We start from the raw sequence: 57,671 nt of genomic DNA, 5'->3' as shown, positions 1-57,671 counted from the left end.
GCATCACCTTGTACGCAAGAGAAAAATGGTGTATTTGCCAAAATCCCTGACATTAAACGTATAGTTGTACCAGAATTACCAACATCTAATACAGCTTTCGGTTCTTGTAAACCTTCTAATCCTTTGCCAACTACAGTGACTTCATCACCGTTTTGCACGATGTCTACTCCCATTTCTTTAAAACAAGAAATCGTACTTAAACAATCTGCACCGGGCAAGAAACCTTTAATTGTTGTTTTTCCTTCTGCAATCGCACCGAACATGACAGCGCGGTGTGAAATGGATTTATCTCCTGGAATTGTAATGTTACCATTTAATCCGTTATTAACAGGTTGTATCGTTCTTTCCTTCACGTTTTCACCTTCTCATTTAAATTGTTTCATAAGTTTGGTATTTTTCTTCTCCAAGCGCTAGCTTTGCTTTCATACGATCTTCTTCTCTTTGGAAGCTAATACGTAATACCCCAAGCAATCCTTCACGCGCTTCTAATATTTGCAAGTTCGTAATACTAATTTCTTCGCGCGCCAAAATACTCGTAATATGAGCCAATGCCCCTACTTTATCTAAAACATCGACGTATAAGTCGTGATAGGCAGGAATTGCCCCTCTCTTTCGTACTGGTAAAGAGTCACGGTATTCTTTCGCGTCTGCAAAATAGTTTTGAATCTCGCCTGCATCTCCGGTCGAAACTGTATCATATAAATCTTCCATTTCAGAGATCCACTCTTTTAATAATACCATTAAATGCTCACGATTTTGTTTAACAATATCACTCCACATTTTTGGGCTACTAGATGCGATACGTGTAATGTCTTTAAATCCTCCGGCAGCTAGTTGATGAATGAGCGGATTATCTCCTGCATGTTTCTCCACTTGCTTTACTAACCCAGCTGCGATAAGATGCGGAAAATGACTAACGATCCCTGTTACATAATCATGTTCTTCCGTATTTAAAACGAGAAAATGAGATCCCGTTCCATTTAACCAACGCTTAAGTTCTTCTACATGTTCATTTGGCACATGATTCATCGGCGTTAAAATGTAAAATGCATTTTCAAATAAATGCGCTTTTGCACTTTCAACGCCTGTTTTATGAGAACCTGCCATCGGATGTCCGCCAATGAAAGAAACTTCTTTTGAAAACAAAGCTTCCGCTTCATTCATAATCGTCCCTTTTGTACTACCAACATCGGTTACAATCACATCTTCTCGTAAACGAAATGACGCTAATTTGTGTAATAACTTCTTCGTTTCTTCAACTGGAGAAGCAAAAACAATTAAATGTGCCTCTTCACATGCATGCTGTAAATTAATTGCTATTTCATCTACTACATGTAATTCTTTTGCACGCTCTACTTGCTCTTTAAATATATCGTACCCTGTTATCGTTACATCGTGCTCTTTCTTAATTGCTAATGCGAGAGAGCCTCCTATTAAACCTGTTCCAATTAATACTACCTTTTTACGCATTTTCCTCATCTCGAGACTTTCTTTTTTTATTTTCAAAGTGTTGTTGTAACACTGAAATCACCCCTTCATTTTGCTCCCTTGTTCCGACTGTAATACGGATACCATTCGGGAACGGACGAATAATAAATCCTGCGTGTGCACAAGCTTCATAAATCTCTCCAGCATTCTCAACTGGCAAGAAGATGAAATTTGTTTGCGATGGATAAAATGGAATTTCATTTTCCTTACAAAAGCTTTCATATTGTTGTAATCCCTCTGTATTTACACGAACTATTTCCTCAATAAACTCATCGTCACCAAAAGCAATCGTCGCTGCTTTTTGCGCTAATGAAGATACGTTAAATGGCAAACGAACGACATTTAATTTTTCGATTAACTCTTCCTGTCCAACCGCATATCCAACGCGGAAAGAAGCTAATCCGTACGCTTTAGAAAATGTTCTAAGTACAAGAATATTTTTATGTTTTTCTAAAAGCGGTAATGTCTCTGGGAAATCTTTTGCTGTTACGTATTCATAGTACGCTTCATCAATGACAATTAACGTATTTTCACTAATACCTTCAATGAATTGAGTCAATTTTCGGTCATTCACATATGTGCCTGTTGGATTGTTCGGGTTACAAATCCATACAATTTTTGTATTGTTATCTACTACTGAAGAAATTTCTTCTAAGTCGTATACACCGTTATTTAACGCAACTTCCTTCACTTCGCAACCTTCTATAATTGCATGATGACGGTACTGCGGGAATGTTGCACCTGCTGTTACAATGTTATCTCCCGCTCGTAATACGGCGCGGCTTATTATTTGAATGATTTCATCTAAACCACTACCACAAAGTACTTGTTCCATTTGCACATGCAACTTATCTGCGATTGTTTGACGGAGCGTTGTAGCACCTCCGTCAGGATATAAAGCATGTTCCAACCAAGAGTTTTGCAACTCTTCTAAAACTCTCGGTGAACAACCAAATGGATTTTCATTCGATGCTAATTTCACAAACAAATGATCTCCGTACACTTCTTTCATTTGTTCTGGTGATTTACCTGGTTTATATGGTTGTAATGATGATAGTTGATCTTTTACTTGCACGTTAAACCCACCTTTTTATTAAAATTCTTTTGCGTAGTTATTGTGTTGCATAATATTTTGTTTTAATAATTCCATACGATCTTTTCCGAATTGTTCGACTAGAGCATCTGCAAGTTCCCATGCCACAACAGATTCAGCTACTACACCCGCCGCTGGTACTGCGCAACTATCAGATCTTTCAATACTCGCTTGGAATGCTTCTTTCGTATCAATATCAACGCTTGCTAACGGTTTGTATAAAGTAGGAATCGGCTTCATCACGCCTCTTACGATAATTGGCATACCTGTTGTCATACCGCCTTCTAGACCGCCGGCATTATTCGTTTTTCTCGTGTATCCTTTTTCTTCATCCCACAGAATTTCATCATGCACTTTGCTTCCTGGTTGTCGTGCCGCTTCAAAACCTACGCCAATTTCAGCACCTTTAAATGCATTTATACTCATAATTGCACCAGCAAGTTTTGCATCTAATTTACGATCGTAATGGACGTAACTACCGACGCCAATCGGCATACCTTCTGCAATGACTTCCACAATACCACCGATTGAATCTCCACTACTTTTTGCGTTGTCAATCGCATTCATCATTTCTTGCTCTACTTCTTTATCTAAACATCGAACTGGTGAGTTTTCAGTAATTGTTTGAATTTCTTCAATCGATAAGTTTGAAATATGTTTTGCTTTTACTCCACCAATTTCAAGAACATGTCCTGCAATTTCCACGCCTAATTCGCTTAAAATTTGTTTTGCAACTGCACCAGCAGCTACACGAACTGTCGTTTCTCTTGCAGATGACCGCTCTAATACGTTTCTTATATCACGATGACCATATTTAATTGCTCCATTTAAATCTGCATGTCCGGGACGTGGTTTTGTAATTGTACGTTTCATGTCTTTACTTTCTTTTTCCGAAATTGGCTCTGCACCCATTACTTTCGTCCAATGTTTGAAATCATCATTTTTTACAATTAACGTAATCGGTGATCCAAGTGTCATCCCGTGACGAACACCACTTACAATTTCAACTGTATCTGTTTCAATTTGCATACGTCTTCCGCGTCCATGACCTTTTTGTCTTCTTAATAATTCTTTATTAATATGTTCCGCCGTAAGTGTCAAACCGGCTGGTACACCTTCTAAAATAACTGTTAACTGCGGTCCATGTGATTCTCCAGCTGTAATGTATCTCATTTCTCTTGCCCCTTTACTATTTTTTTGTACAAAAAAGTCCCTACTGAGCGCTCAGTAGGGACGATGTTTATCGCGGTACCACCCTAGTTGTAGACTTCTTTCGTCTACCTCTCTTCTTCTTTAACGATCGTTTGACCGTCTTCCCCTCCAAAAGTTGTCGGGAAAGATGCTCCAAGGCTGTAATTCATGCTTACCTTTGTACTGATTCACACCGACCATCAGCTCTCTTTAACAGTGAGATAAGCACTACTGTTTCCTCTTCAACGCATATATGATATGGAATTAAGATAATTTATTTTTGAAACCTTTTAACTCATCCATGAATCTATGGAATTCTGGAATGTCCATTTGTTGTGCAGAATCTGATAATGCAACTGCTGGATCTGGATGAACTTCAGCCATTACTGCATCTGCGCCAATTGCAAGTGCCGCTTTCGCTGTTGGTAATAATAAATCTCTGCGTCCAGTTGAATGTGTTACATCAACGATAACTGGTAAATGTGTTTCTTTCTTTAAAATTGGTACTGCAGAAATGTCTAATGTGTTACGTGTTGCTCTTTCGTATGTGCGGATACCGCGCTCACAAAGAATAATTTGATCGTTACCTTGCGCAATGATGTATTCCGCTGCGTTAATGAACTCATCAATTGTTGCTGCTAATCCACGTTTTAATAATACTGGTTTGTTAACTTTACCTACAGCTCGTAATAAATCGAAGTTTTGCATGTTACGTGCGCCAACTTGAATTACATCAACGTAGTCTAATGCCATTTCAACATCGTTCGGATTTAAAATTTCACTAATAATTGCTAAGTCAAACTCATCTGCTACTTGACGTAAAATTTGAAGTCCTTCTACTCCTAAACCTTGGAAATCGTATGGAGAAGTTCTCGGTTTGAATGCACCACCGCGCATTAATTTTAAGCCTTGGTCTTTCATCGCTTGCCCTACTTGGCGAACTTGTTCTAAGCTTTCTACCGCACAAGGTCCCATGATGAATGTTTGTGTTCCGTTACCAATCAATTCACCTTTTACATCAACGATTGTGTTTTCTTGTTTCTTTTTACGTGATACTAATAACGCTTTACGGTTATCATCTTCTTGTAACTCTAAGCTAGCTTTGAAGATTGTTTTGAAAATATGTTGAACTGTTGATGTTTCGAATGGTCCTTCGTTATGCTCTGCGATCATATCAAGTACTTCACGCTCACGTACTGGATCAAAGCGTTTCGTACCTTGTACTTGCTTTTGCTCTCCAATTTTTTGAACGATTTCACCACGTTTGTTTAAAAGGTGTAATAGTTGTAAGTTAATTTCATCTACCTGTTTACGTAATTGATCTAATTCATGATTTGCCATTTGGAAATCCTCCTCTAATGTTTTAAAAGTATAGTAAGAGAATAAAAAATTCTCTATTTTCTGAACTGACTAATTATACAAATTTATAGTGGAATCGATACCTCTTCTTATCTTAAACTAATAATTCGTACAAAGACATGAACTACTAGTTAGAAACCCACTTTTTTGTACAAAAAAGCCCTACTGATCCAATCAGTAGGGACGATATTTATCGCGGTACCACCCTAGTTGTAGACTTCTTTCGTCTACCTCTCTTCATTGTTAACGATCATCTGACCGTCTTTCCCTTCATAAAGACAATACTATCTTTACTACGAAAAAGATGCTCTAGGACTGTAATTCGCTCTTGTTTATGTACTGGTTCGCACCAACCACCAGCTCTCTGTTACAGGGAAACAACAACTACTGCTTTTCCTTTCAATGCATGACTATTTTATTTTCAAGTTGGACCACTAAAATACAAAAAGTCCCTACTGAATAAATCAGTAGGGACGATATTTATCGCGGTACCACCCTAGTTGCAGACTAACTTTCCGTCTACCTCTCTTCACTGTTAACGATCAATTGACCGCTTTTTCCTCATAAAGACAAACTATCTTTATTACGAAAAAGATGCTCCAAGACTGTAATTCATGATTATCCCTGTACTGGTTCACACCAACCACCAGCTCTCTGTTACAGTAAGATTAACCACTACTGTGATCTCTTCATTGCACTTTGTTTATTCAAATGTTTTTTGAAATTGAATAAGTATGATTCGTATTATAGAACGCTTTTCAAAACACTGTCAACAACTTTTTATATATTTTTTAAAATTCCACTTTCGTCCTATAATTCTTTTTGTAAATCACCCATTACAATTCCTATGCGAATCATTTCATTTTCTAGTAAATGTAAAACATATTCCTCTACTTCATACTGAACTAATAATTCTTTTATTTGTATGATTTCTTTTTCAAATAAAACGGCTTCGTGACATGTTTGTAGTAAAATAAAAAACACATTTGCAAATATTTCTTTATGCGCTTTCATACTTTCTTTTTTATGAAGCATTTCAATCAATAACTGCTTCATTTCCTCACCTGTACATTTACCATGTACACTTGAAAATGCACGAGACATAATACATAATCCTTTTTCTAATATTTCATCCATGTATAAAATAATACGTAAAAGCATTACATATTCTCTTGCAGTTATCTCACCCATTTTTGGTCGTTCTCGCAAAAATACACTGAGCCAAGCTGTCCAAAATTTTTGTTGTTCTTTTACACTTAATGTTTTGACGTAATAGCATAAAAACTGCATAAACTTAATTTTATTTTCTTCATTTTCTAGTATGAGTAACGGGTATAACCAATCTGTTTTTTGCTCCCAATATAGTACACATTTAATAAATACAAAGCTAAGCCACTTCAAGAAAGCTTCTCTCGTATGCGGATGTAATACTTCCAAATGTTCTATCGCATACTTAATAAATCGCTTCATTTCTGTAAATAAAGGTAAATTTATTTGCGTGTAACATAAGCCGGCCCATGCATATTCCGTAATCTCATTTTGTTTTTTTAAATCTAAGTATGGTAACAAATATTTTCGGCACCATTGTTTTTCAATATGATATAAAAATGTAATATCTGCTATTAAACGGGCAAACATAAAGTTTGTTCGTTCCGAATTAACTCTTACTTGTTCTTCAAATAAAAATAAATATTCATATACATTACGATCGTATAAATGATCATATGATAACAACTTTAATAATACAGCCGTCATTTTTCCAACTGGATGCTGAATTGATTCATTATAAAAATCTTGTTTCCCAAGCTTAAAATCTGTATCACTCTTCATAACTTGAGGAAACACTGAAAAAGCAAATCGTTTTACAACACGTATACTATTCTCTTCTAACTCTTCTAGTCGATTACTAACTTCATATAGAAAACTACTAATTAACCAATGAAAAGCGGTATTTCTAACAAATTTCTGCAATAGCGGAATAATTTTTTGGATTTGCTCATTCGTCAATCCTCGATTATTTCGCCATTCTCTAATACAAACAAACCATACTTCATTACTTATTTCTTGCACTCCTACTAATCGGTATGCAAATGAAATACTCCACTCTGTGTTTAATTTACATGCTTTTGATAACATCTCTAAAAAATGGCGTTGTTCAAAAACACCATCTTGCGAAAATTGCTGAACTTGCTTCATAATTTCAACATCTTTCAGCTGCAATAATCCGTCAGCAGTTACATTGCAAGTAATGCTTTCTGCTGTATCTTCTTTCTTTTGTACACTGTATCGTTCAGAATGAAAATGAGGATGCTTTTGCTTCATTAACTCATACCCATTTGCCGTAGATGGGCTACTCGAATCACACTTGAATAATAAGTCTAATACGAGACATGCATCAAATACCCTCTCTTCTGTAAGATGCTTTATTACAGTTCGAGTGACTTCTTCTTTTGTTTTTTCTAAACAATGTGCATAATGCCTTTTTAAAAGTTGAAAAACTTCGTGTTTATAAGTGAAATCTAAAAGAAGTCCTTCATGTAACAACCATTTCATTTTGTCATCTACACGAACAAAAATATTTTTATTCATCGCATCAATTGCAATTCGCTTTTGAAGTACACTATTTGCTTCTATCATTTCTGTAATATAATAATCCGCTTTTTTCTCATTGTTTTCGCATAAATAAGTTAGACACTCTTTTACAATTCGTATTAAAAATGCAAGATCATTTTGATGAAACTCTTTCTCTACATTTTCCTTATTTCTTTTTTTCAGTGCCGTTTGTCTTAACGACAACATTCTCAATTTTTCTAATCCAATCATCATAATTGGAACAGCATAATAAGCGATATATGGCCTCATCTTTTCGTTCCAAATTTGCTCCACATGAGAAAATGTAGATACTGGTAAGCGACTCGATTCCTCGAGTTCTATTGATTCTTGCGTATCATTCCCCCATTTTCTTACACGTTTCAACTTCAGTTTTCCGTCTAAAATAAAAGTTAGTAACAATAAGGCAATTTCTTTATGCTCAGGAAAAGAACATTTTTGCAGTAACTTAGAAATCTTTTCTATAGAGCTACTATCTTTTTCAGCTGTTTCTAATAAAAGGAGTGTCCACCTTGCAAACAACAGCGGGTCCATCTTACTCTTCGTTTCGTTTAAGTAGTTACAAATTGTTCTCCATAATAACGGTGATATTTTAGAATAGTTTTTATAAATTAATTGAAATAATTCTTTCTGATGACTAAAAAGAAATTGTTCCACTAACCATTCTGCAAGTAATTCATCTACTTCATTATAGTTTGGCGTAAGCATAAACAAATTTTGTAATTTACCTTCTGCTTCTAACCATTCGACCCATTCATAATCATGAGCAAATTCCACAAAGTAACGTACTGTTTCAATTTTTTTAATCGATTGCTTTATGTATGATAATTGTTCCTGTTCTACTGACGGGGGAACCGTTACAATATCCCGAATACGCATTCTTTTCGTAATATAATTATCACCCATTAATTCAGCCCAGCGTTTTACCGCTTTTACGAGGGATTGATGATTATTCACCTTATTCGGATACACAATTGGTCTTATCCCTAAATGTTCCCAATGGTACGTATTTTCTCCTTGTGCGACAAAAGCAAATCGTCTTGTACTTGGTGGTAAACCAGTTGCTAAATATTTCATTACTGGGTCATTATGACTATATCCAACGAATAAAACGGTGTAATTTGAGAATAGATCAACTAAAAATCTTCTTGCCCATCCTTCTGTTAAGTAAGCCCTTCCAAAATCACCGTCTGTTAAAATTAAAGCCTCTTTCTCCTGTTCTACATTACCATGTATATAAGCAAGACCTTTAAAAGCTCTCCCAGTCGGTAAAGCTGGAGCGTAATAAACATTGATATCTCTATTTATTTCCTTAATTGCTGTTGTAAAATGTTGATCAAAATTTGTTGTTACAATGCGGATATCTGTATCTAAAGGAAATAGCCTTGGAATTGCATAATGCAATGGATTCGGTTTTGATTTCTCTATATGAACAAGATCTCTTGCGACTTGATGTACATCTTTTGTTTTCGCAATTTTACCAAGATAATAATCATGTGGTTCTGTTATTTCGCGTTTTTCGACATATAACGTTTTTGCAATTTCATCAACTAAATCATCAAAATTCGGTAAGTTTGATTTCCCTTTCATAGAAACTCCCGCTCCAACAAATAACACTAACTTTCCTTGCTCAAGGTGATCAATTAACTCATCTGGAATTTCTACTTCTGAAGTAATCCACATCCTGGATTCCCCCTTACCTAAAAATGTCATACACTCTCATTTTACTATAACATTTTTTCAATGTTTTTATAATATTTAGACTAAATTCCGAACATGAAAAAGTTTTATATAAATAAATCCGTTACAATGTATGAACTTCAGAATTTATTGAAAAACTATGTATAAATCGGAGGTGTAAATTTTGAATGATTTCACAGTAGTGCTTATCAAGTTTATATCGTGCATTATCGCATTTAGCATTGGGCTTGCTTTATTTTTCCCTGCAACGTTTGTTCAAATTATTTCATTCAGTCTCTTTGTTACAATCGTATCCTACATGTTCGTTGATAAAATTATTTTAAATCGAATTGGCAATACTGGTGCCATTATGTCGGATTTCTTATTAACATATTTAAGCGTATGGATTTTCGGTAATATTTTATTAGACAACTATATGCAAATTGCATGGGGCAGTATCCTTTCTGCCATCGTCTTCACTTTATCTGAAGTAATCGTTCATCGCTTCTCTAACTCTCATACAAGGCACAACAATGATAACATTCGTATTAATCGCCGCTTTGCATATGGTACGGAGTTTGCTGAAGAACAAAATATATTGGATAAAGACAAGAAGAAGTAACATTTTAATGCAGGAGCACCCTTTTTAATTATGTGGTGCTTCTTTTTTGTATATTTTCATTATGGTACGTGAAATTATATAAACGATTATTTCAAAATATCGACTTACCGACAATATTTGACGCTTTTTTCTAATAAAAAAACTACCTCTTATTTAGAGGCAGCCACTTTCAAGTCTTTTAATGCAACAACATCCGCAAACGCTCCCAATACTGCGTTATGATGTTGCACAATATCTTCAGCACGTAACACTTCTGTATTAAATGTACTATGCGCATCACTCACTAACGTTACTTTATATCCTTCACTACATGCTCTGCGCGTTGTCGTATCTACACAATACTCTGATTGCATTCCCGAAAGAATAACGTGTTCAATTCCTTTCTCTTGTAACACTTCTCTTAAGTTTGTCTTATGGAATGAATCTGGCGTCGTCTTTTCAACAATATTATCTCCTTCTTGCGGAGCGATTGCCGCATGGATTCGCCACCCATCCGTACCTTTTTCTAACGGATGGTCTTTAGGACCGTTATGTTGGACATAAATAATTGGGATATCATTTGAACGACATTCCCCAATAAGCTCTTGCAATGTTTGTAAAAACTTTTCTCCATTATGTACTGGCATTCCAGCTGTATACATACCCACTTGCACATCAATTACGATTAACGCTTTTTTCATTTCGCACAGCTCCCTTCGTTTATATAAGCCATTGCATATTCATTATAATTGTTTGTATTCCATCATCCAACAATCTTCTAATTTCCCCTCATGCAGCTCATGTTCCTTTAAAATCTTTACTTTTTTAAATCCGCATTTTTCATAACACTTTATCGCTCGTTCATTATTTACTTTCGGATCCATTGCGATTGCTTCTGCTCCCATTTCACCCATAATGTATGTAATTGCTGCCTGAACGAGTTTTTGTCCAATTCCTTTTCCCCAATAGGCTGGTTCACCGATAAATTGGTCCATTCCCCATACATTTTGTGATTCTTTATAGCCATATAACGCTTTCCACTCTGAATCAACTGGGTACATTTGCATGTAACCAATGGGAACGGTATCAAATTCTATTAAACATCTTTTTTCATTACCGTTTGGATTATGTATAAAATGATCAAGCACCTTTTCTACAGACTGCGGATTATCTCGTCCTTCGTAATACCGCAGGACTGCTGGGTCCGTTAACCATTTAGAAACGATAGATGCATCATCTTCCATTACGTATCTAATCAATAAACCTTCTTTTTGAAAAAGCATATTATACCTCTATTATTCCTTTATATTTTTTCTTGCTGTTACATCTTTCATTGCACCTACTAATGCATATGGTAGTAATGTAATCGCAAAGAATGCTGTAAATACGTTAAATTGCGGGATTGTATAGAGTGTAAACCATTCAGTGAAAAATTGAGAATTTAATATTCTATTAAAAAACTCTCCACCTGGCCTAAAGTTTGGTGCCCACCCAGTGATTTCACACAAAATAAAGTGAAACTTTAATCAGTGGGGGTTTTGTTCATCCCCCACTGATTATTAGTTGAACCAATCGGGCTTTTATGGGCAGTTGATCCCCCACCTAACTTCTTCGCTTTCGCTGAATTTTGAGGTGGGGTCTTACTGCCCGTTAATGCGGGATAAACAGTAACTGAACAATAAAAAATGCCCCTAGATAACGAAACCAAGTCCGTTTCCATATAGGTTGTGCATTTTTTAATGTATCTCCCATCTTACCCCCTTCTTAAATATCCATCATATTGATTATACACTTCCCTCACTTTTTTTGTTAAAATTTTCTATATAATTAATACTGTTGGAGGAATACATTATGTCTAAACCTATACTTACATCCACTTTAATCATTCTTAGAGGAAACTCCGCAAGTGGTAAAACAACGATTGCAAAACAACTACAAGAACATTTTGGACAAGGGACACTTTTAGTATCACAGGATGTTGTACGTAGAGATATGCTTAGAGTACACGACACAATGGGTAATTTATCACATGATTTACTATTTGAAATTACGAAGTACGGAAAAGGAAAATGTAAATTTGTTATTTTAGAAGGTATTTTGAACAGTCATAGGTATGGTGAGATGTTAAAAGAATTAATTCGTTATTTTGATGAAAATGCATTTGCATATTACTTTGATTTATCATTAGAGGAAACTATTAGAAGACATAACACAAGGGACAAACGACATGAATTTGGTGAAGATTCCCTACAAAAATGGTATAATCCGCACGATACAATTGAGGTTACGAGAGAAACTATTTTTACAGATAACTTTACGCAAAAAGATATATTTGATGTGATTTTTAATGATATTAAGATATACAAATAAGACTGACATAATCAATCAGTCTTATTTACATTATGTACCTTGTATCTCGGTCTTCATTACAGGACAATCTTGACATAAATAAAAATAGATATTCATTTTCCCAAACTATTCTTCTCTACTTCTCAATAAACTTCTGTTCTACTTCCTTACCTCATTCTTAATAGTTTTTCTAAACATGAGACAATTTTTATGTTTTATTACAGGTTTATTAGTAAGCCATTTAAAAATCCTATTATACTTCTACTAAAAAAATAAAAGCCAGCCTCAATAAAGAGAACTGACTTCTATTTGGATCATTATAGTTACTATAAAATTTTCACTTTAACAGTTTGTCTTCCCCAATTCATAGCTTTACTTTTTGAACCCATTAATACATCAATACGATTACCTTTAATTGCACTTCCAGTATCACCAGCGATAGCCTCTCCATAACCTTCTACCCATACTTTAGATCCTAACGGGATTACTTTCGGGTCAACTGCGATAATTCTCATATTCGGATTTGCCGTTAAATCATGCCCCATCGCAGTTAAAACGCGTCCACCATATGTACCATTTTCACTTGGATCAGCAGTATACGCTGTCGCTACTACCGTTAATTCACGTTTAGCAGACTGTATGTTGTTTTTAGATGTTTCTTTCGCTCTCTCTTCTTCTTTAGCCTTTGCTATTTCTCTTGCTTTCTCTTCTTCTTTAGCTTTTGCTATTTCTCTTGCTCTCTCTTCTTCTTTAGCTTTTGCTATTTCTCTTGCTTTCTCTTCTTCTTTAGCTTTTGCTATTTCATGCTCTCTCTCTTCTTCTTTAGCCTTTGCTATTTTTCTTGCTTTTTCTTCTTCTTTAGCTTTTGCTATTTCTCTTGCTTTCTCTTCTTCTTTAGCTTTTGCTATTTCTCTTGCTTTCTCTTCTTCTTTAGCTTTTGCTATTTCTCTTGCTTTTTCTTCTTCTTTAGCTTTTGCTATTTCTTGTGCTTTTTCTTCTTCTTTAACTTTTGCCTCTTCTTTAGGCTTTGCTATTTGTTTCGCTTTTTCTTCTTCTTTAACTTTTACTTCTTCTTTAACTTTTACTTCTTCTTTAGGCTTTACTATTTCTTTAGGCTTTACTATTTCTTGCACTTTCGGTTCTTCTTTAACTTTTACTTCTTCTTTAGGTTTTACTATTTCTTGCGCTTTCGGTTCTTCCTTAACTTTTACTTTCTCTGATACTATTGCCTCTTCTTTAGGCTTTACTATTTCTGGTGCTTTCGTTGTTTCTTTCACTTTTGCTACTTTCTGCGTCTTTACTTCTTTCTTTTCTTTAACTGATTTTTGTACTTTCGCTACTTGCTTTGTTTTCTCTTCAGTTTTCTTTTCAGTTGGTGCTGTACTTGATAGGAAAGAAACGTTTGCATAAGCAGTTTTTCCTTTATACTCAAATTGCAGCCATCCGTCTTTTACTTGATGCGTTGATTCAATTACATCATCTTTTTTTAGTCTACCAAGAATTTCTGAATCTGTGTTTGCTTCAGTACGTACATTTAACAAATCCGCCGTTACATGATACACATCTTTTGTAAACTCCGAACTAACAAACACTTCTTTACCGTTTAACTCAATTTTTGACCAGCCATCTTCGGTATTTATGACTTTTAACTCTTGCCCATTCTTTACTTTTTCGACCACTTTTGATTCTGTAGTCGGTTTTTCACGTACGTTAAGTACATCTGCTGTTACGATTGTTTCTGCGGTAGCAGTTGTGGTAAACGCCCCCAATCCAAAAACAGTTGCGGTTGCTGCGCCAATTACTTTTTTCATATTAGCCTCCATTATATTTTTTTGAATTTTATCAAATGCCTCCGTAAAATTGTATAATTTTACATAATATCAAAACATTTGCAACAATATATTAATATTGTTTAATATACTGTTATTAAAACTCCTTACTCCAATACTATCAAATTCTCATTTCTAATTCTATATATTATAGATCTCCTTATCTTTTATAAAAGCTCCATGCCCTTCTTCACACTAAATAGTTGTGGCAATTCCCGCCAAAAATAAACTTACGATTGCTAAAATTTGAGTAGCGACTATAGCCCCTCTTAAATGAAACTTATAATCTTTATATCCTTTCATACCTTCCGTACTAGGAATCACAACAAACCTTGGAGTAATCCAGCAAAAAATTAGCCAATCAATTATAAGTAAATCTACTAAATTGAAAATCATTAAAATACCAAAAGTGTGTAAATAGGCATCCATATACATTAATTTTTCATGCTTATGTAGTATATATGTAGAAACGAAGGGACTACCGAAAAGAATAGTATTATATACAATATTAAAATAAATGGTTTGCTTTCTTTCATGAATCGATTTTGGAAAAACTACTTTTTGAATATCTTTCGGATAATCAGTTAACGAAAGTCGAGGATTATAATATAAGGACCCTAAAATCATTACGGATAGTACAATAGACATGATGACACCAACGTACATCATTTGCTCAAATTGATTCATATGCTTCATTCACCCTTTTCTGTAATTACTATGATGGTCATTCACTTAATTACATATTGTATGTACGTATATAATCAAAAATTAACAACTAGCTTTAACACCAAAGCAAAATTGTTGCAATGCAAATGTAAATTTAATACAGTGGAAGCCTAATTGATACAGATAGGATTGGTGAAACCTATGAAAATTGAACATATTGCAATTTGGGTAAATGACTTAGAATGTATGCGTGATTTTTATATAAAATACTTTAACGGTAAAGCAAACTCGTTATACCATAATGAAATGAAACAATTTGAATCTTATTTTATCACGTTCGAATCTGGAGCAAGGCTTGAACTTATGCGTAAAAAAGGGGTTGAAAATAAGCCTAATTTAAACATAACTGGCTATGCTCATATGGCTTTTTCTGTCGGTAGTGAAGAACGAGTGAATGAACTGACAAAGGTGATAAAAGATGCTGGTTATCCTTTATTAAATGGACCACGTTTTACTGGAGATGGCTATTATGAAAGTGTAATAGGTGATCCAGAAGGCAATCAAATAGAAATTACGATTTAACTTACCCTTTTTTACCACCTCCATATTTTCCCGCGGATTAGGCGGTGCTGTTGCTGAGGTGCCAAATGGGGCAACTGCTTACTTTTACCGAAAAGCACTATCAAACATGTCAATATTCGCTACTTGGGAGCAACCAGAAGGTGCCGCTGGAAGTATTCGATGGGTTGAAGACTTCCGCTTAGCGATGCTTCCATTTACAAAAGGTGTCTACGTTAATACGCCTGACCTATCCATTAAAAATTGGCCAGATGCATACTTCAGTTGTAACTTTGACCGATTAATGAAAGTAAAAGCGAAATATGATCCGAAAAATGTTTTTATCTTTCCGAAAAGTATTCCGCTTTTTTTAAATATACACTCCACCTAATCTATCTAAATGCAAAACATCCATTTTTAAAAATGGATGTTTTGTAAAAAAGAAGTTTACATAATATAATTATCAATCACTTATACCGAATAACTATTCAATCATCGAAAGTAAAACGTTCTCAATCTCTTTTTTAGACAGCATACTATCATTTATATACACTTGATATGCATTTCTCCCTTCCCTTGCTGGCACAATTATTTTCATAGCCCTTACATTCGATTCTTTATACTCACCGAATGTAACGTCATAGCCATTTAATTTATATTTCTTTATATTTCCAGTAAAATTAGGTCCTCTTTCAGATGGTTTATCAAATGGTCTATCAATAAAGTAATCTTTATATTCTCCTTCAACAATTTCTAATTGATGAATTGTAAAACCTAATTCTGCCTCTGAAGTATGTGGCTGTTTTTTTACATTTTGTTTTTCATATCTCATCGTAATAAGTGGCATAGGTTTTCCTAGTGTTGCTTCAGCTTTTACCTCTTCAAATACTAATTGATGTCCAACTGGAATATATGTTGGATGCTTGATTGGAAAACCAGTTATTTGTTCAGCTTGTTCAAATGTATAGGTAAAATGTTGATCTATTCTTTCTTCATATGTATGTAATTGTTCCATTACCGCTCTTTCTCTCATTTCTTCATCAGCATTTAGACGATTTGTAGCTGTATATCGTCTCTCACCATTCTCTACGACACTTACTTTTTTATAAAAATAGTACGATTCCTGTAATAAAGTTACATACTTATCAAAATCCTTTTCTGTAAATATACTTTTAGCAATTTCTATACGTTCCATTACGCCATTATAACCATCCTCAGTCATTCCCATATCTTGTCTTGCTTTTTCTGGTGTCCCTACAATTTTATCCATTAATGTTGTACCTGCAAAAGTACCGGTCGGTATTAAAATTGCCGCAGCTACAAATCCAAGCAATAATTTTTTCTTCATAGAAATCTTCCTTTTCATTTTCGACAGTTGGTATTTATAAAAAGAGTTTTTCACTTGATTATCTAGATTTGGAGACGGGTCTAGACTCTCTGCTTTTCTTTTTAGTTCATTCGTTACATATCTCTCAAAATCCATTTACTTCTTCCTCCCTTTCGTTTGGCATTTGTTCCATTTCCATTCTTAATCGTTTTAGTGCTGTGTGTAGTCGAGATTTCACTGTACCAATAGGGATTTGAAGAAGTGTAGCAATTTCATCCAAGCTATATTCATGGAAGTAACGCATAATGACTACTTCACGATGTTTATAAGATAAATTTTGTACAACTTCTACTAATTCACTTCGTGTTTCTTTATGTAAAATAGCTTCATCCATTAAGTAAGGCCGATCTTGTTCATACATTTTCTTCTTTTCAAAGATTCGAAATCGTCGCCACGATTTACGACGCCAATCCTGTACTTCCTTGACAACTAGTCCATGTAACCAAAAACGAAATGAACGATTTATATCATAGTTTGTTTTGGACTTCCACATATTGATGTACACTTCATTAACTATATCGTCTACATCTTGGTTTTGACTTCCTACTAAAAATACTACTGTTCTATAAATATCTTTACATGTATATTCATAAATAATTTGAAAGGCTTCTTGGTCCCCAGACCCCATTTTATATAGCCATTCTTTTAATTGTACTTCATCCAAAGCTCCGTTCCCCTCTCATAATCTTTCACACTATATTCGCTCGTTTTTCACAAAAGGTTCATTTTACATGAAAATTTATTTATTACAATAAAAATATAAGGTATATTTTTATGAAAAGGAGGAATTCAAGAATGAATACAGAGGATAAAATTTACGCTGAAAAAGTGTTAAAAAATCTCTTTATCGGATCACAAGTTGATGGATTACAATTTGGTATTTCTTCAGGCACTATAAAGATTCAGTTTACAAACTTTCACGACTCCGTTGATTATGACGGGCAATTATATATCAATATCGAATCAAAATGGTGTTTATTTCATAAACCTCAAAAAAGATACCCATTAAATGAAGATGAATTTGAAGATTATTCTGAGGAAGAAGAATATGAGAGAATATTTGAGATAAGAAGACAAAAAGTTACCGATATACAACTCGGCTTAGAAAGCCCTCATTTAATTATTAATTTAGAGAGCGGACAAATTATTTTTGTAAATGGTTTTCATGATTATTATGAATGTTGGCAAGCTGGTGTCCTATGTGAGCAATGGCTTGTAGTCGCTGCACCTGGGAATGAAATCGCCACTTGGACTCCTGATGAGTTCATCGATAAATAAACTGTTTTCACGAAGAAAAACCGAAAATATTTTATGAACTACATAACTATTTCTATTACACTTAAACGAATAGACATTTTACTTTAATAGAAATCATTTTATTAAATTTGAAAGGATGATAATGATGGCATGTGTCCATGATTTTGGAATAATTGACGAATTTAATTCTCAAAAAAGTTACAATGATTATACACCAGAGAAATATTATTGTATTTCTGTTGCTGATGATATTATCAGTAGCTTAAGTCGAAATTTATCAATTATGAAAACCTACTTTCATACAGTCAAAAATCAGGAATACGGTTTAGCTTATTACGGTATTACAATTATCCCGCCTGAATCATTAGCAATTTTCTATGAAACAGTTACATCTTCAAAGTTCTTCAAAAAATCTGATGAGCTGAATGAGTTAGCTTCAAAAATTGTACAAGCTGCAGCAGAACAGAAGTACATGATCCATTATGGGGTTTAAATGTAATTCAAAAAATGCTTAGGATTTCTCCGAAGCATTTTTTGTATGTTACTAATACATTTATTCCTTAACCATTTAGTCAATGCTTGAGCCTATGGTCCCTTCTTTTACAAGTGAGGGCGCCCATATTAATCTAAATAAGCGTCTCATTTCCAATTTTCCAGCTAAACCATCTCCCGTGTCCTTCTGTTTCTCCAACCGTTTCACGATATTCGTTTCCGTTAATATAATAATCAATATGAAGGTCACGATCCCACATATTGTTATACAGGTGGAATACATCACGTTTTGCGCCGATTTCTTGTATTTGTTTTTCTAATTTATGTTTAACTTGTTCTGGTATTTGATTTGCGACGTGTGTATGGAAAATACAAATAACAGCTTCTTCACTTATTTGTTCAATAATAGATGATAATAGCTCTACACCGTCTCCTTCTATGAATTGGACAGATTCATTTTTCACTAAAGATGCAGCTTGATCAAACATCTCAAGCCTTTCTTTATGTTCTGGCCAAATTAAAGCACGTAACCATAAATAATCTTCCTCATTATGTAAATCATTCACATGTAAGTCCAGTCCGATTCTTTCTACGACAGATGGGCTTTCTTTTAGAAAATGCGGTACATTCTCCCCTCTTATTTCAGAAGTTACATGCACATTTGAATTTATATTTCCGTACATTTCATCCGTCCCGTACGAATAACGATATTGGTCCCAGAACAGTTGCAACCCAGAACTTGTCCCAATTTCAATTAACGCTAACGGCTTCTTCACTTTGTTAAATATGTAGCAGAAACTTGGGTATAAGTATGCGCACCGTCTTACTTCATTTGTTTGAACGAGTTTCGTTTGTAACAAAGTAATGATTTCTTCTCGGTACTCTTTACAGAAATCTTTAAAATGATTAAAAGCTTTATCTAAATTTGTATCAACATATTCGACTAAGCTACTATAATACGTTTTTAAATAATGTTCTTTCCCTGCTAGCAATAAATAATGTACTGCACCTAATAGTAAGTTTGGGACTGGTTGACCTACCTGAGCATAGGACGATAGTGTAAGTACTTCCTCATCTTCAGCAATTTTTATCGATAAATATTCATATAAATTACTTGACCCTTTACATTCCTTTATTGAAAAGTTTCGAAATAAGTTTGAAATTTGCTCTTTTGTACGCATTAAAATCCCTCCTTTTTATTTTTCAGAATAATCTTACCATTACAGAAAGAATAATCCCATAAAAAGGTACTCAATCTAGTCACTTAAGGATACGTAAGCTTTTTCGAGATAATTTCAAACTGTAATTTTTTTCTATTTACCACCTTAAAAGAGCTTGTTAAATAAGATTTTTAGCGAATAAAACGTTAAATAGTTTAAAATTATCAGATAACACTAGATATTTTAGTCTATTAATTATTATAATAGAGTATGAGATGGTTATATAATTGAGACAAAAAAGGTATACACCTAGGTGGGGCCTAGGCGGTGTTTCTCTTTTACGGCTTAGACATAGAAAACACCTACACTTTTTTGCCAATATAGGGGATGGAGAGATTATCATGAGCAACATGCAGCAAAAAACAGACGTTATCTTAATTGGTGCAGGAATTATGAGTGCAACGTTAGGCTCATTACTAAAAGAATTAGCACCAGAATGGGAAATTAAAGTTTTTGAAAAACTCGCAAGTGCCGGGGAAGAAAGCTCTAACGAATGGAATAATGCAGGTACAGGGCATTCTGCGCTATGCGAACTGAACTATACTTCCGAAAAAGCTGACGGATCTATAGATATTAGTAAGGCTGTAAAAGTGAATGAGCAATTCCAGCTTTCAAGACAATTTTGGGCATATCTTGTAAAGAGCAAATTAATTCGTAATCCACAAGATTTTATTATGCCACTACCTCATATGAGTTTAGTACAAGGGGAAAAAAATGTTGAGTTTCTAAAAAACCGTTTTGAAGCGCTTTCAAAAAATCCACTCTTTCAAGGAATGGAATTTTCTGATGCTCCTGAAACATTAAAAAAATGGCTTCCACTCATTATGGAAGGCCGCACATCTAATGAACCGATGGCGGCAACGAAGATTGACTCTGGAACAGATGTTAACTTCGGTGCATTAACACGTATGTTGTTTGATTACTTAAAAACAAAAAATGTCGAGCTAAACTACAAGCATAGTGTCGAAAATATTAAGCGCACGAAAAATGGTTTGTGGGAAGTAAAAGTACACGATATGAATAGTGGTAAAATTGAGCATCATACTGCTAAATTCGTCTTTATTGGCGGCGGTGGCGGTAGTCTACCTCTACTTCAAAAGACTGGTATCCCTGAATCAAAGCATATCGGAGGATTCCCGGTAAGTGGACTATTTATGGTATGTAAAAACCAAAAAGTTGTAGAGCAGCATCATGCGAAAGTGTACGGTAAAGCTAAAGTTGGCGCTCCGCCAATGTCTGTACCTCATCTAGATACGAGATATATAGACAATAAAAAAGCTTTACTGTTTGGACCATTCGCAGGCTTCTCACCTAAATTCTTAAAAACTGGCTCAAATCTTGACTTAATCGGTTCTGTAAAACCGAATAACGTCTTAACGATGTTAGCCGCTGGTGTAAAAGAAATGGGACTTACAAAATACTTAATTCAGCAAGTTATGTTATCACATGAAAAACGTATGGAAGAATTACGCGAATTCATTCCGAACGCGAAAAGTGAAGATTGGGATATTGTAGTTGCTGGACAACGTGTACAAGTAATTAAAGATACTGATGCTGGCGGTAAAGGAACACTTCAATTTGGTACAGAAGTAGTAAGTGCAGCTGACGGCTCAATCGCCGCATTACTAGGCGCATCACCAGGTGCTTCTACTGCTGTTCACGTCATGCTTGAAGTATTAGAAAAATGTTTCCCAAGCCGCATGGTAGAATGGGAAGAAAAAATAAAAGAAATGATTCCTTCTTACGGCATTTCACTAACAGAAAATCCAAGATTGTTCCAAGATCTACACACTTCGACTGGTCGTACACTTGGATTAAATGAAAAAGAAACAGTTCATAACTAATGAAGAAATAAAAAAACGTCCGATATATTCGGACGTTTTTTCGTTACTAGAAATTATATTTATCAATATTCTCTTTCGTAAATACAACTCGCTCTGGCAATACGATAATTCCGTTTCCTTCCGCCTCATAATCATATCCTTGGATGGAGTTTGGCTCTACTTTCACTTTTCCAATTCCTTTTACTTCGAAGCTATCCCCTACTTTTAACTTCTTCCCTTTTACAACAATTTCATTTGCTACATACGTTGCGAGAGCACCTTGCTGTTTGACATCCCATAATCCGAATTGTTGTACTGTTCCTCGTTTTATATAATCACGCATAACGTTCGGTGTAGAAAATCCAGTTACCACTACTTTTTTATCCATTTTTAAGTTTTCAGCTGCTTGCGCCATGGCTGGGAGTGCTGTTGCATCTGGACAAATAACTGCGTTAATATCTGGATACGTTTTTAATATGTTCTCCCCTACGGATAAAGATTTTTGTGCATTATTTTCACCGTACTGCGTCGTTACAATTTCCCAGTTCGGATATTTCTTTTTAATAATTTCTTTCGCTTTCGTTACCCATTGGTTTTGATCTGTTACTGTTGGACTAGAATAAAAAAATGCTACTTTCCCTTTATCTCCAATTTGCTTGGAAGTCATTTCAATTAATAAGTTAGCAAGCTGGTCTGGTGTTCCTTGGCTTATATAAAAAGAACGATCTTTCGGATTCACATCAGAATCCCACGTTAAGACGGTCATTCCTTTTTTCTTAGCACGTTGCAGTGATTGCGATAGCCCATCCACTGACGTAGATGAAACCATAATCGCATCATAGTTTTGATTAATGAAATTGTTTATATATTTAACTTGCCCTGAAACACTCGCTTCAGACGGTCCATCATACTTCACTTGCACGCCTAGCTTATCTCCCATCTCCTTTGCTCCTTCACCACCCGATGTAAAGAAGCCAACTCCTGTTAATTTCGGAATAAATGCAAATTTCACATCATCCGCTTTTTTCTTATCTACCGTTTGACTGGAACAAGCTATTAAACCAATTAGGCAAATACATACGATCAATACAATCCCTAGTTTTCTCTTCATGACATTTCCCCCTTATGCAAACTCTGTCTTTTTCCCGCTAAAAATTGATGTAATTTGAAATGTCTCATAATAACTGAAAGAATAAGGATAATACCAATAACTACGTTAGATTGTTCATTTGTTAAACCCGTCATTTGCAAGCCATACTGCATGAGCCCAATGAAAATACTCGCCAGTACAGTACCGATAATGCTTCCTTTTCCGCCTGTAATAAGTGTACCGCCTAAGACGACTGCTGTAATGATTGGTAATATTGTTTCGCTTCCTATATCAGCACGTGCAGAACTGAAATATGCAGTTAAGAAAGCTCCTCCTAATCCACCTCCTAACCCAGAAAGTATGTAAGCAATGATTACTACTTTTTTCGTTTTAATCCCGGTGTATTTTGCTGTATTTTCATTCGCGCCTGTTAATTTTACGTGGCGCCCATATATCGTTCGGTGAAACAAAATCGTGCATACAATTGTTAATAAAATAAGTAGCCATAATAAATTGGGTATTCCTATAAAACTACCATTTGCTAGTTGTACATAAGTATCAGGTAAACCGCTTATCCCTTCATATCCAGAAGCACCTGCCCCTCCTGAAATGACGAGTGCAATTCCTCCGTATAAAAACATCGTTCCGAGTGTAACGACTAGTGGTTCTACATCTGTCAATTTTATAATGATTCCGTTTAAAGCTCCTGCTAAGCAACTGACTATAAGTGCCATTATTACTGCTAGTAAAATATGAATTCCATTCATCCAAAACACACCAATTAAAATCGAGGTTAGCCCCATAATTGATCCTACAGATACGTCAATTCCTCCTGTTACAATAACGAAAGTCATTGGAATTGCCGCGATTGCTATGAATAGAAAATCATTTGTACTAAAAAGGAGATTACTAATATTTAAGAAATTGCTGTTTATAAAACTAAAGAGAATGAATTCTATAAGAAGTAATATGATTAAAACACCTTCCCATCTGTAAAAATACTTCATAGATTCATTCTCCTTTCTGCTTTCCACTTCTTCATGACGCTATCTAATATGATAATAAGTAATAGTAAAAAACCTGAAATAGCATTATTCCAAAATGCTGGTATTTTTAAAAAGATAAGTGAACTGCTTATCACTTCTAAAAACAATGCTCCTAGTGCAGCTCCAAATATAGAACCTGTTCCTCCTTTTAGATGAATTCCTCCTAGCACAGCAGCTGCAATCACCTGTAGTTCTATTCCTGTACCAGTTTGATTTGGAACGAACCCGATATTCATAACAAATATGCAACCAGCGATTGCCGCACTTATGCCCGATACAATAAACGCATTTATCTTCACTTGATTAACAGGTATACCAATGAGTCTCGCACCATCTTCATTGTCACCTACCGCATAGAAGTATCTTCCGTAAGGTACCTTCCTTAAAAAGAAATATAGTAGTAATAAAACAATTAGAATACCCCATACAGTTATCGGCAGACCAAGTATGACGATAGATGAAAGTTTCTTAAAATTATTTGAAATATCTTCAATCCACTTCCCGCCTGTGAAGATTAACATTGCACCCCTAACAATTCCTAGCATCCCTAATGTCATAATAATGGCTGGTACCCGAAACTTTGCAACGCCAATCCCGTTTATGAAACCAATACTAGCACCAAGCATTACAGCAGCAAAAATTGACAAGAATGCATTATACCCGTTCGTTAACAACATCCCGCAAACTGCCGCGCTTAATCCCATAATTGAGCCAACTGATACGTCTATATTTTTCGTAAATAAAACGAACGATTGGCCAATTGCTAGAACGACTAAAATAACGCTTGATTTCATTATTAAAGATAACGAGTTAAACTGAACAAAACTAGGATTTATTATACCGACAATGGCTATATAAATTAGTAGTAACAGTATGATAGACGTTTCATGCATTTTTAACATGCGTTTCATTCCGTTACACCTCCGTATGCAAAGCGTGTAACTTCATTCACACTCAGTTGTTCTTTTTCCATATGAGAAACAAATCGCCCATTTCTCATTACATATACACGGTTTACTAATTGGACAATTTCTTCAACATCTGAAGAGATTAATAAAATTGCGAGTCCTTCCCTTTTCATTTTTTTTATCGTCTCATACACTTCAAGCCTTGCTTTCGCATCAATTCCGCGAGTCGGCTCATCAAGAATAATAATTTTAGGATTACATGCAAGATACTTCGCAAGCACGACCTTCTGCTGATTACCTCCTGATAAAGATGCCAATTCTTTATTCATATTCTGTACAACAATTCGGAACTGTTCTATAAACGAATTAACTAAAGCGCTTTCTTTTTCTTGATTTATAAAAAAGCGATTATTTTGATATAAACTTGCTGCTGCAATATTTTCTTTAACAGAAGCAATTGAGAAAATTCCATTCCTCGCCCTATCCTCTGGCACATAAACTAGTCCTTCGTCTAGCCTTTTATGCAAAGAACACGTATCAATTGATTTTCCACCCAATAAGATAGACCCTGATTTTATAGTTTTCAATCCAAATATCGCTTCTGCTAATTCCGTTCTGCCAGATCCTATAATGCCAGCAACACCTACAACCTCACCCGCATGTACAGTGAATGATATATTTTCGAATGCGTGACCATTTATATCAACCACTTCTAATATTTTTTTCGTCTTTGCTGTCTCTTGAACTACTTCTATTTTCTCTTTCTGTTTATATCCTTTTGGCAATAGTCCCTCCATCAGCATGTCATATGTATAGTCACATACATCACCTTGGCTTACAACCATTCCATCACGTAGTATTGCTACTTTGCTGGCAATTTCAAAGATTTCTGGAAATCGATGCGTAATATAAATCATCCCAATTCCTTTTTCTTGTAAACTTTTCATCAACACAAAAAGACTCTTAATTTCATGTGTTGTTAATGTCGATGTTGGCTCATCTAGAATAAGAATCTCAGCTTCTCTTATTAATCCTCTAACGATTTCTACTAACTGTTGTTGCGCAATCGATAATGTTCCTCCTAGTTTATTAAGGTCAATATCCCATCCTAAGCTGCTAATCAATTGCTGAATCTGTACTTTTAGTTTCTTTTTCTTTTCTTTTAACCCAATACATATATTTTCTTCAATGGTCATATGCGGAAAAATGAGCGGTTCTTGTGGTATTAAATAAATCCCTTCTTGGTGTGCTTCTTTTGGATTTGCAAACTGCTGTCTCTTTCCTTTCACATACATTTCTCCACTATCATACGAATATAACCCCATTAATATTTTCATTAATGTCGATTTCCCGGCGCCATTTCCACCAACTAAAGCGTATATATCACCATGCTCTACTTGTAAGTTCACTTCCTTTAGCACAAGTTGATTCGAAAACGCCTTACTCATTTTCTTCACTTGTAATAAGGGCACATTCTCCACATGATGTCACCTGCCTTTACCCAGAACATTTTTTGAGAAAATGATTATTTGTTCTACTTGTTTTGTAGCATTGTATATTCCTTTTTTCATATCTAGAACACTTTTTTCAATGTACTATTAATCGTTTCAACTGGAATAAACAAAATATGTGACACATATGTTTAAGCATTGGTCAATTGTTGAAAGGGATGAAGAGTATGTCACAGCTGAACTTTGAAGAAAATTTATTAACTAAAGTAGCCTGGTACTATTATAAAGATCAATTAACACAACAAGAGATTGCTTCACTTCTTCATATTTCAAGAAATAAGGTTGTCCGGTTATTAGATAAGGCACGCAGTGAAGGTATCGTTACATTTCACGTAAAAGGAACCGGTTTGCATTGCTTGAGCATTGAACGTGACTTAATGAAAAAGTTCCACTTAAAAGATGCTTTCATTATCCCTACTCCAATAAACAATTATGCTACTTCTCTCGGAAAAGCCGCTGCACAATATTTAGAGACTCATCTCCAACAAGGTGATTTACTCGGCATCGGCTGGGGTGAAACGATAAGTAAAATGCTAGAAAACATTCATTTTGAAAGTTCTATTAATCTTTCATTCGTAACGCTAACAGGCGGAGTAAACCACTATCTCCCAAGAAAACAAAACTATTTACACTACATGCAAGGTGATCTTCATATTATTCCTACTCCTTTTCTAGCATCTTCTACTGAAATGGCACAAAGTATTTTATCAGAACCAAGTGTGAAAGATATGCTTCATGTCGCTTCACTTGCACATACAGCAGTTGTCGGTATTGGCGGGTTATCTCAAGACGCTACGATTGTAAAAGAAGAAAAATTAACGCTACGTGAAATGACATATATTCGAAGTCAAAACGGGGCGGGCGATATTTTAGGACAGTTTTATAATACGAATGGTGATTTATTAGAGCTCTCGCATCACAATCGTCTAATTGGCACGCCTCTCTCTATTTTGCGCAATATGAATCATGTCGTTGGTGTTGCTGGAGGTACAGAAAAGATAGATGCAATTTATGGTGCCTTAAAGGGAAAGTTCATTCATACATTAATTACCGATGAGGAAACGGCCCTCTCCTTATTACGAAAGGATGGTGATTGTTAATGTCTCATTTATTAGCTTTTGATGCTGGTACAGGAAGCATTCGAGCTGTTCTTTTTGATTTACTAGGTAATCAAATTGCGGTCAGTCAAAAAGAATGGGTTCATAATACGGATCCTCGTTACCCAGGTTCTATGAATTTTGATGTAATAGAAAACTGGAAGCTAGTACAACAATGCACGAAAGAAGTTTTACAAAGAAGTAATGTCACGCCTTCTTCTATTCAAGCTATTAGTGCTACTAGTATGCGGGAAGGTTTTGTTTTATATGATAAAAATGGGCAAGAAATTTGGGCTTGTGCAAATGTTGATGGGCGTGCATCCGCTGAAGTTAGTGAGCTAAAAGAAATACGGTCACATCTTGAAGAAGATTTATATACTAGATCTGGTCAAACTTTTTCATTAGGTGCTTTACCTCGCCTACTTTGGATTAAAAAACATGAACCAGACGTCTACAACAATATTCACTCCTTTACGATGTTAAATGATTGGATTTTGTATAAATTAAGCGGCGTACTGCAAATCGACCCTTCCAACGGTTGTACGTCTGGAATCTTTGATTTACAAAATAGAAATTGGGATAACGATGTCGCTAAAGAGTGTGGTATATCTTTGCCATTCTCACCAAAAGTAAATGAAGCTGGCACTGTGATTGGTAATGTTACAAAAGAGTGTGCAGCACTAACTGGTTTACTTGAAGGGATTCCTGTCGTCGCTGGCGGCGGTGATGCTCAAATGGCAGCACTCGGGACTGGAGTCGTAAAACCAAATCAAACTTTAATATGCGGCGGCAGCTTTTGGCAACAGGAAGTGAATATTGCAGAGTCAACAACGGATCCAAATGCTGCAATTCGAGTAAATTGTCACGTCGTTCCGAACCTTTGGCAATATGAAACGATTGCCTTTTTCCCTGGCCTCGTTATGCGTTGGTTTCGAGACGCTTTTTGCCAAGAAGAAAAAAAGCTCGCTGAAAAACTCGGTGTAGACGCTTATGAATTATTAGAAGAACAAGCGAAAGACGTTCCTGTCGGTTCATATGGTATTATCCCTACTTTTTCAAACGTTATGAACTACATTTCTTGGCGTCATGCCGCACCTTCATTCTTAAATTTAAGTTTAGACGCTGACAAATGCGGAAAAAAAGAAATGTTCCGTGCTATTGAAGAAAATGCCGCCTTCGTTACACTTGGAAACTTAAAACTAATTGAAAATCTTACTGGTACATTCCCTTCTGAAGTCATTTTTGCTGGCGGTGCCGCTAAAGGGCAACTATGGCCACAAATTCTATCAGACGTTCTCGGCATTCCTGTAAAAGTACCAGTTGTGAAAGAAGCAGCTGCTTTAGGAACTGCAATTGCTGCTGGAGTTGGCGCTGGCATATATTCATCTATGGAAGAGACTGCCGAACAATTTGTACAGTGGGAAAATACATTTGAACCAATCACTGAAAATCACGAGCTATACAAGGAATTCTATGAAACATGGAAAACCGTGTATAGCAGTCAGCTCGCTTTAGCTGATAAAGGACTTACAACACATATGTGGATTGCGCCTGGTGCACTGTAACACATTTACATAAAGGAGTGAACTGTATGTTAAAAGCGAATGAAAATGATTTCTCCTATCGCTTCGGTGATAACGGGCCGAAATATTTAATACAAGGCCCGAATATTGATATTGGTCTTGTTGTCATTCAGCCTGGGCAAGAGTTTCAAAATCATTACCATACAACGTGTGAAGAAGTTTTTTATGCGTTAGAAGGTGAAATAGACTTCTATGTAAATAACGAAAGAGTTCCGATTAAACAAGGTGATGTCCTGCAAGTTCGCCCTCATGAATCTCACTATCTGATTAACCATTCTGACAAACCTTTTAAAGCTGTTTTTATAAAGTCACCACATTTACCAAATAAAGATACGGTACAAAAGGAAAATCCAACATTAACGAAGGAGTGATTTGGAATGACTTGGGGATTTAAAAATCGATTAAATACAATTTTACCTGATGGCAGAGCGGTAATGTTAGCGATAGATCACGGCTACTTTTTAGGGCCAATCCACGGGCTTGAACAGCCACTTGAAACTGTTAAAAACTTACTTCCTTACACGGATTCTCTCTTTTTAACACGTGGTGTACTTAGCTCCTGCATTCCTGAAAACTGCAGCACACCGATGGTTATGCGTGTATCTGGCGGCGCTACTGTCGTCGGTAAAGATTTAGCGAATGAAACAATTGTTACACCTGTGAAAGAAGCAGTGAAGCAAAACGCAATTGGCGTTGGCGTTTCTGTTTTTGTCGGATCAGACTATGAAACACAAACTGTTTCGAATCTCGCAAATGTAGTCTCTGAAGCTCACGATTACGGCCTACCTGTACTCGGCATTACCGCAGTCGCAAAAGAATTACAAAAACGTGAAGCTCGCTTTCTAGCACTTGCTTCCCGCGTATGTGTTGAAATGGGTGCTGATATTATTAAAACGTATTACTGCGAAGGATTCGAAAAAATAACGAGCACATGCCCTGCCCCAGTTGTCATCGCGGGCGGCCCAAAACTAGATTCAATTGAAGATGCATTAAACATTACGTACAATGCACTGCAAGAAGGTGCAATCGGCGTAGACATGGGCCGGAACATATGGCAATCTGAACATCCTGCTGCGATGATTCAAGCGATACATGGTATTGTGAAAAATGGATTGAATGTGAAAGAGGCGCTTGAACTTTATAATGACGTGAAGAATTAATGTGAAAAGACAGACTATTTATTAGTCTGTCTTTTTTACTTTACAGTGAAACTTTCTTAATCCGTCTTCTAATATGATACATATTTAAATTTTATACACCTTCAAATGATTACTCTTGATGATCACTATTAAGCTTTGAAACTTTCTTATCTTCTCTATAATCAAGACAAGACACTTCAATTAATAAGCCATTAAATACTGTAAAATAAAAACCATAACTACTACCTCTCATCGAATAAGGTTCCTTGTCTATTTCAATGCCGCCGGCTACTAAACGATTATACGCTTGATCCACTTCACTTGATGTATCCACTAAAAAACCAATATGAAAAGCTTCCGGATACGTAACTTCCTTATTCCCCTTAAATGCCTTTGGATCACTTAGTACAAGTATAAATCAACTCTCATCACTACTAGTGCCTTTCCCTTTTGCTCCAAAAATTGAAAATCAAAAAATGTTTCAAAGAAATATGTCGCTTCTGATAAAGTGAAACTTTAATTAGTGGGGTTTTATTCATCCCCCACTGATTATTAGTTGAATCAATCGGGCTTTTACGAGCAGTTGATCCCCCACCTAACTTCTTTTCTTTAGCTGAATTTTGAGGTGGGGGTCTTACTGCCCGTTAATGTGGGATAAATCATCAACACATAAATTTAAATGATTCAGCTTCATGTACTCATCTCCTTTTAAACAGAGGGTATATAGACTCATTTTCATAACACTTAAATATGTAAGACAAGATATTCAAGCGTTCCATCTAAGACCATGCTTTATAAGTCTAATATTTTTTCTATAGCCTAGAACTTTTTTTAAATGAATGAAAAATTTTCTATCATTCCCATCCCCCAGTATTAAAAAAGAGGATACATGTTTGCTTCTACAACATGTATCCTCTGCTTGTATATTACGACTGTTGATAAGCCGCTTTCGATGATTTCACATAATAAACCGCATGATCCACATTAATAATATGATCTGGTTTTGGTTTACCACGGCCCGCTCTATGTCCAGCTAAGTGTTCTTCACTTGTTTCCCAGTTTTTCCATGCTTCTTCCGATTCCCAGCGAATCATAACGACAACTTCTTCGTCTCCTCTTCTTACTTTTTTCACAAGAACACTCAAGTCGATAAAGCCTTCAAATTTTTCAATAATACCTTCTCCAGTGAAACGTTCTACAACTATATTTGATGTACCTTCTTTTACTGTAAATGTTTTCGTTTCGATAAACATATATCCCACTCCCTCTTTGTAATACGAATACTACTATTCTTCTATTATAATTGATTATGATAATTATTTTCAATTGTAAAGTTTTAATTTTTTGAATTATGCTGATTTCTTTTCTATCGCCTCATCTAAAAATTTGAAATATGGAAGTAACATTCCTATTAAAGAGGTGACACATATAATTGCACCGATGATTAAATATAGCACTCTTACTCCCCACATTTCACTCAATATTCCCCCTACTAACACACCTAACGGCATAGCGGATCGTATGAAAAATAAACGCACTGAAAATACTTGTCCTATCATATTATTCGGCACGGTTTGTTGGCATATTGTTGTGTTATAAACATTGAAAAATGCAATACAAATCCCTGCTATTACTTCAATTATTATTGCAATGATAATACTATGATTGAACCCTAATGAAATGTATGTGAGTCCTCCTATAAACAATCCTCCAAGCATAAGTATACGCCGGCTTTTATATGTTACTTTTCCGACTAATACTGAGCCAATTACATAGCCAAGTGGAAAACCTGCCATGAAATAGCCGTACTCTGCATATCCCGCTGACAGCTCGTCTTTTATATAAGGAAGATTTGTGACCATTGTTACCCCTACTCCAAACTGCACAAAAGTAAGAAATATACCGAGCCAAACGATGATTGGTTTTGTAAAAAAATATGTAAAACCTTGGAGGAATTGTTCTAGCCACGTTTTTCGTATATCTGTTGTAGTTCTCTTTTCTTTTATATAAAGTAAGAAAGCACCACTAACAAATAGACAAATACATACGAAAGATAATGTAAGTTCTGTTCCAATGAAATGAATGACTACTCCACCTAATACTGGCGCAAGAAACATCATGAGACGAGTCATTCCATCAATATACGCATTTGCGTCTTGAAGTTGTTCCTTACTTACAATGCTCGGTGTAATTGCCTGACTCGCAGGTGTATAAAGAGGTGTAATAAGTCCCACTACAATTTGAACAACATAAATATGCCAAACTTCTATACTACCTGTAACTAGCATCACCAAAGGTAATAAGAATACAGACGCTCGTATCCATTGTGAAAAAATCATAATCCACTTTCGGCTCCATTTATCAATAAATGGGCCACTTATTAATTGCAGTATGAGAGACGGGATAAAATATAATAGCCACATACTACTTAAAGCCATTTCCGATCCTGTTAACTCATATACTAAAATTGAATTACATAACGTTCCGAAAGCCCCTCCTAATTCTGAGATTGCACTACCAATCCACATAAAAAAGAACGAACGATTTTTCAATATATTTTTCAATTTCACACACCAACTTTTCTTTTATATTCCTCCCTTTATGTACATTCTCGTTGTTAATTATCTATTCAAAAACATATCTAATTCTTTCGCTAACGACTGTACTGCTTTCTTTCTTAATACATATTTCCCGTCATGTATATCTACTAACTTCGCTGCACGTAACAATTTCAAATGATGGTGTACAGTCGATTTACCGAGTTGCAGTCTTTCTGTAATTTCCTGCAATGTTCTTTCTTTTTCAAACAACATTTTTACAATGCGTAACCTTGCTTCATCCCCAAGCGCCTTATGTTTTTGAACTAAAAAATAATTCGGTTCATATAGATCTTCAGGATGGATGCTTTCGTTTGCAACTGGGTAATGAAATACTTTCGTATCTTCAATATCCGCCTCAATATTCCACGGTCTGTACGTCATTTGCGGGATAAGAAGTACATTATGAACACTTGGTTCTGGGATATAGTTCACACCGCCAGTCGCCCACTCGACGAACTCTTCCGGTTTCATCTTTTTATTCATCTCATTTTTCGCTTCATAGTCTCTTTGTAATATAGAAAGTATTTTCTCTTCCTCTTTCTGAATAACACTCTCATACCAACCTGTCATTACAGCGATTAAATGAGGTTTCAGCACTTGTACATCCACATTACATATAAAACGAATATACGTAGAGAAAAACTGATGATCCTGCGTTAGTTCCTCTAGTTCATGTATTGCAGTTACGTCTCCACTCGCTGCTAAATGTCTTTTCTTTTCATGCTTCTCGCCTAAAAACGGTAAACATATATATTTCAAATCTACTTCTGAAAGCGCATTGATTTTAGTATGAAACTGTGATATTTCCTGAAACTCCCCTTTATACAACAACTGAAGTAACGCTTTCCACGTATTATGTTCCTCTACAAACTGTAAGTGCTCTCTCATTTCTTCTGTTAATGATTTCTTAATTTCTTCCCATTCATTTTGACTCTTTTCAAGAGTATCAATTAACCGCTTATGAGTAATCGCAGCAATGCCAAGTGCACATTCAAAAAGTATCGAATATTTCACTTGAACGTTATAAGTTTCTCTCTTTCTACTCGTTATGTGATAGACCTCCATTTTTATCCCTCCTTGTTTGCTATATATTTAATTCTATTTTTATCGAATTATACCTTCTATATTTTTAGAATTATATTACAACCTTAAAAATATTCTAATCAATGAGCAAATAGAAAAGGTTTATACTCTTTTTTATTCTGACTCAATTAAAACCTTGATTATTAAAAATGAAAGTTTTTAATGCCTCTTTTATACATTGCATTTCCTTCTCTTGATCAGCTATAAAGAAGGTTTATTGAAGAGAAAAGAGAATTGATTTTATTAAGAAAAATGAATAGGAGGCTATACGAATGGGGAGAAAAGAAATGTTGCAAAATGGAGTCCAACAAGTTTTTTACGAAGAAGAATGGTACCCACCAATATCAGAAGCGTTAAAAAATCTTACTGCTGAACAAGCATGTTGGCAACCAGAAGGTGCTGCCAGTAATACGATTTGGGAAAATGTGAACCATTTATTAATCTTTAAAGAACGCCTACTTTCCCGCTTACATGAAGACAACACATTTGTTGCTCCACAAAATAATGATGAAACCTTTATCCAAGGTGAGCCTAATGATGATAACGCTTGGCAACAAACAGTAAAGCGAACGCTTCAAGTACATGATGCCTTACAATCTTCATTAACCGCCCTTCAAGAAGCAGAACTAGATCAACTAAGTCCTTCTCTACCAGTTTGGCAACAATATATGAATATCCTTTTGCATGATGCTTATCATACAGGACAAATTATACAGCTTCGGAAACTTCAAGGTTCATGGCCAACTCACCGTTCTTATTTATAAAGTGAAATTTTAATCAGCTCTTACCAATCGGGATTTTGCGGGCAGCCCATCCCCACATCACTTCTTTGCTTTCCCTGAATTTTGAGGTGGAAGTCTTACTGCCCGTTAATCCGAGATAAACGATGTTTAAAATCGCATACGTTTAATATCCAACAAAGCAATTGAAAATAGCTACTTGTTTTGTAATTACTGCGATTGCTCAAAATAAAGCAAATTAAAATACGTGAATCCCAAACATCATTTACCTTCTTCATAACTTCTGATCATAATCCAAATTTGGAAGAATAGAGGCTTTTTTATATACAAATAATAAGCCTCAAGGAGTTGTTGACATGTATTTCATATTGAATATGTTAGGGATTTTCGTTGTCATATTAATCGTTTTCTTATGTTCGCCTAATAAAAAACATATAAAATGGAGACCAATTGTAATTCTCATCCTATTGGAGCTTTTTATTACGTGGTTTATGTTAGGCACAAAGCTCGGCAGTATTATCATTAATAAAATTGCGTCATTTTTCAGTTGGCTACTAGCATGTGCGAATGAAGGTATTCGATTTGCATTTCCTTCAGCTATGGAAAGTCAGCACATTGATTTCTTCTTTAGTGCGTTACTTCCTATCATTTTTGTTATTACTTTTTTCGATATTCTTTCTTATTTCGGAATCTTAACTTGGATTATTGATAAAGTAGGTGCAGTTATTTCAAAGATTTCTCGTTTACCAAAGTTAGAAAGTTTCTTTTCGATTCAAATGATGTTTTTAGGAAACACCGAAGCACTTGCGGTTGTTCGTGATCAATTATCTGTTTTAAAAGAAAATCGATTATTAACTTTTGGAATTATGAGTATGAGTAGCGTTAGCGGATCCATTCTTGGTGCTTATTTATCAATGGTTCCAGCAACATATATTTTCAGCGCAATCCCATTAAACTGTATTAACGCATTAATTTTAGCCAATGTATTAAATCCTGTGGAAGTTTCGAAAGAAGAAGACGTTGTTTACACACCTTCAAAACATGAAAAAAAGGATTTCTTTTCTACTATTTCAAACAGTATGTTAGTTGGGATGAATATGGTTATCGTTATTTTAGCTATGGTAATTGGTTATGTAGCTTTAACAGCATGTTTAAATGGGATTTTAGGATTTTTTGTAACAGGGTTAACAATTCAAAAAATCTTCTCCATTATCTTTAGTCCTTTTGCATTTTTACTCGGTTTATCAGGCAGTGATGCTATGTATGTAGCTGAATTAATGGGGATCAAAATAACGACAAATGAATTTGTTGCAATGATGGATTTAAAATCAAACTTAAAGTCGCTACAACCACATACGATTGCGGTTGCAACAACATTTCTAGCTTCTTTTGCTAACTTTAGTACAGTAGGTATGATTTACGGAACTTACAATTCATTATTTGGCGGAGAAAAATCATCAGTCATCGGTAAAAATGTTTGGAAGCTTCTTGTTAGCGGAATGGCGGTTTCTTTATTAAGCGCTATGCTTGTTGGACTATTTGTATGGTAAACATTCTTTAAAACGAAAGACACCCAATCGAATTGAGTGTCTTCTATTTTTATTTTCGAATTTGACCATTTCCACGAATCACATATTTTGTAGAAGTTAATGCAGGAAGCCCCATTGGTCCTCTTACGTGTAACTTTTGTGTACTGATGCCAATTTCTGCGCCGAATCCGAATTCAGATCCATCAGTAAAACGAGTTGACGCATTATGATACAGTGCAGCCGCATCTACAGCTGTGAAGAATTTGCTGACGTTTTCCTCGTTTTCTGAAATAATCGCTTCGGAATGCATAGATCCATACGTATTTATGTGATGAATCGCTTCTTCTATAGAAGAAACTACCTTCACTGCCAGCATGAGTGATAAAAATTCTGTACCCCAGTCTTCTTCTGAAGCAAGTACTATTGAAGAATCAATTACCAATGCTTTCTGATCACCACGTAACTCCACGCCGCTTTCCTTCAAAGTAGAAAACAACTCGCTACCATATCGCCGCGCCCACTTCTCATGAAGTACAATCGTTTCAATGGCATTACATACAGATGGACGCTGCGTTTTTGCATTTATAATAATATCAATTGCCATTTGTTTATTCGCTGTTTCATCAATGAAAATATGACAATTTCCTGCACCCGTTTCAAGTACTGGAACAGATGCTTCTCTCACTACCGTATCAATTAATTGTTTGCCACCTCTTGGAATAAGAACGTCTAAGTAATCATTCATTGTAAACAACTGCTTTGCGCTATCCCGTGTTGTGTCTTCTATGAGCTGTACACTTTCTGGAGGCAAGCTTGTTTGTTTAAGCGCCCGGTGAATAACGTCAACAATAGCTTTGTTAGAATTGATAGCAGAAGAACTACCACGTAATATAACTGCGTTTCCTGTCTTTAAACAAATTGTAGCAGCATCTACTGTTACATTTGGCCTTGCCTCATAAATCATACCAACAACACCAAGTGGTACACGCATCTCCTGAATAAATAGTCCATTTGGTCGCTCCCATTTGCTTACACATTCTCCAACAGGATCACGTAATTCAATTAATTGCTTAATTCCCTCTGCCATATCAATGATACGCTGTTCATTCAGCATTAGACGATCAAGGAGTGAATCAGAAAATCCTTTTGCCTTACCTTCTTCGATATCTCGTTTGTTTTCCTCTAAAATATAAGCTGTTTCTACTATTAACCTTTCAGCAATGGCAGCAAGTGCTTCGTTTTTTTGACTTGTAGATTTTAGTACAAGTTCTCTAGCAACTTCTTTCGCCCTTTTCCCCTTTGCCAACACTTCATTCATTTTTGTTTCCTCCTTTTTAACATCACTATTCTTAAAGTGAAACCCAATAATCTCTATGAATAACTTCATAATTATGTCTTTCGCCTCTTGCTTGAATATGTTGGCTTTGCATACCTTTTATCTCTCTTAATTCCTCTGCGCTATAGGTGCATTGCCCTTTTCCAATTACGTGCCCTTGTTGCGTCATTACTTCTACGACATCGCCAACTTTGAAAAATCCTGACACATTTGTAACGCCGGCAGGAAGAAGACTCTTACCATGCTGAATGATAGCAGTAGCTGCACCAGCGTCTACTTCAATTTGTCCGCTAACGAGCGAATGCAACGCGATCCATTGCTTGTTCATCTTCATTTCTTTTTGAGGAGCATTTCCGATATATGTTCCATCACCTTTGCCCTTTAAAACATCTACAAATTTCTCTTGTCCACGTCCTGTTCCAATAAATACACTCGCACCAAGAGAGAGTGCTGTCTTTGCAGCATCGATTTTTGATTTCATTCCGCCAGTCCCAAGTTTTGAGCCAGCATCTCCTGCAAGAGAAGCGATTTCTTCTGTAACTTCAGGAAGGAAATAATATTTTTTCGCATCCTCATTTTTCTGAGGATTTTTGTCATATAAACCGTTCACATCTGTAAAAATCATAAGCATATCAGCTGAAACAAGTCCGCTTACTAAAGCTGACAGCATATCATTATCACCGAACGTTAGCTCCTCTAAAGAGATGGAATCATTTTCATTAATGATTGGAAGAGCAGAACGGTTTAATAACTCTCCTAAAGTAGCGTAAGCGTTACTATATTGTTCTTTTCTAGAAAAGTCACTTCTCGTCAGCAATAATTGCGCAGTTACAATACCATATTTACGGAATTCCTCCGTGTACGCCTGCATTAACAAGCTTTGTCCGACAGCCGCAGCAGCCTGTTTTCCTTTAATTGTCACAGGTCTACTTGGATATCCTAGAGCAGAAAAACCTGCAGCAACGGCTCCAGATGTAATTAACAAAACTTCATGTCCTTCCTCTTTCAATCGAGCCAATGCGGCAACATGATCTGAAAGTTGTTCTTTAGAAATGCCTCCGTGACTATCTGCCAAGGAGCTGCTCCCAATCTTAACGACAACTCGTTGTTTTTTCACTTTTGTATCCCCCAAATCTAAAATCAAAGTTTTTTATACATTACACTTTTATTCATACAGCTTTCAGTCATTTCTATTCTCATTATTGCTGCACCTAGCCTATTCAAGAGCAAAATAAAAATGACCGCTTCGCCCTTAATAAAATAAAAAGGACGAAACGGTCATTGTTCCGCGGTACCACCTTAATTGATATACATAGATATCCACTTGGCGCCTATAACGCAGGCGAACGCCTAAACTTTCATTTAAGACTCAGGGATAGGTTCGATATATTCTATACGAGGAATCTTTCAGCCGGTGAATTCCACTCTCTTTCGCAAGAAGACATATGTACTATTTCCCTTCAACGATTTTCGGTTTAATTTTTTTATATTATGCGATATAGTTTGATTTGGTGTCAAGAGGTATTTTAAAAAATAAATAGAGCGACAAGTTCTTGTATGAAATGATTGCCCTACTGAATGAAAATACAAATTGATATAACTGCAACTCATATTCATAAACATAATACCTTACATTATAGTGTATATATTTACAGAATGTCGAATATAATTCATTTTTATCTTTTACTGTTGCAAAAAGGAATATATTCTCTTAGAATGTTTCTTTATATTGCATGGAGATGTTATTGTTATTTTAAGATAACAATTTCGAAATAATATAATTTATTAAAAAGGAGCAAGATTGAGTTATTATGGATAAACAAATTGGATTCATCGGATGCGGAAATATGGGAATGGCTATCATTGGCGGAATGCTAAACAAAAAGGTAGTGTCTGCAAATCATGTTATTTGTTCGGATTTAAACACTACGAATTTAAAACATGCTAACGAAAAATATGGGCTAACTACAACTACTGACAATAATGAGGTAGCTAAAAATGCTGATATTTTAATTTTATCAATTAAACCGGACCTATACGCAGCGGTCATTAACGAAATAAAAGAAGTCATCAAAAACGATGTTATCGTCGTAACGATCGCTGCCGGCAAAAGCATTAAAAGTACTGAAGAAGCTTTTGATAAAAAATTAAAAGTTGTAAGAGTAATGCCTAATACACCTGCTCTTGTTGGAGAAGGAATGTCTGCGTTATGCCCTAATGAAATGGTGACAGAAAAAGATTTAGAAGATGTGCTAAACATTTTCAATAGCTTTGGTCAAGCAGAGATTGTAAGTGAAAAATTAATGGATGTTGTTACATCAGTAAGCGGTTCTTCACCAGCATACGTATATATGATTATAGAGGCGATGGCAGATGCTGCTGTACTAGATGGTATGCCTAGAAATCAAGCATATAAATTCGCTGCTCAAGCTGTATTAGGGTCTGCAAAAATGGTACTAGAAACAGGAATACATCCAGGTGAATTGAAAGATATGGTTTGTTCTCCTGGCGGAACAACGATAGAAGCTGTAGCAACATTAGAGGAAAAAGGCTTACGCACAGCCATCATTTCAGCTATGCAGCGCTGTACGCAAAAGTCTATTGAACTGTCTAGCCAAACAAAAAAATAAAACGATAAAAGAGATCATGTTAGCTATGAATTCATATGAATTTAACTAGAAATGCACTACATGATAAACGGCCAAATTCGAATATACTTGAGTTTGGCCGTTTTAGTTTTTAATTATATTAAAATAATTTTACTCATCACACTACTTTACTTGTGTAATTTTATTAGAAACTAATAATTTTTCAATGCATTTCGGCAACATATCTAATAGCGTTTCAAATGCGTAGTTTACATCTAGACGTTCTGTCCATTGATGTGCATCTTTTCCTACCGGTCCCATATTTAATACTGGAACGTCAAACTCTTCTAGTTCCTGAAGTGGAATCGAGTAACCTTTATCCCATAATGGCATATTGTCTACAAGTGAACTCATTGAATGTAGTGGATTCTGTAAGCCCACATAGCTCAAATCTGAAATTCCTCCAAAATAGTTTTGGTTTTCAAATGTAATGTTATGATTGTAATGTGCATACTTTTCCATTTCTGCAACTACTTCTTTAATTAATGGATCGTTGCGTGAACTTACAGCTGGATAATATGGTGGAGCAAAGAAAAGTACAATCATCGGCGCCTTTTCTTTACATAAAATAGCTAGTTTATCTACTAAATCAATTGTTACCGCACGATCATCTTTCTCTTCTCTATTTTTTATTATACTAGATTGAATATCATCTATTTTCGCTTGACCATGTTGTTCAATTGCATAAGCGATAAGCTCTTCGTACGTTAATACATTCACTTTCATATTAGGCGGTATAAACGGATTATATTTAGAAAAACGATATGCTTGCTTTTCATATTTCTCTTCTATTTTCTCTGCTACTTTCGTTACTTTTTGACGTAACAATGAAACGACATCTGTCATTGATTTTTCTAGTAAAAACAAATTAAATAATGTAACGGCACGATGCGGAATTTGTACAGAATAATCCTCCTTTAAGTCCCGTTGAAGTAAGTTAGTTGGCGGAGGACTCGCTTCCCCTTCTACAATATCACAAAGGTCCGTATTCAACTCTAATTCTGCTGTGATTAATGACGCCATATAACTACCATTTAAGCCCGCAAAAGGTTCACCTACATGTGTTTCTTTACCATAGCAAAGAAATCCAGGTAACACTTTACCAATAGAACCCGTGTAAATATACTTATTTTGGTCACCAGGATGTCTTGCAAACATAGGCTCTGAATTTAGGACTGTTTTATAATTTAAATCATGTTCTTTTGCTAACTCTAGTAATCTTGGAACAGCAGCCCTCATCCCCAACGAATTTACTTCTTCATCTGGAACAGCTAATAAAAGTACATTTCCATCAAATCTTCCTTCACAGGCTTGCTCAATCATTGCCATTTGTAACGTGAGGCCGCATTTCATGTCCATTGTTCCTCTACCAAATAGCCAATCTCCTTGTTCTATATCTTCACGTACATGGGCTGGTAGTTCATCTTTATGAGAATAAAACATAGACGTTAACTTTTTAGGGTTGAATGCATCCTCTTTCCATACTCCGTAATCTTGTACATCTACAACATCAAAGTGACTAACTAGAATTACGGTATTTTTTGTACAATCGCTTTTCTTTACGAGCGCTGTAACAAAATATCGTCCGTCCCCTGTCGGATTTTTTTGTAAATGATGCGGGTTTTCTTTGAAATACTGTAATTCAGATAATTGTTCCACAACAAAGTCTGGCAATATTACTTCAGCTTCTGAACCGGTAATACTAGGAATTTCAACAAGACTGCTTAATAATTGAATCAATTGTTCTTTTGATTGCCACTTTGACATATAAATCCCCCTATTTTTCCGCATTATGAAAACAAATTCCAGTATATGAATAAAAAATGACGACAGCTATCAAAATTATAGTTCTGATGTACTGCCGATTTTTATTGATATTTCATGAGCTGCTTGTTTTACCTTGCTAATAAGAAAAGATAGTCGATCATCATTAATACGATGACTAATTAACCCAACACTTAATGCTCCTACTACTTTATGATTAAATCCGATAATAGGTGCAGCTACTGAAGCTGTCCCTTCTGTTTTTTCACCATAACTGACAGCATATCCTTCATTTTTTATTTGCTTTATTTGATTAAGAAGAATTTGCTTTTGTTCTGGTAATGAAGAAAGTAAATGTTCTACAATATGTTCCATTTCATTCGTTTTCATATTGGCAAGCATCGTTTTATTTGCGGCACCAATTGAAAGTGGAATTTGTTCCCCTAGATTATCGATAACTCGAATTTTTAAAGGACTATCAATTCTTTCAATGATAATAGAATGCGTTCCGTTTGGAATATTTAAATAGACACTTTCTTCGACTTCAAAGGCCAACCGCTTCATCACTTCTCTTGCAACAGATCTATAGTCTACCTTCTCCAATTGACGTAACCCTATTTCCATCCACATTGGTCCAATTTTGTACTGTTTTGTCTCTGGTATTTGTGTAACTAACCCATGCTCCATTAGAGAGTTAAGTAATCTATGTACTGTACTAACTGGGAGATGTGTTCCATCTGCTATATCAGAAATAGCCCAATACTCTTTTTCATTTGTAGAATTCAATAATTTAATAATACTTATCGCTCGATCAATGGACTGTACCATAACTCGCCTCAACTTTACTCGTAGTATGTTAGTACGTTTAATTAACTATCAATTTAGCAAACATTCGAAATGAAATCAATATATTTATTCAATTTTCTAACAATAAAAATATATCACTAACAACGAATTGAAAACGTAAACAAAAAAATATTGACTTTTCTTTTTAATTATCTGAAAATTATAACAAGATTTCACATCACGGAATACATTCCATAATACGGAAAAACATCAAACTTTATTCTATCAACTACGAAAGTGAGGAAAACAATGGCGCAAGTAAACAATACAAACAATGAATTAAAACGTACGATGAAAAGTAGACACTTATTCATGATTGCACTCGGTGGTGTGATTGGAACGGGGTTATTTAACGGATCTGGCTTTATAATAAGTCAAGCTGGACCTGGTGGATCCGTACTTGCCTTTATGGCCGGTGGATTATTAATGTATTTCGTTATGCTATGTCTTGGTGAACTCGCTGTAGCCATGCCTGTTTCGGGTTCTTTCCAGGAATATGCCACTAAGTTCATCAATCCTGCAACTGGCTTTACAATCGGATGGTTGTATTGGTTAAGCTGGGCGAATACGACCGGTCTTGAATTTACAACTGCCGGCATTACAATGCAGCGCTGGTTTCCTGATATTCCTGTTTGGGTTTGGTGTTTAATATTTGGCGTTACGATTTTCACTATTAACGCATTATCTGCTCGTAGTTATGCAGAAACAGAATTTTGGTTTTCAAGTATAAAAGTATCTGCCATTATAGCTTTTATAATTCTTGGTGGCGCCGCTATGTTCGGTTTTATTGATTTAAAAGGCGACGAACCAGCTCCGCTATTTTCAAATTTCGTAAATCATGGTGGTTTATTCCCAAATGGACTTGCAGCTATTCTATTAACAATGGTTACAGTCAATTATTCCTTCCAAGGTACAGAGCTTGTCGGAATCGCAGCAGGTGAAAGTGAAGATCCAGCAAAAACTTTACCTCGTTCTATTAGAAATATTATATGGCGCACAATGTTTTTCTTCGTCTTAGCAATCTTTGTTCTTGTTGCTTTAATTCCTTGGGAAGAAGCAGGACTCACAAAGAGCCCATTCGTTGCTGTTTTTGATAATCTCGGTATTCCATATGCAGCTGATATTATGAACTTTGTTATTCTTACTGCTGTTCTTTCTGTCGCAAACTCAGGACTATACGCTGCTACTCGAATGCTTTGGTCTTTATCAAAAAACGAAATGGCTCCAGCATTTTTAAAGAAATTATCATCACGTGGGATTCCTCTCAACGCTTTAATCATGACAATAGCTATTTCTGCTTTTTCTCTTTTGACAAGTGTAGTAGCTGCTGAAACTGTTTACTTGTGGCTCATTTCAATTTCCGGAGTCATTACCATTATTGTTTGGATGTCAATTTGTGTTTCTCAATTCTTTTTCCGCAAACACTATTTAGCTGAAGGTGGAAAATTAGAAGACTTGAAGTTCAGAACTCCACTCTATCCCCTTGTACCAATTCTTGGTTTTGGATTGTATGGCATTATATTAGTAAGTCTTATCTTTATCCCAGATCAAAGACTAGGCATTTATTGTACTGTACCATTTATCATCTTTTGCTATACCTACTATCACTTTAAAGTTAAGAAAAGAATTGCAACTAACACTCAAAGTGAAACTAAAATTAGCGAAACTTCGTAATATTGTACGATACAAAAAAGACCACACGTGGCGTTTCACTTCATGTGTGGTCTTTTTTCATTATTTTAATATGATTTCATCTGAATTTAATGAATATATCCCCTCTCCTACAAAAGTAGTAGAGGGTTCATTTAAACACTTACTACCTCAGTGGGATTTATCACATTCCAATTTCAATATAATAGTAAATAGGTATATCGGATATAGATGTACATTACTAGGCTTATACATATTTCAACTTTAGAATTACATTTACTATTCAATTGGTAGTTACCAATAAAGAAAGGAATGATCATAATAATACAGAACATATACGAAACTCATTTACATGTAAGAAATTTAGAAAAGGCAATAAATTTCTATCAAAACAAGCTAGGATTAACGTTAGCAAGAAAACTCTCCAAAAGAAGAGTGGCTTTCTTTTGGGTCGGAGAAAATAAAAAACAAATGCTTGGACTATGGGAAGTAAATAATATCGAAGACTTTGAGCCGAGACATTTTGCTTTTGGTGTAAATTTAGAGTTTTTAATGACTTCTAAAGCGTGGTTAGAGGAACGTGGAATAGTAGTGATAGGAAGTCAAGGAAAAGGAAATCAAGAGCCAATTGTCCAAAGGTGGATGCCCGCTGCAAGTGTATACTTTCTAGATTGTGATAGAAATAAATTAGAATTCATTTCTATGTTACATGACAATCCAGATGAATTAGAATATGCATCCTATTTAAGTGTATGGAATGCGGAACACCAAGAAAAATGAATGAAATTTCCGTTCAAGTCTTTTCTAATTTTTTAGATATAATGTTGTACGATCCTGCTATTAATTTTCGTCGGATTTATGAACAGTTATCGTAATGGAAAATTCATGATAACTCCACTTGTTAACATAATGCATTTACTGTCACTTTATATTTGTACTTACGTACGAGCAATTCCTAATCTGCTTCAATTACAATTTGAATTATGTAAATTTTCCTCTTATCTGGCATCTACTCTTTAAACACAAACTCCCCTTAAATCGAAAATGATTAAGGGGAGTTTTATATACGATGCAATTATAGTTCAGATTTCACTCGAACAGAAACATTATTTTTAATTATATTTTTGACATCTTTAAAGCTAACAAAATTGTTACTTTTCTCATCCCAAAGACGGAAACGTAGTGATTGTAAGCTTGTAGCAAGCGTAATTGTTGGTACATTTTTTAAAGGAAGGGTATTGTTGTGTGCCTCTTCTAGTTTATAGTTAGGTACTCTTGGACTTAAATGGTGAACATGATGGAATCCAATATTACCAGTTAAGAATTGCAAAATTTTAGGAAGCTTATAAAAAGAACTTCCTTCCACTGCCGCTTTCACATATTCCCAATCTTTATCCTCTTCAAAATAAGAATCCTCAAATGTGTGCTGTACGTAAAACAGCCAAATCCCTACTGAACCTGCTATTAAGAATATAGTACCATGTACTAACAGAAACGATTGCCACCCAATTGCCCAGCAAAGTATAGCTACTACAGCAACAATTATAATATTCGTCAAATAAGTATTCATACGTTCTTTCTGTCTTGCACCTTTTCGGTTAAATCTATTTTTAAGCAAGAAAACATAAATCGGACCTAATCCAAACATAACGAATGGATTGCGATATAAACGATATGCTAAACGAAGTCTAAATGGTGCTGCTACATATTCATCAACTGTAAGCGTCCAAATATCCCCTGTACCCCTCTTATCCAAATTACCACTCGTAGCGTGGTGAATAGAATGCTCATGCCCCCACTGATCAAATGGGAATAATGTTAAAACACCCATACACGTTCCAACTATTCTATTTGCACGTCGACTTTTAAAGAACGAATAATGGGTACAATCATGAAAAATAATGAAAATTCTTGTCATAAATCCAGCGGCTAACAGTGCTGGAACTAAAGTTAACCAATAAGAAACTGACAAACTTTTATAAGCAAGGTACCATAAAATAATAAATGGCACGATTGTGTTGATCAGTTGCCAAACACTTTTTTTAATCGTTGATTTTTCAAAAGGAGCAACTTGTTTTTTTAAATTTTTAGTATTTTCTAAGGTCATTGTTCTAATTCCTTTCCTTTTTGTTGCTAATTCATATTATAGCACACTATTAGTATCAGGTGTTAAAAGTAGCTATAATAAATATTTTATACTATGAAAATCTCTTTTTTCTTACTCATTACTTACAAATTTCTTACGTCCAAAATAGCTTCTATAATTGGACAGACGGAGCATTTTATGTATCAAAGAAACTTCGAATTTTTCCAATAAGTACATAAAAAACAGCGAGTTTTTCACAAGAAGAAAAAAGCTGCAATCAGTCAGTTTCACCGACTTATCGCAGCTTCTCTTCTTTTTACCTTATTTTATCGATGAAGCCAAACTGCACCTGCAGACTTGTCTTCAGCTTGGCCTACGACTTCAAACTTCAGTCCTAGCTTCGGCAACTTACGTCCTGCATCAGGAATAACGCTGTTGATGTATTGCTTAGAATCATCAAATTTTGCCACTCCTAGTAATCCTTTATAATCAAAGATACCGCGTGTTGGTGAATTTACTTTCCATGCTGGCGTTTGATCAAATGAGAATGCCGCATCAGCAATTTGATAACGCGTACTGCTCTTCACAGTAGGTTGTCCATTTAATGTCCCTACAATTGCCTCTGGATGAGAATCTACTACTCCTAAGAACCCTTCACCTGGATGAACGCCTACCCAGTTATCTGTAAAGCTTTGATCCGCATACCATACAACCATTCCTGTATTAAATACTGGTCCACGTGCATGTTGTAACGCAGTGTCAGAACCAGCGTAATTTCTCCACTCTACATAGTAATTATGTTTTTTCTGTTCAAATCCGTTAGACACAGTAAAGCCTTTTAACGTCATTGCTGGCTGACCTTCTGCATCATCAGAGAAAACAACTTTTCCATCTACAGTTAATGCTGCATTATCTAACGCAAACCCTTTATAAGCTACTGCAATATCTGTTAAGTACTCAAATTGCAGTTTTACTTTTTTTCCTTTGAATTGGCTTAAATCGTATGATTTATCAACCCACTTACCATCAGTTGTATCCGCGCCGCCTTTTACATCTTTTTCGCCCATTCTATCAATGCGTGTCTTCGTTCCATCTTCTGCAATCGCATATACGTCAAGGAAATCATACTTCGCTTCAAGTTCGTAAAATGCCTTATAATCGAACTTAGCATCCTTTGCATTTGTTAAGTCAAATACTGGTGTCTCAAGTGTTGTATGAATGTCATTTCCTTTTGTACTGTAATAGAACTTCTTACCAAACGCTGATTCGATATTTTTTATATCTTTGTCCGGCAAGTTAACACGAACGATTCCAGGTCGTTTAGATTTTGTAGTGCTTTGATCTACATATGTCGCAACACCGATTCCTTTGCTAAGTTTGTCATAATCTACTTCAAGGATATTCGCCCAGTTCCCCTTCATATTCTTTTGGAAAAACTCTTTATTTTGTGGTGAGAAACTCGTTGGCTCTGTTCCTGCAATTTTTCCAGCCCAGCTACCACCACTCATAATAGACCATGACTCAACAGGTTCACCTTGTCCTGAGTACTTTGTATCATATTCATCTGGTAAACCTAAATCATGACCATACTCATGCGCAAACACACCAACTGCCCCGTCTTCAGGCTCGATTGTATAATCGTATGCAGCCATCTTTCCGCCCCAGTTCGAAACAGAAGATTTCGTGCCATCAATTGCATATGGTTTTGAACCTAGTTTTGAACGATGTGACCAAATCGCATCATCTTTCAATTTACCGCCGCCAGCTTCTTGACCAACGCCAGCATGTACAACCATTAAATGATCGATAATGCCATCTGGCTCATTTTTATTTCCATCACCATCTTGATCGTATTGATCAAATTGGTCATAGTCTGCTAAATTGATTCCTTTTGCTACCGCTGCTTTTAATGCTTCTTTCACAAAATCTTTTGGTCCTAAAGGCCCCTTGTTATCATGCCCAGTACCCGCATCAGCACCATAATCTGATGCTTTTCCTGGAACAGTAAGCCACTCTGTTACAGTCCCATCAACTGTATAGCTACCACCAGATTGTTCTTCATAATATTGCTTAAATGTGTTAATCTTCGATCCATCAAATAAAGTGAATGGTTCATCACCAAATAACATTTTTTGATAATGTTCACGATTAAAGTCCTTAGAATACATGTATCCTGGCTCTTGATCAATATTGTTATGCTTAAAATCGCTAAATTCTACAAGTAAAACAAGTACTTTATCTTTTCGAACAGCTCCATTGTATTCTTCTTGCTTCGCTGATGTAGTAGGTACTTTTCCATTTAATTTCCCTGGATTCAATGCTGCACCTTGTCCAGCTACTGGGCCTACTTCAGGCTGCTGTGCCTGTTCATTTTCCTTCATTTTTGCATCTTTTACTTTTTTCATAAAATCAGAAGCTTCTTGTGTAAGACTATCTCCTGTTAAGATTTCTTTCCCAGGGTTTTCCCCTTTCTTTTTCTCAACATATTTTTCGACAGCCTTTGACGTCTCAGCTTGTGATGCAGATTGATCAATTACCCCCCGTTGTTTTAGCGCTTCTGCCAAACGCTCCTCCGGTATTAAGTGCTCATCTATTGGTAGAGATGATGTTGATGTCTCAGCATAAGCTGCGTGACCTCCAAAAGCAAACGTACTACTTAGTACTGCTGCTGTTGTTAATACCGCTAATGGTTTTAATTTCTTTTTCAATGTATTTCCTCCCCAGTGTCTGCAAATTATCGTTTTTTGCCGATAACAACATAATATTCGTTATAATACGAATATTCAATCTTTTTCAACAAATAAAATGTTGAGAAATATTTTTTTATGCAGGGTGAAATACATAAGATATAAAAACAAACAGACCCTCCTATAAATAACAGTGAACTTTTATATGTTCTTAGTTACAATCAAAATCCAGTAAATCTGGGATTCATACTTTTTTAATAAAAATAATAATTAAATATTTTCTATACTATTTAATCTATGGATTACCATATTACTCACTATTCTCATTATTACAAGCTAATAGTGGTTCGTACATCATTATAGCGTGATTCTCTGTTACATATTGATCTTCTATTAACTGTTTCTGTTGATTATATACTTTACGTTGAATCACATTATGTCGTATATAACCGCCCCAGTATGCAGGTTGAATTGAGTGTTCTTTCTCATACACTTCATATTGATAAAGTTGCGGATAGACTGTTCTCCATTCACCAACTAAATGTTCATCTGTCATATAAAGGTGAAGTTGATACGGTTGGTCCGTTTCATTTTTAATTTGTAAATCCAAATAGTTATAGGAACAAGTCGCCCCACTCCCAAACGGTTGAGTTCGCCTGGAGTCAGGAAAGACATCAAAGCTATGACGATATCGTTCTGTTACTGTCAGTGGTGTATGTAAAGTCATCCAATATATTAAATTCGAAAGCTGACAAAGACCTCCTCCAATACCTGTTTGAAAAGATCCGTAATGTAATACCATACCTTCTACATACCCTTTTTTCCTCGTTGGCTTACCTATTAAACGCCAGTAAGAAAATGTTTCTCCCGGTCTAATGACGATACCATTTAGTTTTTTAACAGCAATTTTCAAATTAACAACCTTATTCTGTTGATACCACATATCTACATCTTTGAGCTTACGAAGTAATATCGTTCGGTGCTGAATTGCTGTACAAGGTAGCTTTTCTTGTTGGAACCTTTTTGCATATGTTTTTCCATCTGCCAACCACTGAATGTACCTCTTTGTAGAGTAATACCACTTCCCTAGCATAATGCGATACTTAGACCGCTGTTTAGGACGTAAGTGCACTATATTCATTTTATTCCCTCTCTTTCTTCAACTAAATTCTAATATATCTCTAATTCAATAAACTACAGTTTTCTTAGCTGCATAATAATTTTCGTAAATAAAGTGAAACTTTAATCAGCCCTCACCAATCTGGCTTTTACGGAGAGCCCGACCCCCACCTAACTTCTTTGCTTACGCTGAATTTTGAGGTGGGGTCTTACTGCCTGGCAAATAGCGGGATAAAATAGACGCAAAAAATAATAAATTTACTCTAGTGGAGATTTTATTTTGATTATTGCTTTATAATTATATAAAACTGAGCTTCAATACAATAAATTGAAATAAGCACATTATAAATATAACGGATAACCTTAAATAAAAAATAATGAAAATTAAATAAATTCTAAAGTATTAATATATTTTTCGTAAATATTAATTGATAATACATTAGATTTTACTATATGTATAAATTCTCTATTCTACAAAACGAAATTTTTTAATGTAAGAAAAGATATAATTTCCCTTTAACATTTATACAAGTCTCATATGGAAAACTTTACAAAACAATTCGAACACTTATATTTAGAATAAACACAAAAAATTGCCACCAGTTAGCTTAACTGGTTGGCAATTTTTTAACGAGAATGCTTTACAAATAGTTGAATTGCTTCTTCTGGTACATAGCACTTTCCATTACTCTCTACAATAATACTTCTTAATTCATACCCTTTACCATTGATACGAATTATATTTTTGTTACCAAATAATTGTGCTTCTACTTTATTATGTTTTACTACGAGTAACGGGTTTGCTCCTTCGGTTTTGTCGGCTGTTACAGTTGCACCGATTTTCTTAAAGGCTTGCTCACTCTCTAAAAATATTTTATTCGTTACTTCTTCTAAGTTAAAGCCCATCGCTCTCGCCATCGTCTTCGCAATGTCTGTATTCTGGATTAAGCCTTCTGGTTTTTGAGGTCCATAAGAATGTAAGAATACATCCTCACCTGTATGTCCTCCTGTCGTAAAGCCGATATTTGCACGATTAGCCAATAATGTAGTAAGAATTCGTCCTACATCCATTTTCTTTTTTGCCACTTTTAATTTTTCTTTTTCATCATGAGTTAGATTATCCAAACCGTATAGTTTAGCTACATCTTCTACATTTGATAAATCAGATTTCAGTTTATTTATAGTTCCTTCAAGTGTCATTTTCGCCTTTTTCAATGGATCAATGTATGCAGAAACCGGTGTAGTATTGTATCCTTTTGTCGTATTCCTATTCCCTATAGAGATGCCGCTGTTACCATGATCAGTTAAAGCGATGAGCATCGTATCCCCATCTTTCTTCGCAAATTGTAACGCCTTTGCTACCGCTTCATCAAATGCCAATACATCGCTAATAATCCCAATTGGATCATTAGCATGAGCTGCCCAATCTGGCTTACTACCTTCTACGAATAAAAAGAAGCCATCTTTATCTTTTGATAATGTTTGAATTGCTTTTTCTGTCATTTGAGAAAGTGTTGGTTGTTCTGGATTTGTTGCTATACGATCCATATCAAACGCAAGAGCATGATGTGAGAAAGAACCCCAAATTTTATTAGATTTGGAGTTCAATAACGCATCTTTCGTTTCAACAAAATCGTACCCTTTGTCTTGAATCACCTTTACTAAATTTTCACCATCTTTTCGGATTCCATTACTTTTTATAGGTAGAAGCGCCGCTTTTCCCCCGCCTAATACGACATCTATATTTTGATATACTTGCTGCTTCGCAATTACGTCAAAATGTTTGCGATTGACATGGTGAGCGGAGAATCCGGCCGGAGTAGCATGCTGAATTTCAGATGTAGCAACAATGCCAGTTGCACGACCAGTACATTTTGCGCCTTCTAATACGTTTGCGACCGGCCGTAACTTTTCTTCTTCTTTTATTGGCTGTAAGCTAGGCGAACTTACAATAGAAGGTAATACACCTACATATCCTGAATTCGATTTATTTCCAGTTGCTAAAGCTGTTGCTGCTGGCGCTGAGTCTGTAATAGCTGATTCCGCCGAAAACGTACGAACACCTCCTGTTACAATTTGATCTAACGTAAGCGGTGCCCCTTTATACCAGCGAGCCAATGTTGTCGCCGTTGAACTCGTTCCGTCCATAACCATCATAATTATATTTTTAGGCTGGTGTTCTACTTTTTTCACCTTAGCTTTGGCCGCATGATAATTCATCATACTTTCCGTACTTAATACGCTTACTATTATAGCTCCCACCAATAGTAACTTTTTCATCTTCACACCATAATTCAACATGATTGTTCCTCCATAAACTTTGCATTCATTTCAATACACCTTATTTCCTTTTCCATACCAAAACCTACATATGTTTTATTAGTTCCCAATTCTCATAAAGCTAACAATAGTTACTTTCTCTTTCTTTAATTAAATATTGATATGTATCATTTATCTTATAAAAAAGATTTAACATCCTTTTCATTAATTACTTATTTAACAATAAATCCTCAATTAAAAGAAATAAAAATTTATTGTTAAACAATAAATTTCATGTTAAATTAATAAGATATTAAATAAATGAGGTGCTTTTTATGAAACAAGGATCCACACTCTTTTTAAAGACCGTTGTAATTCTGATCGGAATCCCCGTTCTTGCTATGTGCATTTTTTTAGTCCCTAAAATAGGAAATTTTGCCGCAGAATTATATCCAGATATTGCATATATTAAATATCTTGTATTTATCAATTTATACGCAACAGCAATACCTTATTACTTCGCACTGTACCAAACATTTAAGCTTTTAAACTATATTGATAAAAATAACGCATTCTCAGAGCTATCTGTTCAAGCTTTAAAAAATATTAAGTACAGCGCATTGGCAATTAGTGTATTATATGTATTAGGTATGCCACTTTTCTATCTCGTGGCAGAGAGAGATGACGCCCCTGGCATTATTATTATCGGAATGATTATGATTTTTGCTTCAATGGTAATCGCGGTCTTTGCTGCCGTTCTCCAAAGACTATTAAAAGATGCTATAGATATAAAATCAGAAAATGATTTAACGGTCTGAGGTGAATAATATGGCAATTATTATTAATATTGATGTAATGTTAGCAAAAAGAAAAATGAGTGTAACAGAACTTTCGGAGAAGGTTGGAATTACAATGGCTAACCTTTCTATCTTGAAAAATGGAAAAGCAAAAGCAGTCCGTTTTTCAACTTTAGAAGCAATATGTAAAGCATTAGAATGCCAACCCGGGGATATTTTAGAATATCAACCTGAAGATACCGAATAAAAAGAGTCCTTCATACGAGAAGGACTCTTTTTATTACACATTACGGCGCAAAACTAATTTGACCAGTAAACAATAGGATAATTGCTATGATCCAAAATATAAAAAATGATGAGGACAGTATTAATGAAAGAATAGCAATTCCCTTCTTCTCTGTTCTTTTCGTCATTGTGATTATTGAAAGCATGATACCTACACCTGTCAGGGCAATTGTAATATAATCTCCAACTATATTACCTGCATTGGCTATCCTTGTTGGCGTTATAAAAACGAATAGAAAACACAAAATGCCGATGAGTAAAGATATATAGCTTATTATACTGTACTTCTTTGTAGGAACTATTTCAGTTTTCATACTAACCCCACCCCTTCTATATAGCTATGAGTTCATATTAACATGAATAACCATAATTTGGTTAAAACATAAAAAAGATAAAGTGGACGCTATCACTTTATCCTTCAGTTTATTTCTATCTAACAATTAACCTGGCTACTTCTTTAATAAAGATGGACGGACATTCTTTAACTCCTAGCAATTTTTATATACAGAAAATAAAATGAAATAGTTCTAAAAAATAAAGACTGTACCTTTAAAATGAAAGATACAGTCTTTATTAATAACTTTTTTTATAAAGAAAACTCTCTATCACTCACTACCTTAAAAAACTCCGAGTAATGTGATAAAGAATAATCCGCTACATCACAATTACCTTGAAACATACATGTTGAAATACCTAATTCTTTTGCAGGTAATAAATCTAATTCTCTATCTCCAATAGCTAAATCAATATTGTATTTTTTATGCAGATGATTATAAGCTAAAGAGTTCGGCTTTCGAGGAAAGCCATCGTCAATTGTAACCATATCTACGAAGTATTTTTCCCAGCCGTAATATTTTAAAATGGCCATAACCCCTTTCCTATGTTTATGGGTCATAATCACATTTTTATCTGCAAATTTCAAAACCTCTTTAACACCTGCAAAAGGTTTCATATCTTTTGGCGTGAATTTTCCCTTCAAAACTTTAATCTTTTCTTCCTGCTCGCATGAAATATTATAATACTGAATTGCATGAGAGTATGATATTTTTAAGTTTTTGTATATTTCTTGTTTTTCTACTGAGTCACCTAATATTTCAGAAAGCATCATTGTATATGCAGGGTACGTATCAAATAACGTCCCATCAAAATCCCATAAAATATTCATTCTATTCACCTTCTATTTTCAAATCATTGGATGACTAAATCCGCCCTATCCTTCGGCAATTCCATTTCTAAGTAATAATCCTCTGCTTTCCAATACCTATTTTCAAACTTTGAAAGGTTTTTCTGCGTTTTTTCACTCTCACGTAGAAACCTTGTCTCTCTTGGACAGTCCAAATAGACCATATAATGAAAGAAATCTCTCCATTCTTTTCGCTGCAAAAAAACTCCTTCAATAACAATTACGCCTACAATAGGAATCTGTACTTTTTTCATTTCACATGAGTCTGTTTCCTCTTGATAAAAAGGCAAAGTCAGTTTTGTCTCATGTTGTAACTTCTGAAAAAACTTCTGCCTCAAGTATGGAATATCCCACTGTAAACAATAATACTCATACCATTCTTCATATCCTGTATGATAGCGTTTATTACGCTCCACTATGTGATCATCAATATGAAAAATATGAAACGGGATGCCCTCTTGTTTCATATTTTCTTTTAAATTTGCTACGAATGTTGTTTTTCCAGATCGACTTAAACCATCTATCCCTAAAATAAAGCGGTTTTCTTTATGCTTCTTCATAACATTTATAAGCTCATTTGTACTCATTACTTCTTCCACTCTTCTTTTAATAAAGAATATAAAATGGTATCATGAGCGACACCATTTTGAATCATATGTTTTCGAAGTAATCCTTCTTCTTGAAATCCTGCTTTTATTAATAATTGTTGTGAAGCTTTATTTTCTACATATACAACCGCTGCGATTCTTATTAGTTGCAGTATTTCAAATCCGTAAGCTAAAATTGCTTGTAATGCTTCAGATGCATACCCCTGTCCCCAATATGTATCATCTAATTCATAACCAATTTCAGCTCGTCTATGATGATTGTTAATTAAATGAAATCCACACGTCCCAATTAATTGGCCCGTCCCTTTTTTCTCGATTCCCCAGCGAAATACACTTCCTTCTTCATAACGATTTTTAAACGTTTGAATCGTTGTTTTCGCTTGCTCAATATTTTGGAAAGAATCCATTCCGAAATAACGTATAACAGATTCTTTCGAAAAATAACGGAACATCGTTTCCGCATCTAATAGTGTAAGTTCTCTTAAGAATAAACGTTCTGTTTCTAGTTTCGGAAATCCCATCTCTCTTTCTCCCTCTATTCTAATGAACTACAAATTTCAATATAATTTCCATCTGGATCAGCAATGTAAGAAATTGTTTGTCCCCACGGTTTTACAATAGGTTCAACTAAAATCTTAATACCTTGTTCTCTAAATTGCTCAATCGTTTCTTGTACATTCTCAACAACGAATCCTAATTCGAAATGAGAAGACTGTAATTCACCTTCTGTAAGCGGTAGTCCTGTTAATTCTTTCACATCTTGCCGCGTATTCATCGCTAAAATGGTAGTTCCAGTATTAAATTCAATATATGTACCGTGCTCTGCTTTTATAGGTAACTGTAAAATATCTTTATAGAATTTTAAACATTCCTCAAACTTTTCTACATATAAAATGATGTACTTCATTTTCAAATCCATTTTACATCCCCCTTTATATCTACCCCTAAAATTTCGACAAAAGTCTCATAAAAACCTTGTTCTTTGTAGTAATGAGCAAAAAAAATGAGGCCGATTTCTCGGCCCCCCAGCTTATTGGCATAAAACAGGAGATTTGGTTTGGACATAACCAGTTCGTACTTTTATTATATTTTATTTTTTCTGAATTTTAAATACATTAAACACCTATTTATATTGAGAAAGTTTTTTGCTTGCATAAAATTAAAGAGTTTAAGAAATGATACAAATGGAGGTGTATACATATGGAACCAATGCTATGTCCAAGTTGTAAAACGAACCGTACCCGCTTTAATATTCTTGAGCAACAAGTAAAACCAGTCAAATTAAATCCACAAACTGGTCAAGTAGAAGAAGAATACACAAATGAAACGATGAATGCTTTTCATATGGCCTATCAAGGACCTACTTATCGCGTCCAATGCGCTGTATGTGGGCTTGTTGAAAACCCAGAACAATTTATTAAACCTGCGCAAAATCAGTCTTTCTAATAAAAGCATGATTATCCCTTGTAGAAATAGATTTTTCTATAAGGGATTTTTCCGTTTAATAACTTAATTAAAAATGTATTTCTTCCTTATTATATATTAAACTTCGCACTCTTTTGGAAATGTTTACATAAGCGAGGTAAAACAAACAATAAAAAGATAACGCTTCCATCAATATTTCTACTATTAACTTGTCATATAGTCATCTTTTACTTTTGGATCTTCGATTGGGAGAAAATAACGACTCCTTACGATCTAACAATATGGATTGTTTCTACTATTTGTAGTCTTTTACTTTACTACCATTTTTAAAATCAAAAATCTAATAAATTAATATTAATTGCTAGTTCGTTATTGTTGATTATTTCTTCTTCATTTATGATTTTTTTTAGGTGTTGTTACTGATATTATCTTTGTAACTGTTAGTTCTATGAATTAAAAAGTTGGTCTTTTATTATATAAAAAAGAATGAACAAAATAAATATATATAGAAATTAGAGAAGTTGATTCCCATCAATATATATCTTCTCTAAGAATATCACTCTTTGTTAAAATATTTCCTTTTTTAACTTTTTAATCTTCCTAAATAAATTAATAAACGCATATAAATATATACAAACTAAAAACCCTACCATACCTTTATATAATCCTGATTCTGATACTCCAAGAAAACATAAGTAAAGCACTGGAATTAACATTACAAACATAATTGCAACGAACTGTATCAATTCAACAAGTTTTTGTATCTTCGTTTCTTTGTCTGAATAAATATCAGGTAACTCATTTTCCTCTTCTACTTCTTTACAAAAGTAATTCCACTTCGCAAAACTCGTTACATGTTTCCAACCACACATTTCATATATTTCGATATATTCTTTTTGTTTTTCTGTCGAATCTTTATACTCTAATCTAAAGTCTGCTTTATATACTACATCTTTTGGTTCAGTTTTCTTAAACGTATACATTACATTATACTTTTGTAAAGCCCATCCTTTTTGATGCATTTTTCTTAAAAAAGCTTCTTCTTTTTC

At 35.0% G+C, this 57,671-nt stretch carries 53 protein-coding genes, 4 pseudogenes and 4 other annotated features (2 of these 61 running past the window's edge); of the genes and pseudogenes, 20 read left to right on the top strand and 37 right to left on the bottom strand.

Translation table 11 applies throughout. The annotated features are described in order from the left end of the window. From aroA to ACTFRH_RS14020, 6 genes are all read right to left on the bottom strand, one after another. A protein-coding gene (aroA, locus tag ACTFRH_RS14045; RefSeq protein WP_000664614.1) for a 3-phosphoshikimate 1-carboxyvinyltransferase crosses the window boundary here: on the bottom strand, nt 1-353 show its 5' end (the start). Its footprint begins 937 nt before the window's first position; 353 of the gene's 1,290 nt are visible here — the first part of the coding sequence; its start codon is at nt 351-353; its stop codon lies off the left edge, out of view. A gap of 16 nt (nt 354-369) precedes the next feature. Continuing rightward, complete coding sequence (tyrA, locus tag ACTFRH_RS14040; RefSeq protein ID WP_001228129.1) at nt 370-1,470, bottom strand: prephenate dehydrogenase; 1,101 nt, start codon at nt 1,468-1,470, stop codon at nt 370-372. Next, nucleotides 1,463-2,563: a histidinol-phosphate transaminase gene (hisC, locus tag ACTFRH_RS14035; RefSeq protein WP_001197237.1), complete on the bottom strand. Its 1,101-nt coding sequence runs from the start codon at nt 2,561-2,563 to the stop codon at nt 1,463-1,465. Before hisC ends, tyrA begins: the two co-directional genes overlap by 8 nt. A gap of 18 nt (nt 2,564-2,581) precedes the next feature. Next, nucleotides 2,582-3,754 (bottom strand): chorismate synthase, encoded by a 1,173-nt coding sequence (gene aroC, locus ACTFRH_RS14030; RefSeq protein ID WP_001269424.1) that lies wholly within the window; start codon nt 3,752-3,754, stop codon nt 2,582-2,584. Between the two features lie 53 nt (nt 3,755-3,807). After that, nucleotides 3,808-4,027, bottom strand: a binding site (T-box leader). Between the two features lie 9 nt (nt 4,028-4,036). Further along, the gene (locus ACTFRH_RS14025; protein ID WP_001273575.1) at nt 4,037-5,113 is read right to left on the bottom strand and encodes a bifunctional 3-deoxy-7-phosphoheptulonate synthase/chorismate mutase; all 1,077 of its coding nucleotides are present in this window, start codon (nt 5,111-5,113) and stop codon (nt 4,037-4,039) included. A 194-nt stretch (nt 5,114-5,307) separates the two neighbouring features. Then, nucleotides 5,308-5,543 (bottom strand) — a binding site (T-box leader). Nucleotides 5,544-5,597: 54 nt separating this feature from the next. Next, nucleotides 5,598-5,833: a binding site (T-box leader), on the bottom strand. Between the two features lie 108 nt (nt 5,834-5,941). Continuing rightward, nucleotides 5,942-9,424, bottom strand: coding sequence for a DUF4020 domain-containing protein (locus ACTFRH_RS14020; RefSeq protein ID WP_000265218.1), 3,483 nt, complete (start codon nt 9,422-9,424; stop codon nt 5,942-5,944). A 181-nt stretch (nt 9,425-9,605) separates the two neighbouring features. Here ACTFRH_RS14020 and ACTFRH_RS14015 point away from each other — a divergent pair, with 181 nt between their 5' ends. Continuing rightward, complete coding sequence (locus tag ACTFRH_RS14015; RefSeq protein ID WP_000997702.1) at nt 9,606-10,043, top strand: YndM family protein; 438 nt, start codon at nt 9,606-9,608, stop codon at nt 10,041-10,043. Nucleotides 10,044-10,192: 149 nt separating this feature from the next. On the opposite strand, the gene ACTFRH_RS14010 is transcribed toward ACTFRH_RS14015, so the two are convergent. The 4 genes and pseudogenes from ACTFRH_RS14010 to ACTFRH_RS13995 all read right to left on the bottom strand — a co-directional run. Next, the gene (locus ACTFRH_RS14010) at nt 10,193-10,723 is read right to left on the bottom strand and encodes a cysteine hydrolase family protein (RefSeq protein WP_000709546.1); all 531 of its coding nucleotides are present in this window, start codon (nt 10,721-10,723) and stop codon (nt 10,193-10,195) included. Nucleotides 10,724-10,765: 42 nt separating this feature from the next. Next, nucleotides 10,766-11,305 (bottom strand): GNAT family N-acetyltransferase, encoded by a 540-nt coding sequence (locus ACTFRH_RS14005; RefSeq protein WP_000898778.1) that lies wholly within the window; start codon nt 11,303-11,305, stop codon nt 10,766-10,768. A 12-nt stretch (nt 11,306-11,317) separates the two neighbouring features. Next, a pseudogene (locus ACTFRH_RS14000) lies at nt 11,318-11,536 on the bottom strand (YfzA family protein); the annotation flags it as partial. 154 nt (nt 11,537-11,690) lie between these two features. Then, a pseudogene (locus ACTFRH_RS13995) lies at nt 11,691-11,774 on the bottom strand (YfzA family protein); the annotation flags it as partial. Between the two features lie 99 nt (nt 11,775-11,873). Here ACTFRH_RS13995 and ACTFRH_RS13990 point away from each other — a divergent pair. After that, nucleotides 11,874-12,392 (top strand): kinase, encoded by a 519-nt coding sequence (locus ACTFRH_RS13990; protein WP_000042588.1) that lies wholly within the window; start codon nt 11,874-11,876, stop codon nt 12,390-12,392. A gap of 305 nt (nt 12,393-12,697) precedes the next feature. Here ACTFRH_RS13990 and entB read toward each other — a convergent pair whose 3' ends face one another. Together entB and ACTFRH_RS13980 are read right to left on the bottom strand one after the other, a co-directional pair. Further along, nucleotides 12,698-14,182 (bottom strand): cell wall-binding protein EntB, encoded by a 1,485-nt coding sequence (gene entB, locus ACTFRH_RS13985; RefSeq protein ID WP_440049323.1) that lies wholly within the window; start codon nt 14,180-14,182, stop codon nt 12,698-12,700. A 213-nt stretch (nt 14,183-14,395) separates the two neighbouring features. Next, nucleotides 14,396-14,887, bottom strand: a complete 492-nt coding sequence (locus tag ACTFRH_RS13980) for a hypothetical protein (protein WP_001071245.1) — start codon at nt 14,885-14,887, stop codon at nt 14,396-14,398. A gap of 180 nt (nt 14,888-15,067) precedes the next feature. On the opposite strand from ACTFRH_RS13980, the gene ACTFRH_RS13975 reads away from it, so the two are divergent. Together ACTFRH_RS13975 and ACTFRH_RS13970 are read left to right on the top strand one after the other, a co-directional pair. Then, the gene (locus ACTFRH_RS13975) at nt 15,068-15,448 is read left to right on the top strand and encodes a VOC family protein (protein WP_000687533.1); all 381 of its coding nucleotides are present in this window, start codon (nt 15,068-15,070) and stop codon (nt 15,446-15,448) included. Nucleotides 15,449-15,506: 58 nt separating this feature from the next. Beyond that, on the top strand, nt 15,507-15,815 hold the full coding sequence (locus tag ACTFRH_RS13970; RefSeq protein WP_002164073.1) for a BBE domain-containing protein: 309 nt from the start codon (nt 15,507-15,509) through the stop codon (nt 15,813-15,815). Between the two features lie 93 nt (nt 15,816-15,908). Here ACTFRH_RS13970 and ACTFRH_RS13965 read toward each other — a convergent pair whose 3' ends face one another. After that, the gene (locus tag ACTFRH_RS13965; protein ID WP_000345241.1) at nt 15,909-16,907 is read right to left on the bottom strand and encodes a hypothetical protein; all 999 of its coding nucleotides are present in this window, start codon (nt 16,905-16,907) and stop codon (nt 15,909-15,911) included. Beyond that, nucleotides 16,897-17,475, bottom strand: coding sequence for a sigma-70 family RNA polymerase sigma factor (locus ACTFRH_RS13960; RefSeq protein WP_000344754.1), 579 nt, complete (start codon nt 17,473-17,475; stop codon nt 16,897-16,899). The genes ACTFRH_RS13965 and ACTFRH_RS13960 overlap by 11 nt, the downstream gene beginning before the upstream one ends. A 131-nt stretch (nt 17,476-17,606) precedes the next feature. On the opposite strand from ACTFRH_RS13960, the gene ACTFRH_RS13955 reads away from it, so the two are divergent. Continuing rightward, nucleotides 17,607-18,089 (top strand): hypothetical protein, encoded by a 483-nt coding sequence (locus ACTFRH_RS13955; protein WP_001090923.1) that lies wholly within the window; start codon nt 17,607-17,609, stop codon nt 18,087-18,089. A gap of 124 nt (nt 18,090-18,213) precedes the next feature. Further along, nucleotides 18,214-18,561, top strand: coding sequence for a hypothetical protein (locus ACTFRH_RS13950; RefSeq protein WP_000752494.1), 348 nt, complete (start codon nt 18,214-18,216; stop codon nt 18,559-18,561). Nucleotides 18,562-18,694: 133 nt separating this feature from the next. Here the strand turns inward: ACTFRH_RS13950 and ACTFRH_RS13945 are convergent, their stop codons facing one another. Further along, a complete protein-coding gene (locus tag ACTFRH_RS13945; protein WP_001259297.1) occupies nt 18,695-19,741 on the bottom strand; it encodes a DUF2332 domain-containing protein in 1,047 nt (348 codons plus the stop codon). A 380-nt stretch (nt 19,742-20,121) separates the two neighbouring features. Here ACTFRH_RS13945 and ACTFRH_RS13940 point away from each other — a divergent pair, with 380 nt between their 5' ends. Further along, nucleotides 20,122-21,624, top strand: coding sequence for a malate:quinone oxidoreductase (locus ACTFRH_RS13940; RefSeq protein ID WP_000069138.1), 1,503 nt, complete (start codon nt 20,122-20,124; stop codon nt 21,622-21,624). Between the two features lie 46 nt (nt 21,625-21,670). Here ACTFRH_RS13940 and lsrB read toward each other — a convergent pair whose 3' ends face one another. From lsrB to ACTFRH_RS13920, 4 genes are read right to left on the bottom strand one after another with little or no spacing between them, the layout of a single operon-like run. Further along, on the bottom strand, nt 21,671-22,714 hold the full coding sequence (lsrB, locus tag ACTFRH_RS13935) for an autoinducer 2 ABC transporter substrate-binding protein LsrB (protein WP_000823666.1): 1,044 nt from the start codon (nt 22,712-22,714) through the stop codon (nt 21,671-21,673). Continuing rightward, a complete protein-coding gene (locus tag ACTFRH_RS13930) occupies nt 22,711-23,700 on the bottom strand; it encodes an ABC transporter permease (protein WP_000873528.1) in 990 nt (329 codons plus the stop codon). Before ACTFRH_RS13930 ends, lsrB begins: the two co-directional genes overlap by 4 nt. After that, nucleotides 23,697-24,650, bottom strand: a complete 954-nt coding sequence (locus ACTFRH_RS13925) for an ABC transporter permease subunit (protein WP_000827491.1) — start codon at nt 24,648-24,650, stop codon at nt 23,697-23,699. Before ACTFRH_RS13925 ends, ACTFRH_RS13930 begins: the two co-directional genes overlap by 4 nt. Continuing rightward, nucleotides 24,647-26,128: a sugar ABC transporter ATP-binding protein gene (locus ACTFRH_RS13920; protein WP_000432622.1), complete on the bottom strand. Its 1,482-nt coding sequence runs from the start codon at nt 26,126-26,128 to the stop codon at nt 24,647-24,649. The genes ACTFRH_RS13925 and ACTFRH_RS13920 overlap by 4 nt, the downstream gene beginning before the upstream one ends. A 197-nt stretch (nt 26,129-26,325) precedes the next feature. Here ACTFRH_RS13920 and ACTFRH_RS13915 point away from each other — a divergent pair, with 197 nt between their 5' ends. From ACTFRH_RS13915 to lsrF, 4 genes are read left to right on the top strand one after another with little or no spacing between them, the layout of a single operon-like run. Beyond that, the gene (locus ACTFRH_RS13915; protein ID WP_000080661.1) at nt 26,326-27,258 is read left to right on the top strand and encodes a sugar-binding transcriptional regulator; all 933 of its coding nucleotides are present in this window, start codon (nt 26,326-26,328) and stop codon (nt 27,256-27,258) included. Next, nucleotides 27,258-28,820, top strand: coding sequence for an autoinducer-2 kinase (gene lsrK / locus ACTFRH_RS13910; RefSeq protein WP_000018829.1), 1,563 nt, complete (start codon nt 27,258-27,260; stop codon nt 28,818-28,820). The genes ACTFRH_RS13915 and lsrK overlap by 1 nt, the downstream gene beginning before the upstream one ends. Nucleotides 28,821-28,846: 26 nt before the next feature. Further along, nucleotides 28,847-29,209 (top strand): cupin domain-containing protein, encoded by a 363-nt coding sequence (locus ACTFRH_RS13905; RefSeq protein ID WP_000909980.1) that lies wholly within the window; start codon nt 28,847-28,849, stop codon nt 29,207-29,209. 6 nt (nt 29,210-29,215) lie between these two features. Then, a complete protein-coding gene (lsrF, locus tag ACTFRH_RS13900) occupies nt 29,216-29,998 on the top strand; it encodes a 3-hydroxy-5-phosphonooxypentane-2,4-dione thiolase (RefSeq protein ID WP_000219774.1) in 783 nt (260 codons plus the stop codon). Between the two features lie 109 nt (nt 29,999-30,107). Here the strand turns inward: lsrF and ACTFRH_RS13895 are convergent. The 4 genes and pseudogenes from ACTFRH_RS13895 to ACTFRH_RS13880 form a co-directional block, all read right to left on the bottom strand. Next, nucleotides 30,108-30,484: pseudogene (locus ACTFRH_RS13895) on the bottom strand (VOC family protein); the annotation flags it as partial. A 419-nt stretch (nt 30,485-30,903) separates the two neighbouring features. Then, on the bottom strand, nt 30,904-31,230 hold the full coding sequence (gene hmoA, locus ACTFRH_RS13890; RefSeq protein ID WP_000469496.1) for a heme-degrading monooxygenase HmoA: 327 nt from the start codon (nt 31,228-31,230) through the stop codon (nt 30,904-30,906). A gap of 96 nt (nt 31,231-31,326) precedes the next feature. Beyond that, nucleotides 31,327-32,547, bottom strand: a complete 1,221-nt coding sequence (locus ACTFRH_RS13885) for an MFS transporter (RefSeq protein WP_000769175.1) — start codon at nt 32,545-32,547, stop codon at nt 31,327-31,329. Nucleotides 32,548-32,598: 51 nt separating this feature from the next. Beyond that, entirely contained in the window at nt 32,599-33,642 is a 1,044-nt protein-coding gene (locus ACTFRH_RS13880) for an ArsR/SmtB family transcription factor (protein WP_000454556.1), read from the bottom strand. A gap of 290 nt (nt 33,643-33,932) precedes the next feature. On the opposite strand from ACTFRH_RS13880, the gene ACTFRH_RS13875 reads away from it, so the two are divergent. Both ACTFRH_RS13875 and ACTFRH_RS13870 read left to right on the top strand, forming a co-directional pair. Further along, nucleotides 33,933-34,424: a DinB family protein gene (locus ACTFRH_RS13875; RefSeq protein ID WP_000532729.1), complete on the top strand. Its 492-nt coding sequence runs from the start codon at nt 33,933-33,935 to the stop codon at nt 34,422-34,424. A 332-nt stretch (nt 34,425-34,756) separates the two neighbouring features. Then, on the top strand, nt 34,757-35,950 hold the full coding sequence (locus ACTFRH_RS13870; protein ID WP_000273601.1) for a NupC/NupG family nucleoside CNT transporter: 1,194 nt from the start codon (nt 34,757-34,759) through the stop codon (nt 35,948-35,950). A gap of 49 nt (nt 35,951-35,999) precedes the next feature. On the opposite strand, the gene ACTFRH_RS13865 is transcribed toward ACTFRH_RS13870, so the two are convergent. After that, on the bottom strand, nt 36,000-37,247 hold the full coding sequence (locus tag ACTFRH_RS13865) for a glutamate-5-semialdehyde dehydrogenase (RefSeq protein ID WP_002181437.1): 1,248 nt from the start codon (nt 37,245-37,247) through the stop codon (nt 36,000-36,002). 31 nt (nt 37,248-37,278) lie between these two features. Beyond that, nucleotides 37,279-38,382, bottom strand: a complete 1,104-nt coding sequence (gene proB, locus ACTFRH_RS13860) for a glutamate 5-kinase (RefSeq protein WP_000744796.1) — start codon at nt 38,380-38,382, stop codon at nt 37,279-37,281. A gap of 145 nt (nt 38,383-38,527) precedes the next feature. After that, nucleotides 38,528-38,738: a binding site (T-box leader), on the bottom strand. A gap of 338 nt (nt 38,739-39,076) precedes the next feature. On the opposite strand from proB, the gene proC reads away from it, so the two are divergent. Continuing rightward, nucleotides 39,077-39,895, top strand: coding sequence for a pyrroline-5-carboxylate reductase (gene proC, locus ACTFRH_RS13855; RefSeq protein ID WP_000360712.1), 819 nt, complete (start codon nt 39,077-39,079; stop codon nt 39,893-39,895). Between the two features lie 141 nt (nt 39,896-40,036). On the opposite strand, the gene ACTFRH_RS13850 is transcribed toward proC, so the two are convergent. Together ACTFRH_RS13850 and ACTFRH_RS13845 are read right to left on the bottom strand one after the other, a co-directional pair. Continuing rightward, nucleotides 40,037-41,680, bottom strand: a complete 1,644-nt coding sequence (locus tag ACTFRH_RS13850; RefSeq protein ID WP_000049545.1) for a M20/M25/M40 family metallo-hydrolase — start codon at nt 41,678-41,680, stop codon at nt 40,037-40,039. Nucleotides 41,681-41,755: 75 nt separating this feature from the next. Further along, a complete protein-coding gene (locus tag ACTFRH_RS13845; RefSeq protein ID WP_000250746.1) occupies nt 41,756-42,505 on the bottom strand; it encodes an IclR family transcriptional regulator in 750 nt (249 codons plus the stop codon). Between the two features lie 267 nt (nt 42,506-42,772). On the opposite strand from ACTFRH_RS13845, the gene ACTFRH_RS13840 reads away from it, so the two are divergent. After that, nucleotides 42,773-44,197 (top strand): amino acid permease, encoded by a 1,425-nt coding sequence (locus ACTFRH_RS13840; RefSeq protein ID WP_000079964.1) that lies wholly within the window; start codon nt 42,773-42,775, stop codon nt 44,195-44,197. Nucleotides 44,198-44,494: 297 nt separating this feature from the next. Further along, nucleotides 44,495-44,953 (top strand): VOC family protein, encoded by a 459-nt coding sequence (locus ACTFRH_RS13835; protein ID WP_033703562.1) that lies wholly within the window; start codon nt 44,495-44,497, stop codon nt 44,951-44,953. Between the two features lie 295 nt (nt 44,954-45,248). Here the strand turns inward: ACTFRH_RS13835 and ACTFRH_RS13830 are convergent, their stop codons facing one another. From ACTFRH_RS13830 to ACTFRH_RS13815, 4 genes are all read right to left on the bottom strand, one after another. Then, nucleotides 45,249-46,280 carry a fatty acid desaturase gene (locus tag ACTFRH_RS13830; protein ID WP_000171504.1) on the bottom strand — a complete coding sequence of 344 codons (1,032 nt, stop codon included), beginning with the start codon at nt 46,278-46,280 and terminating at the stop codon, nt 45,249-45,251. 305 nt (nt 46,281-46,585) lie between these two features. Then, nucleotides 46,586-48,967 carry an immune inhibitor A domain-containing protein gene (locus ACTFRH_RS13825; RefSeq protein ID WP_000727916.1) on the bottom strand — a complete coding sequence of 794 codons (2,382 nt, stop codon included), beginning with the start codon at nt 48,965-48,967 and terminating at the stop codon, nt 46,586-46,588. A gap of 289 nt (nt 48,968-49,256) precedes the next feature. Beyond that, entirely contained in the window at nt 49,257-50,087 is an 831-nt protein-coding gene (locus ACTFRH_RS13820) for a VanW family protein (protein ID WP_001028242.1), read from the bottom strand. 605 nt (nt 50,088-50,692) lie between these two features. Next, nucleotides 50,693-52,366: an alkaline phosphatase gene (locus ACTFRH_RS13815; protein WP_000935927.1), complete on the bottom strand. Its 1,674-nt coding sequence runs from the start codon at nt 52,364-52,366 to the stop codon at nt 50,693-50,695. 293 nt (nt 52,367-52,659) lie between these two features. Here ACTFRH_RS13815 and ACTFRH_RS13810 point away from each other — a divergent pair, with 293 nt between their 5' ends. Next, entirely contained in the window at nt 52,660-53,142 is a 483-nt protein-coding gene (locus ACTFRH_RS13810; protein ID WP_000809118.1) for a DUF2975 domain-containing protein, read from the top strand. Nucleotides 53,143-53,152: 10 nt separating this feature from the next. Next, nucleotides 53,153-53,368, top strand: a complete 216-nt coding sequence (locus ACTFRH_RS13805; protein WP_000974619.1) for a helix-turn-helix domain-containing protein — start codon at nt 53,153-53,155, stop codon at nt 53,366-53,368. 40 nt (nt 53,369-53,408) lie between these two features. On the opposite strand, the gene ACTFRH_RS13800 is transcribed toward ACTFRH_RS13805, so the two are convergent. From ACTFRH_RS13800 to ACTFRH_RS13780, 5 genes are all read right to left on the bottom strand, one after another. Further along, nucleotides 53,409-53,720: a hypothetical protein gene (locus ACTFRH_RS13800; RefSeq protein WP_000845564.1), complete on the bottom strand. Its 312-nt coding sequence runs from the start codon at nt 53,718-53,720 to the stop codon at nt 53,409-53,411. Nucleotides 53,721-53,992: 272 nt separating this feature from the next. After that, nucleotides 53,993-54,571, bottom strand: coding sequence for an HAD-IA family hydrolase (locus tag ACTFRH_RS13795; protein ID WP_001024245.1), 579 nt, complete (start codon nt 54,569-54,571; stop codon nt 53,993-53,995). 23 nt (nt 54,572-54,594) lie between these two features. Continuing rightward, on the bottom strand, nt 54,595-55,176 hold the full coding sequence (locus ACTFRH_RS13790) for a kinase (RefSeq protein WP_000106105.1): 582 nt from the start codon (nt 55,174-55,176) through the stop codon (nt 54,595-54,597). Then, nucleotides 55,176-55,718, bottom strand: a complete 543-nt coding sequence (locus ACTFRH_RS13785) for a GNAT family N-acetyltransferase (RefSeq protein WP_000506641.1) — start codon at nt 55,716-55,718, stop codon at nt 55,176-55,178. The genes ACTFRH_RS13790 and ACTFRH_RS13785 overlap by 1 nt, the downstream gene beginning before the upstream one ends. A gap of 14 nt (nt 55,719-55,732) precedes the next feature. Continuing rightward, on the bottom strand, nt 55,733-56,116 hold the full coding sequence (locus tag ACTFRH_RS13780) for a VOC family protein (protein WP_000364500.1): 384 nt from the start codon (nt 56,114-56,116) through the stop codon (nt 55,733-55,735). A 281-nt stretch (nt 56,117-56,397) separates the two neighbouring features. On the opposite strand from ACTFRH_RS13780, the gene ACTFRH_RS13775 reads away from it, so the two are divergent. After that, nucleotides 56,398-56,643 (top strand): hypothetical protein, encoded by a 246-nt coding sequence (locus ACTFRH_RS13775; RefSeq protein ID WP_000433609.1) that lies wholly within the window; start codon nt 56,398-56,400, stop codon nt 56,641-56,643. Nucleotides 56,644-56,799: 156 nt separating this feature from the next. Next, nucleotides 56,800-57,079, top strand: a pseudogene (locus ACTFRH_RS13770) (hypothetical protein). 109 nt (nt 57,080-57,188) lie between these two features. Here ACTFRH_RS13770 and ACTFRH_RS13765 read toward each other — a convergent pair. Next, nucleotides 57,189-57,671, bottom strand: the 3' portion of a protein-coding gene (locus tag ACTFRH_RS13765) for a DUF2812 domain-containing protein (RefSeq protein ID WP_000448427.1). The gene runs 45 nt beyond the window's last position; the window shows 483 of its 528 coding nt (coding positions 46-528); its start codon lies beyond the right edge, outside the window — the gene reads right to left on this strand; the stop codon is at nt 57,189-57,191.

The sequence above is a fragment of the Bacillus cereus group sp. MYBK216-1 genome (assembly GCF_051916495.1).
GTDB lineage: Bacteria > Bacillota > Bacilli > Bacillales > Bacillaceae_G > Bacillus_A > Bacillus_A thuringiensis_K.
This window is presented reverse-complemented; position numbering and strand designations above follow the sequence as displayed.

Bases quoted from the DNA above. Each gene is read 5' to 3' on its own strand.
- ACTFRH_RS13990 (WP_000042588.1), top strand. From the start codon at position 11,874: ATGTCTAAACCTATACTTACATCCACTTTAATCATTCTTAGAGGAAAC.
- ACTFRH_RS13790 (WP_000106105.1), bottom strand. From the start codon at position 55,176: ATGAGTACAAATGAGCTTATAAATGTTATGAAGAAGCATAAAGAAAAC.
- ACTFRH_RS13815 (WP_000935927.1), bottom strand. From the start codon at position 52,366: ATGTTGAATTATGGTGTGAAGATGAAAAAGTTACTATTGGTGGGAGCT.
- lsrB (WP_000823666.1), bottom strand. From the start codon at position 22,714: ATGAAGAGAAAACTAGGGATTGTATTGATCGTATGTATTTGCCTAATT.
- ACTFRH_RS13915 (WP_000080661.1), top strand. From the start codon at position 26,326: ATGTCACAGCTGAACTTTGAAGAAAATTTATTAACTAAAGTAGCCTGG.
- ACTFRH_RS13830 (WP_000171504.1), bottom strand. From the start codon at position 46,280: ATGACCTTAGAAAATACTAAAAATTTAAAAAAACAAGTTGCTCCTTTT.
- ACTFRH_RS13805 (WP_000974619.1), top strand. From the start codon at position 53,153: ATGGCAATTATTATTAATATTGATGTAATGTTAGCAAAAAGAAAAATG.
- entB (WP_440049323.1), bottom strand. From the start codon at position 14,182: ATGAAAAAAGTAATTGGCGCAGCAACCGCAACTGTTTTTGGATTGGGG.
- ACTFRH_RS13845 (WP_000250746.1), bottom strand. From the start codon at position 42,505: ATGGTACAGTCCATTGATCGAGCGATAAGTATTATTAAATTATTGAAT.
- ACTFRH_RS13865 (WP_002181437.1), bottom strand. From the start codon at position 37,247: ATGAATGAAGTGTTGGCAAAGGGGAAAAGGGCGAAAGAAGTTGCTAGA.
- ACTFRH_RS14020 (WP_000265218.1), bottom strand. From the start codon at position 9,424: ATGTGGATTACTTCAGAAGTAGAAATTCCAGATGAGTTAATTGATCAC.
- ACTFRH_RS13975 (WP_000687533.1), top strand. From the start codon at position 15,068: ATGAAAATTGAACATATTGCAATTTGGGTAAATGACTTAGAATGTATG.
- hmoA (WP_000469496.1), bottom strand. From the start codon at position 31,230: ATGTTTATCGAAACGAAAACATTTACAGTAAAAGAAGGTACATCAAAT.
- ACTFRH_RS13880 (WP_000454556.1), bottom strand. From the start codon at position 33,642: ATGGAGGTCTATCACATAACGAGTAGAAAGAGAGAAACTTATAACGTT.
- ACTFRH_RS13925 (WP_000827491.1), bottom strand. From the start codon at position 24,650: ATGAAACGCATGTTAAAAATGCATGAAACGTCTATCATACTGTTACTA.
- ACTFRH_RS13870 (WP_000273601.1), top strand. From the start codon at position 34,757: ATGTATTTCATATTGAATATGTTAGGGATTTTCGTTGTCATATTAATC.
- ACTFRH_RS14025 (WP_001273575.1), bottom strand. From the start codon at position 5,113: ATGGCAAATCATGAATTAGATCAATTACGTAAACAGGTAGATGAAATT.
- ACTFRH_RS14005 (WP_000898778.1), bottom strand. From the start codon at position 11,305: ATGCTTTTTCAAAAAGAAGGTTTATTGATTAGATACGTAATGGAAGAT.
- ACTFRH_RS13930 (WP_000873528.1), bottom strand. From the start codon at position 23,700: ATGAAGTATTTTTACAGATGGGAAGGTGTTTTAATCATATTACTTCTT.
- lsrF (WP_000219774.1), top strand. From the start codon at position 29,216: ATGACTTGGGGATTTAAAAATCGATTAAATACAATTTTACCTGATGGC.
- aroC (WP_001269424.1), bottom strand. From the start codon at position 3,754: ATGAGATACATTACAGCTGGAGAATCACATGGACCGCAGTTAACAGTT.
- ACTFRH_RS13850 (WP_000049545.1), bottom strand. From the start codon at position 41,680: ATGTCAAAGTGGCAATCAAAAGAACAATTGATTCAATTATTAAGCAGT.
- ACTFRH_RS13780 (WP_000364500.1), bottom strand. From the start codon at position 56,116: ATGGATTTGAAAATGAAGTACATCATTTTATATGTAGAAAAGTTTGAG.
- ACTFRH_RS13875 (WP_000532729.1), top strand. From the start codon at position 33,933: ATGGGGAGAAAAGAAATGTTGCAAAATGGAGTCCAACAAGTTTTTTAC.
- ACTFRH_RS13795 (WP_001024245.1), bottom strand. From the start codon at position 54,571: ATGAATATTTTATGGGATTTTGATGGGACGTTATTTGATACGTACCCT.
- ACTFRH_RS13945 (WP_001259297.1), bottom strand. From the start codon at position 19,741: ATGCGTACAAAAGAGCAAATTTCAAACTTATTTCGAAACTTTTCAATA.
- ACTFRH_RS13775 (WP_000433609.1), top strand. From the start codon at position 56,398: ATGGAACCAATGCTATGTCCAAGTTGTAAAACGAACCGTACCCGCTTT.
- ACTFRH_RS13955 (WP_001090923.1), top strand. From the start codon at position 17,607: ATGAATACAGAGGATAAAATTTACGCTGAAAAAGTGTTAAAAAATCTC.
- ACTFRH_RS13800 (WP_000845564.1), bottom strand. From the start codon at position 53,720: ATGAAAACTGAAATAGTTCCTACAAAGAAGTACAGTATAATAAGCTAT.
- ACTFRH_RS14010 (WP_000709546.1), bottom strand. From the start codon at position 10,723: ATGAAAAAAGCGTTAATCGTAATTGATGTGCAAGTGGGTATGTATACA.
- proC (WP_000360712.1), top strand. From the start codon at position 39,077: ATGGATAAACAAATTGGATTCATCGGATGCGGAAATATGGGAATGGCT.
- ACTFRH_RS13980 (WP_001071245.1), bottom strand. From the start codon at position 14,887: ATGAATCAATTTGAGCAAATGATGTACGTTGGTGTCATCATGTCTATT.
- ACTFRH_RS13965 (WP_000345241.1), bottom strand. From the start codon at position 16,907: ATGGATTTTGAGAGATATGTAACGAATGAACTAAAAAGAAAAGCAGAG.
- ACTFRH_RS13940 (WP_000069138.1), top strand. From the start codon at position 20,122: ATGAGCAACATGCAGCAAAAAACAGACGTTATCTTAATTGGTGCAGGA.
- ACTFRH_RS13810 (WP_000809118.1), top strand. From the start codon at position 52,660: ATGAAACAAGGATCCACACTCTTTTTAAAGACCGTTGTAATTCTGATC.
- lsrK (WP_000018829.1), top strand. From the start codon at position 27,258: ATGTCTCATTTATTAGCTTTTGATGCTGGTACAGGAAGCATTCGAGCT.
- ACTFRH_RS13905 (WP_000909980.1), top strand. From the start codon at position 28,847: ATGTTAAAAGCGAATGAAAATGATTTCTCCTATCGCTTCGGTGATAAC.
- ACTFRH_RS13785 (WP_000506641.1), bottom strand. From the start codon at position 55,718: ATGGGATTTCCGAAACTAGAAACAGAACGTTTATTCTTAAGAGAACTT.
- tyrA (WP_001228129.1), bottom strand. From the start codon at position 1,470: ATGCGTAAAAAGGTAGTATTAATTGGAACAGGTTTAATAGGAGGCTCT.
- ACTFRH_RS13950 (WP_000752494.1), top strand. From the start codon at position 18,214: ATGGCATGTGTCCATGATTTTGGAATAATTGACGAATTTAATTCTCAA.
- ACTFRH_RS13820 (WP_001028242.1), bottom strand. From the start codon at position 50,087: ATGAATATAGTGCACTTACGTCCTAAACAGCGGTCTAAGTATCGCATT.
- ACTFRH_RS13840 (WP_000079964.1), top strand. From the start codon at position 42,773: ATGGCGCAAGTAAACAATACAAACAATGAATTAAAACGTACGATGAAA.